Annotated in this window: 62 protein-coding genes, 10 tRNA genes, 3 pseudogenes and 2 riboswitches (2 of these 77 cut by a window edge); of the genes and pseudogenes, 12 read left to right on the forward strand and 63 right to left on the reverse strand. The window is 46.9% G+C overall.

Going from position 1 to position 55,669, the window contains the following annotated elements; translation table 11 throughout:
- From DNHGIG_RS19205 to DNHGIG_RS19225, 5 genes and pseudogenes are all read right to left on the reverse strand, one after another.
- A protein-coding gene (locus DNHGIG_RS19205) for a Glu/Leu/Phe/Val family dehydrogenase (RefSeq protein WP_282201118.1) crosses the window boundary here: on the reverse strand, positions 1–682 show its 5' portion. It extends 596 nt beyond the left edge of the window; only the first 682 of its 1,278 coding nucleotides appear in the window; it begins with the start codon at positions 680–682; the stop codon falls past the left edge of the window.
- A 163-nt stretch (positions 683–845) separates the two neighbouring features.
- Positions 846–1,007 carry a hypothetical protein gene (locus DNHGIG_RS19210; RefSeq protein ID WP_282201119.1) on the reverse strand — a complete coding sequence of 54 codons (162 nt, stop codon included), beginning with the start codon at positions 1,005–1,007 and terminating at the stop codon, positions 846–848.
- Between the two features lie 92 nt (positions 1,008–1,099).
- Positions 1,100–2,282: pseudogene (locus DNHGIG_RS19215) on the reverse strand (cation:proton antiporter).
- Positions 2,283–2,479: 197 nt separating this feature from the next.
- Positions 2,480–3,640, reverse strand: a complete 1,161-nt coding sequence (locus DNHGIG_RS19220) for a trans-sulfuration enzyme family protein (protein ID WP_282201120.1) — start codon at positions 3,638–3,640, stop codon at positions 2,480–2,482.
- 77 nt (positions 3,641–3,717) lie between these two features.
- Positions 3,718–3,825: riboswitch (SAM riboswitch) on the reverse strand.
- Between the two features lie 28 nt (positions 3,826–3,853).
- Entirely contained in the window at positions 3,854–5,011 is a 1,158-nt protein-coding gene (locus tag DNHGIG_RS19225) for a M20/M25/M40 family metallo-hydrolase (RefSeq protein ID WP_282201121.1), read from the reverse strand.
- A 96-nt stretch (positions 5,012–5,107) separates the two neighbouring features.
- Between DNHGIG_RS19225 and DNHGIG_RS19230 the strand changes: the two genes are divergently transcribed.
- The 3 genes from DNHGIG_RS19230 (at position 5,108) to DNHGIG_RS19240 (ending at position 7,860) form a co-directional block, all read left to right on the forward strand.
- Complete coding sequence (locus DNHGIG_RS19230; RefSeq protein WP_282201122.1) at positions 5,108–6,424, forward strand: MFS transporter; 1,317 nt, start codon at positions 5,108–5,110, stop codon at positions 6,422–6,424.
- Positions 6,425–6,521: 97 nt separating this feature from the next.
- Complete coding sequence (gene comA / locus DNHGIG_RS19235) at positions 6,522–7,352, forward strand: phosphosulfolactate synthase (RefSeq protein ID WP_282201123.1); 831 nt, start codon at positions 6,522–6,524, stop codon at positions 7,350–7,352.
- Positions 7,353–7,407: 55 nt separating this feature from the next.
- A complete protein-coding gene (locus DNHGIG_RS19240) occupies positions 7,408–7,860 on the forward strand; it encodes a DUF441 domain-containing protein (RefSeq protein WP_282201124.1) in 453 nt (150 codons plus the stop codon).
- 38 nt (positions 7,861–7,898) lie between these two features.
- On the opposite strand, the gene DNHGIG_RS19245 is transcribed toward DNHGIG_RS19240, so the two are convergent.
- The 15 genes from DNHGIG_RS19245 to DNHGIG_RS19315 form a co-directional block, all read right to left on the reverse strand.
- Positions 7,899–8,501: an adaptor protein MecA gene (locus DNHGIG_RS19245; protein ID WP_282201125.1), complete on the reverse strand. Its 603-nt coding sequence runs from the start codon at positions 8,499–8,501 to the stop codon at positions 7,899–7,901.
- An 82-nt stretch (positions 8,502–8,583) separates the two neighbouring features.
- Complete coding sequence (locus DNHGIG_RS19250) at positions 8,584–9,573, reverse strand: substrate-binding domain-containing protein (RefSeq protein ID WP_282201126.1); 990 nt, start codon at positions 9,571–9,573, stop codon at positions 8,584–8,586.
- Positions 9,574–9,676: 103 nt separating this feature from the next.
- A tRNA-Gly gene (locus DNHGIG_RS19255) sits at positions 9,677–9,751 on the reverse strand.
- 3 nt (positions 9,752–9,754) lie between these two features.
- Positions 9,755–9,830, reverse strand: a tRNA-Val gene (locus DNHGIG_RS19260).
- A gap of 50 nt (positions 9,831–9,880) precedes the next feature.
- Positions 9,881–9,956: transfer RNA gene (locus tag DNHGIG_RS19265), tRNA-Ala, on the reverse strand.
- 3 nt (positions 9,957–9,959) lie between these two features.
- Positions 9,960–10,042 (reverse strand) — tRNA-Leu (locus DNHGIG_RS19270).
- A 16-nt stretch (positions 10,043–10,058) separates the two neighbouring features.
- Positions 10,059–10,133: transfer RNA gene (locus tag DNHGIG_RS19275), tRNA-Gln, on the reverse strand.
- Position 10,134: 1 nt separating this feature from the next.
- A tRNA-His gene (locus DNHGIG_RS19280) sits at positions 10,135–10,210 on the reverse strand.
- A 13-nt stretch (positions 10,211–10,223) separates the two neighbouring features.
- Positions 10,224–10,299 (reverse strand) — tRNA-Trp (locus DNHGIG_RS19285).
- 8 nt (positions 10,300–10,307) lie between these two features.
- Positions 10,308–10,383: transfer RNA gene (locus DNHGIG_RS19290), tRNA-Thr, on the reverse strand.
- A gap of 7 nt (positions 10,384–10,390) precedes the next feature.
- Positions 10,391–10,467, reverse strand: a tRNA-Asp gene (locus DNHGIG_RS19295).
- A gap of 4 nt (positions 10,468–10,471) precedes the next feature.
- Positions 10,472–10,546: transfer RNA gene (locus DNHGIG_RS19300), tRNA-Asn, on the reverse strand.
- Positions 10,547–10,835: 289 nt separating this feature from the next.
- Positions 10,836–13,073 carry an ATP-dependent helicase gene (locus DNHGIG_RS19305; protein ID WP_282201127.1) on the reverse strand — a complete coding sequence of 746 codons (2,238 nt, stop codon included), beginning with the start codon at positions 13,071–13,073 and terminating at the stop codon, positions 10,836–10,838.
- Between the two features lie 158 nt (positions 13,074–13,231).
- Complete coding sequence (locus DNHGIG_RS19310) at positions 13,232–13,504, reverse strand: hypothetical protein (RefSeq protein WP_282201128.1); 273 nt, start codon at positions 13,502–13,504, stop codon at positions 13,232–13,234.
- Between the two features lie 6 nt (positions 13,505–13,510).
- The gene (locus DNHGIG_RS19315; RefSeq protein ID WP_282201129.1) at positions 13,511–14,455 is read right to left on the reverse strand and encodes a hypothetical protein; all 945 of its coding nucleotides are present in this window, start codon (positions 14,453–14,455) and stop codon (positions 13,511–13,513) included.
- Between the two features lie 136 nt (positions 14,456–14,591).
- Between DNHGIG_RS19315 and DNHGIG_RS19320 the strand changes: the two genes are divergently transcribed.
- Positions 14,592–15,281 (forward strand): metallophosphoesterase, encoded by a 690-nt coding sequence (locus DNHGIG_RS19320; RefSeq protein WP_282201130.1) that lies wholly within the window; start codon positions 14,592–14,594, stop codon positions 15,279–15,281.
- 56 nt (positions 15,282–15,337) lie between these two features.
- On the opposite strand, the gene folE is transcribed toward DNHGIG_RS19320, so the two are convergent.
- Together folE and DNHGIG_RS19330 are read right to left on the reverse strand one after the other, a co-directional pair.
- Positions 15,338–15,904 carry a GTP cyclohydrolase I FolE gene (gene folE, locus DNHGIG_RS19325; RefSeq protein ID WP_282201131.1) on the reverse strand — a complete coding sequence of 189 codons (567 nt, stop codon included), beginning with the start codon at positions 15,902–15,904 and terminating at the stop codon, positions 15,338–15,340.
- A 154-nt stretch (positions 15,905–16,058) separates the two neighbouring features.
- Complete coding sequence (locus DNHGIG_RS19330; protein WP_282201132.1) at positions 16,059–18,530, reverse strand: transglycosylase domain-containing protein; 2,472 nt, start codon at positions 18,528–18,530, stop codon at positions 16,059–16,061.
- Positions 18,531–18,877: 347 nt separating this feature from the next.
- On the opposite strand from DNHGIG_RS19330, the gene DNHGIG_RS19335 reads away from it, so the two are divergent.
- Entirely contained in the window at positions 18,878–19,171 is a 294-nt protein-coding gene (locus DNHGIG_RS19335) for a hypothetical protein (protein WP_282201133.1), read from the forward strand.
- A 115-nt stretch (positions 19,172–19,286) separates the two neighbouring features.
- On the opposite strand, the gene DNHGIG_RS19340 is transcribed toward DNHGIG_RS19335, so the two are convergent.
- From DNHGIG_RS19340 to DNHGIG_RS19350, 3 genes are all read right to left on the reverse strand, one after another.
- Positions 19,287–19,646 (reverse strand): rhodanese-like domain-containing protein, encoded by a 360-nt coding sequence (locus DNHGIG_RS19340; protein ID WP_282201134.1) that lies wholly within the window; start codon positions 19,644–19,646, stop codon positions 19,287–19,289.
- Positions 19,647–19,667: 21 nt separating this feature from the next.
- Positions 19,668–20,027, reverse strand: a complete 360-nt coding sequence (locus DNHGIG_RS19345; protein WP_282201135.1) for a Lin0512 family protein — start codon at positions 20,025–20,027, stop codon at positions 19,668–19,670.
- A 196-nt stretch (positions 20,028–20,223) separates the two neighbouring features.
- Positions 20,224–20,967: a S1C family serine protease gene (locus tag DNHGIG_RS19350; RefSeq protein WP_282201136.1), complete on the reverse strand. Its 744-nt coding sequence runs from the start codon at positions 20,965–20,967 to the stop codon at positions 20,224–20,226.
- 140 nt (positions 20,968–21,107) lie between these two features.
- Between DNHGIG_RS19350 and DNHGIG_RS19355 the strand changes: the two genes are divergently transcribed.
- The gene (locus tag DNHGIG_RS19355) at positions 21,108–21,857 is read left to right on the forward strand and encodes a nickel/cobalt transporter (RefSeq protein WP_282201137.1); all 750 of its coding nucleotides are present in this window, start codon (positions 21,108–21,110) and stop codon (positions 21,855–21,857) included.
- Positions 21,858–21,904: 47 nt separating this feature from the next.
- Here DNHGIG_RS19355 and DNHGIG_RS19360 read toward each other — a convergent pair whose 3' ends face one another.
- The 4 genes from DNHGIG_RS19360 to DNHGIG_RS19375 all read right to left on the reverse strand — a co-directional run bounded on the left by DNHGIG_RS19360 (position 21,905) and on the right by DNHGIG_RS19375 (position 23,122).
- The gene (locus tag DNHGIG_RS19360; RefSeq protein ID WP_282201138.1) at positions 21,905–22,201 is read right to left on the reverse strand and encodes a DUF1450 domain-containing protein; all 297 of its coding nucleotides are present in this window, start codon (positions 22,199–22,201) and stop codon (positions 21,905–21,907) included.
- 79 nt (positions 22,202–22,280) lie between these two features.
- On the reverse strand, positions 22,281–22,511 hold the full coding sequence (locus tag DNHGIG_RS19365) for a hypothetical protein (protein ID WP_282201139.1): 231 nt from the start codon (positions 22,509–22,511) through the stop codon (positions 22,281–22,283).
- A 4-nt stretch (positions 22,512–22,515) separates the two neighbouring features.
- The gene (locus DNHGIG_RS19370) at positions 22,516–22,686 is read right to left on the reverse strand and encodes a hypothetical protein (RefSeq protein ID WP_282201140.1); all 171 of its coding nucleotides are present in this window, start codon (positions 22,684–22,686) and stop codon (positions 22,516–22,518) included.
- Between the two features lie 58 nt (positions 22,687–22,744).
- A complete protein-coding gene (locus tag DNHGIG_RS19375; RefSeq protein ID WP_282201141.1) occupies positions 22,745–23,122 on the reverse strand; it encodes a sirohydrochlorin chelatase in 378 nt (125 codons plus the stop codon).
- A gap of 75 nt (positions 23,123–23,197) precedes the next feature.
- Here DNHGIG_RS19375 and DNHGIG_RS19380 point away from each other — a divergent pair, with 75 nt between their 5' ends.
- Positions 23,198–23,440 (forward strand): YuzB family protein, encoded by a 243-nt coding sequence (locus DNHGIG_RS19380; protein WP_282201142.1) that lies wholly within the window; start codon positions 23,198–23,200, stop codon positions 23,438–23,440.
- A 31-nt stretch (positions 23,441–23,471) separates the two neighbouring features.
- Here DNHGIG_RS19380 and DNHGIG_RS19385 read toward each other — a convergent pair whose 3' ends face one another.
- Together DNHGIG_RS19385 and DNHGIG_RS19390 are read right to left on the reverse strand one after the other, a co-directional pair.
- Positions 23,472–24,269 (reverse strand): DUF2797 domain-containing protein, encoded by a 798-nt coding sequence (locus DNHGIG_RS19385; RefSeq protein WP_282201143.1) that lies wholly within the window; start codon positions 24,267–24,269, stop codon positions 23,472–23,474.
- A gap of 46 nt (positions 24,270–24,315) precedes the next feature.
- Entirely contained in the window at positions 24,316–24,675 is a 360-nt protein-coding gene (locus DNHGIG_RS19390; protein WP_282201144.1) for a hypothetical protein, read from the reverse strand.
- Between the two features lie 249 nt (positions 24,676–24,924).
- On the opposite strand from DNHGIG_RS19390, the gene DNHGIG_RS19395 reads away from it, so the two are divergent.
- Complete coding sequence (locus DNHGIG_RS19395) at positions 24,925–25,089, forward strand: hypothetical protein (protein ID WP_282201145.1); 165 nt, start codon at positions 24,925–24,927, stop codon at positions 25,087–25,089.
- A 24-nt stretch (positions 25,090–25,113) separates the two neighbouring features.
- Here DNHGIG_RS19395 and DNHGIG_RS19400 read toward each other — a convergent pair whose 3' ends face one another.
- From DNHGIG_RS19400 to DNHGIG_RS19410, 3 genes are all read right to left on the reverse strand, one after another.
- Positions 25,114–25,788, reverse strand: coding sequence for an SIR2 family NAD-dependent protein deacylase (locus tag DNHGIG_RS19400; RefSeq protein WP_282201146.1), 675 nt, complete (start codon positions 25,786–25,788; stop codon positions 25,114–25,116).
- A 59-nt stretch (positions 25,789–25,847) separates the two neighbouring features.
- A complete protein-coding gene (locus DNHGIG_RS19405; RefSeq protein ID WP_282201147.1) occupies positions 25,848–26,939 on the reverse strand; it encodes a quinone-dependent dihydroorotate dehydrogenase in 1,092 nt (363 codons plus the stop codon).
- Positions 26,940–27,380: 441 nt separating this feature from the next.
- Positions 27,381–27,767, reverse strand: coding sequence for a DoxX family protein (locus tag DNHGIG_RS19410; RefSeq protein ID WP_282201148.1), 387 nt, complete (start codon positions 27,765–27,767; stop codon positions 27,381–27,383).
- Between the two features lie 124 nt (positions 27,768–27,891).
- Between DNHGIG_RS19410 and DNHGIG_RS19415 the strand changes: the two are divergent.
- Positions 27,892–28,205, forward strand: a pseudogene (locus tag DNHGIG_RS19415) (winged helix-turn-helix transcriptional regulator).
- Between the two features lie 73 nt (positions 28,206–28,278).
- Here the strand turns inward: DNHGIG_RS19415 and DNHGIG_RS19420 are convergent.
- From DNHGIG_RS19420 to DNHGIG_RS19445, 6 genes are all read right to left on the reverse strand, one after another.
- Positions 28,279–28,452 (reverse strand): YbdD/YjiX family protein, encoded by a 174-nt coding sequence (locus DNHGIG_RS19420; protein WP_282201484.1) that lies wholly within the window; start codon positions 28,450–28,452, stop codon positions 28,279–28,281.
- A 62-nt stretch (positions 28,453–28,514) separates the two neighbouring features.
- Positions 28,515–30,566, reverse strand: coding sequence for a carbon starvation CstA family protein (locus tag DNHGIG_RS19425; protein WP_282201149.1), 2,052 nt, complete (start codon positions 30,564–30,566; stop codon positions 28,515–28,517).
- Between the two features lie 175 nt (positions 30,567–30,741).
- On the reverse strand, positions 30,742–31,389 hold the full coding sequence (locus tag DNHGIG_RS19430; protein ID WP_282201150.1) for an MBL fold metallo-hydrolase: 648 nt from the start codon (positions 31,387–31,389) through the stop codon (positions 30,742–30,744).
- 2 nt (positions 31,390–31,391) lie between these two features.
- Positions 31,392–32,183 (reverse strand): thiazole synthase, encoded by a 792-nt coding sequence (locus DNHGIG_RS19435; protein WP_282201151.1) that lies wholly within the window; start codon positions 32,181–32,183, stop codon positions 31,392–31,394.
- A gap of 27 nt (positions 32,184–32,210) precedes the next feature.
- Positions 32,211–32,414 carry a sulfur carrier protein ThiS gene (gene thiS / locus DNHGIG_RS19440; RefSeq protein ID WP_282201152.1) on the reverse strand — a complete coding sequence of 68 codons (204 nt, stop codon included), beginning with the start codon at positions 32,412–32,414 and terminating at the stop codon, positions 32,211–32,213.
- A 422-nt stretch (positions 32,415–32,836) separates the two neighbouring features.
- Positions 32,837–33,268, reverse strand: a complete 432-nt coding sequence (locus tag DNHGIG_RS19445; protein ID WP_282201153.1) for a CoA-binding protein — start codon at positions 33,266–33,268, stop codon at positions 32,837–32,839.
- 353 nt (positions 33,269–33,621) lie between these two features.
- Between DNHGIG_RS19445 and DNHGIG_RS19450 the strand changes: the two genes are divergently transcribed.
- The gene (locus DNHGIG_RS19450; RefSeq protein WP_282201154.1) at positions 33,622–34,203 is read left to right on the forward strand and encodes a YhcN/YlaJ family sporulation lipoprotein; all 582 of its coding nucleotides are present in this window, start codon (positions 33,622–33,624) and stop codon (positions 34,201–34,203) included.
- Between the two features lie 20 nt (positions 34,204–34,223).
- Here the strand turns inward: DNHGIG_RS19450 and DNHGIG_RS19455 are convergent, their stop codons facing one another.
- A complete protein-coding gene (locus DNHGIG_RS19455; protein ID WP_282201155.1) occupies positions 34,224–35,996 on the reverse strand; it encodes an ATP-binding protein in 1,773 nt (590 codons plus the stop codon).
- Positions 35,993–36,703 (reverse strand): response regulator transcription factor, encoded by a 711-nt coding sequence (locus DNHGIG_RS19460; RefSeq protein ID WP_282201485.1) that lies wholly within the window; start codon positions 36,701–36,703, stop codon positions 35,993–35,995. Before DNHGIG_RS19460 ends, DNHGIG_RS19455 begins: the two co-directional genes overlap by 4 nt.
- 181 nt (positions 36,704–36,884) lie before the next feature.
- Here DNHGIG_RS19460 and DNHGIG_RS19465 point away from each other — a divergent pair, with 181 nt between their 5' ends.
- Positions 36,885–37,910: a YheC/YheD family protein gene (locus DNHGIG_RS19465; protein ID WP_282201156.1), complete on the forward strand. Its 1,026-nt coding sequence runs from the start codon at positions 36,885–36,887 to the stop codon at positions 37,908–37,910.
- Between the two features lie 48 nt (positions 37,911–37,958).
- On the opposite strand, the gene DNHGIG_RS19470 is transcribed toward DNHGIG_RS19465, so the two are convergent.
- The 13 genes and pseudogenes from DNHGIG_RS19470 to ribD form a co-directional block, all read right to left on the reverse strand.
- Positions 37,959–38,717, reverse strand: coding sequence for a pseudouridine synthase (locus DNHGIG_RS19470; RefSeq protein WP_282201157.1), 759 nt, complete (start codon positions 38,715–38,717; stop codon positions 37,959–37,961).
- A gap of 85 nt (positions 38,718–38,802) precedes the next feature.
- Positions 38,803–39,332, reverse strand: a pseudogene (locus DNHGIG_RS19475) (spore maturation protein).
- Entirely contained in the window at positions 39,320–39,928 is a 609-nt protein-coding gene (locus DNHGIG_RS19480; RefSeq protein ID WP_282201158.1) for a nucleoside recognition domain-containing protein, read from the reverse strand. The pseudogene DNHGIG_RS19475 and the gene DNHGIG_RS19480 overlap by 13 nt, the downstream one beginning before the upstream one ends.
- 125 nt (positions 39,929–40,053) lie before the next feature.
- Positions 40,054–40,506 carry a GerW family sporulation protein gene (gene ytfJ, locus DNHGIG_RS19485; protein WP_282201159.1) on the reverse strand — a complete coding sequence of 151 codons (453 nt, stop codon included), beginning with the start codon at positions 40,504–40,506 and terminating at the stop codon, positions 40,054–40,056.
- Positions 40,479–41,144 carry a DUF2953 domain-containing protein gene (locus tag DNHGIG_RS19490; RefSeq protein WP_282201160.1) on the reverse strand — a complete coding sequence of 222 codons (666 nt, stop codon included), beginning with the start codon at positions 41,142–41,144 and terminating at the stop codon, positions 40,479–40,481. The genes ytfJ and DNHGIG_RS19490 overlap by 28 nt, the downstream gene beginning before the upstream one ends.
- A 100-nt stretch (positions 41,145–41,244) precedes the next feature.
- Positions 41,245–41,817 carry an SMC-Scp complex subunit ScpB gene (gene scpB, locus DNHGIG_RS19495; RefSeq protein WP_282201161.1) on the reverse strand — a complete coding sequence of 191 codons (573 nt, stop codon included), beginning with the start codon at positions 41,815–41,817 and terminating at the stop codon, positions 41,245–41,247.
- A 157-nt stretch (positions 41,818–41,974) separates the two neighbouring features.
- Positions 41,975–42,763, reverse strand: coding sequence for a segregation/condensation protein A (locus tag DNHGIG_RS19500; RefSeq protein ID WP_369414739.1), 789 nt, complete (start codon positions 42,761–42,763; stop codon positions 41,975–41,977).
- Complete coding sequence (locus tag DNHGIG_RS19505; protein ID WP_282201162.1) at positions 42,721–43,344, reverse strand: site-2 protease family protein; 624 nt, start codon at positions 43,342–43,344, stop codon at positions 42,721–42,723. Before DNHGIG_RS19505 ends, DNHGIG_RS19500 begins: the two co-directional genes overlap by 43 nt.
- Positions 43,345–43,504: 160 nt before the next feature.
- Positions 43,505–45,004 (reverse strand): MDR family MFS transporter, encoded by a 1,500-nt coding sequence (locus DNHGIG_RS19510; RefSeq protein ID WP_282201163.1) that lies wholly within the window; start codon positions 45,002–45,004, stop codon positions 43,505–43,507.
- A gap of 3 nt (positions 45,005–45,007) precedes the next feature.
- Entirely contained in the window at positions 45,008–45,478 is a 471-nt protein-coding gene (ribH, locus tag DNHGIG_RS19515) for a 6,7-dimethyl-8-ribityllumazine synthase (protein ID WP_282201164.1), read from the reverse strand.
- Between the two features lie 28 nt (positions 45,479–45,506).
- The gene (locus DNHGIG_RS19520; RefSeq protein ID WP_282201165.1) at positions 45,507–46,703 is read right to left on the reverse strand and encodes a bifunctional 3,4-dihydroxy-2-butanone-4-phosphate synthase/GTP cyclohydrolase II; all 1,197 of its coding nucleotides are present in this window, start codon (positions 46,701–46,703) and stop codon (positions 45,507–45,509) included.
- A 15-nt stretch (positions 46,704–46,718) separates the two neighbouring features.
- On the reverse strand, positions 46,719–47,384 hold the full coding sequence (locus tag DNHGIG_RS19525) for a riboflavin synthase (protein WP_282201166.1): 666 nt from the start codon (positions 47,382–47,384) through the stop codon (positions 46,719–46,721).
- 8 nt (positions 47,385–47,392) lie between these two features.
- Positions 47,393–48,484: a bifunctional diaminohydroxyphosphoribosylaminopyrimidine deaminase/5-amino-6-(5-phosphoribosylamino)uracil reductase RibD gene (gene ribD, locus DNHGIG_RS19530; protein WP_282201167.1), complete on the reverse strand. Its 1,092-nt coding sequence runs from the start codon at positions 48,482–48,484 to the stop codon at positions 47,393–47,395.
- Positions 48,485–48,809: 325 nt separating this feature from the next.
- Positions 48,810–48,955: riboswitch (FMN riboswitch) on the reverse strand.
- 164 nt (positions 48,956–49,119) lie between these two features.
- Between ribD and DNHGIG_RS19535 the strand changes: the two genes are divergently transcribed.
- Complete coding sequence (locus DNHGIG_RS19535; protein WP_282201168.1) at positions 49,120–50,367, forward strand: D-alanyl-D-alanine carboxypeptidase family protein; 1,248 nt, start codon at positions 49,120–49,122, stop codon at positions 50,365–50,367.
- Between the two features lie 69 nt (positions 50,368–50,436).
- Here the strand turns inward: DNHGIG_RS19535 and lysA are convergent, their stop codons facing one another.
- From lysA to spoIIAB, 8 genes are all read right to left on the reverse strand, one after another.
- Entirely contained in the window at positions 50,437–51,780 is a 1,344-nt protein-coding gene (gene lysA, locus DNHGIG_RS19540) for a diaminopimelate decarboxylase (protein ID WP_282201169.1), read from the reverse strand.
- Positions 51,781–52,035: 255 nt separating this feature from the next.
- Entirely contained in the window at positions 52,036–52,650 is a 615-nt protein-coding gene (gene spoVAEA, locus DNHGIG_RS19545) for a stage V sporulation protein SpoVABEA (RefSeq protein WP_282201170.1), read from the reverse strand.
- Between the two features lie 57 nt (positions 52,651–52,707).
- Positions 52,708–53,058 carry a stage V sporulation protein AE gene (spoVAE, locus tag DNHGIG_RS19550; RefSeq protein ID WP_282201171.1) on the reverse strand — a complete coding sequence of 117 codons (351 nt, stop codon included), beginning with the start codon at positions 53,056–53,058 and terminating at the stop codon, positions 52,708–52,710.
- Positions 53,055–54,074 carry a stage V sporulation protein AD gene (gene spoVAD, locus DNHGIG_RS19555; protein WP_282201172.1) on the reverse strand — a complete coding sequence of 340 codons (1,020 nt, stop codon included), beginning with the start codon at positions 54,072–54,074 and terminating at the stop codon, positions 53,055–53,057. Before spoVAD ends, spoVAE begins: the two co-directional genes overlap by 4 nt.
- 16 nt (positions 54,075–54,090) lie before the next feature.
- On the reverse strand, positions 54,091–54,546 hold the full coding sequence (gene spoVAC / locus DNHGIG_RS19560) for a stage V sporulation protein AC (RefSeq protein ID WP_282201173.1): 456 nt from the start codon (positions 54,544–54,546) through the stop codon (positions 54,091–54,093).
- Positions 54,547–54,665: 119 nt separating this feature from the next.
- Positions 54,666–54,809, reverse strand: a complete 144-nt coding sequence (locus DNHGIG_RS19565; RefSeq protein WP_282201174.1) for a hypothetical protein — start codon at positions 54,807–54,809, stop codon at positions 54,666–54,668.
- Between the two features lie 54 nt (positions 54,810–54,863).
- Positions 54,864–55,613, reverse strand: a complete 750-nt coding sequence (gene sigF, locus DNHGIG_RS19570) for an RNA polymerase sporulation sigma factor SigF (RefSeq protein WP_282201175.1) — start codon at positions 55,611–55,613, stop codon at positions 54,864–54,866.
- A gap of 13 nt (positions 55,614–55,626) precedes the next feature.
- Positions 55,627–55,669, reverse strand: partial view of an anti-sigma F factor gene (gene spoIIAB, locus DNHGIG_RS19575; RefSeq protein ID WP_282201176.1) — the 3' portion only. 401 nt of this gene lie beyond the right edge of the window; the window shows 43 of its 444 coding nt (coding positions 402–444); its start codon lies off the right edge, out of view; it ends in the stop codon at positions 55,627–55,629.

Raw genomic sequence — 55,669 nt, forward strand, 5'->3', positions numbered from 1 at the left:
GTACGACAACGCGCGCTCCTTTCAATTCGATTCCTTTTACTTTAGCAGCTTCCTGAATCGCGATCGTCACACCGCGCGCAGTTGCGGAATCCCGTCCGAGAGAACCGCCGAGAACCAATGGTTTACCTGTAATGAAACCTGGAGAGTCGTGTTCGCGGATACGGCTATATTCATCCATCATCCACGCCATGATTTGAGAGTTTGTGTATACATCAGGCGCCGGGATGTCTTTCGACGGACCGACCACTTGAGAGATTGCACGAACATAGCCGCGGCTCAATCGTTCAAGCTCGCGGAATGACATTTCGCGGGGTTCGCAAATGATTCCACCTTTACCACCGCCATATGGCAAGTTCGCGATCCCGCATTTTAAAGTCATCCAGAGCGAGAGCGCTTTCACTTCGTCTTCTGTTACATCCGGATGAAAGCGAATTCCACCTTTGGTGGGGCCAACCGCATCGTTATGCTGTGCGCGGTAACCCGTAAATACTTTGATGCTCCCGTCATCCATTCTCACGGGAATGCGAACAGTGATAAAACGAAGCGGTTCTTTTAACAACTCATACATCTCTTGGCTGAAGCCAAGTTTATTCAACGCTTCTTTGATAACCATCTGTGTCTGTGTCAACACATTCAGGTTTTCCGCTTGTTTTGTTTCTTGAGTCGTATTCTGAGCACTCATGTTATTTATTCGACCACCTTTATGTAAGTACAAGGAGTATTTCGCCTACAGTATATACCTCATTCGTCATCTTGAAAAGATGAAACAATACTTTCCTTTTTCGATCGCTGAACAATTAGGCTGAAATAAAGACCTTGTGTAGCCCTATGTACCTTTTTTAACGTTATCCTCCAATATCCGCATCAACGTCATCCGGATTGTCATACACAATCAAGGTTTCTTCGTCACCTTTCGCTTTGCCAACAGGTACCGCTTCCAAATCGTCCGGATTATCTTTGTCCGCTTCTTCGTGAAATATCTGTTTCCTATTCTTTTCATCTGCCATGACGGTCTCCTCCTATGGCTCGTCGTCGTGCACGTCTATTGTATTGTCTAGGATCATTTTTCCCGTCGGCAGTTCATTCATGCAAATTGCGATCATCGTCTCTCCCCGATGATCAATCCCAATTTTCCTGCCACCCATGCAGTGGTGCCTGCTTGCAAGACAATGGTGATCAAAATCGCCATAAAAGTGACAGAAGCGATCGCTTCCATATGTGCGACTCCCATTCCTGCGATCAGCCCAACGAGTGCGGCAGGAATGACTCCCGTTTCTCGTATCCAAAACATAAAAAGGATTTCATTCCATCTCCACTTTGCCTTACGGTCCGGGAGCGTACATGCGAGTACGGTCAGCGGCCTCGCGATCAACATAAACACTGCGACAATCCCGAGTCCTGGCAGCCAATACGTTTTCAGCGCTCCCAGATTGACTTGCGTACCTAACAGAACAAAAATCAACATGCGCATCATCAGGGTGATACCATCGAATACGTGAACGACAGCCGACAACTTCTCGTCGCTTTGCCGTAATCCCAAAGCTTCATGATTGCCCAGCAGGACACCTGACGTGAATGTAGCCATAAAACCGGAAAAACCGAGTTGATCAGCAGTGAAATATGAACCAATCGCCGCGGTGATATACGCGATCGCCGGATAGTCACGAAGAAATCCGTATCGTTCGGAAATCAAGACCGCAGTCATCCAACCCGTAAGCAAGCCGATACCGATCCCACCGCCTGCCATTTTGATAAATGAAAAAGCACTTGCGGTAATCGACCACGTTGAAGTCCCAAGCACGATCCCTAGGATCGTAAAAGTCAGGATCGAACCTGTTGCGTCATTAAAGGCACTCTCGCTTTCCACCGTTTGTCTTACTCGTTCATCAATATGTACCTGTTTGAAAACAGGTATGAGTGTCGCTGGATCCGTCGATGGCTGTCAGCAGCCATGCATAGATCATAGGCAGATGCAGGAACTTATAGGCGGCAAGTGCCGTCACGGCAGCCGTAATCAATACGCCGGGAACCGATAAAAACAAAATGGTGGGCCACACCTGTTTTAATACACGAAAGCTAATGCCGCGTCCCCCATCAAAAAGAATCAGGGTGGCTACAAGGACGATGACAAATTGATTGAACGTCGATCCGACCGGTACATGAACCAAGTGGAAAAAAGGACCGATGATGATGCCCGCTAGCAGAAAGATAGCAACATCAGGAATTTTAAGAGAATCGGCCAGTTTTCCAGCCAGCATTCCCGTCAACAAAACGATAATCATTAAAAAAAGACTCTGATGAACGATCTGCAAAGCTTCCGATTCGATATTAATATACCTCCTTTTTTATAACTTGGAAAAATTCGTGTGCCGAGCGTAGGGTACCCCCGCAAGGCGTTTGCACTTTGGAGAGAAAACTCGGCGGTGTCTACCCGAATGTATCATATGTTCGACCCGATTCACAAGCAGATGTCAATTGCTCAAGATCTTTCCAGAACGGAACCGGAGACGGTCAATGCGTGATCCAGATCCGAAATGATATCTTCATGATGTTCGATTCCTACGGAGAAACGCAATAGACGGTTCGTCACTCCTAAAGAATTGCGAATCTCTTCCGGGATGTCAAAATGAGTCTGTCGGGCTGGATACGTGATCAGAGATTCTACCCCACCTAGACTTTCGGCGAATGTAACCAGTCGAACTGCAGAAAGAATGTGTTCGACAAGGCGTTCATCCACCACATCGAATGACAGCATTCCTCCAAAGCCCTTGCTCTGTTTCTTTTGTACATCATACCCGGGGTGAGTTTCGAGCCCTGGATAATAAACTTTTTCCACAAGTGGATGTTGAGACAGCCATTGAGCCACGCGCCAAGCATTTTCTTGATGACGTTCCATACGCAAAGCAAGTGTTTTGATCCCCCGCAGCAATAGCCAACAATCCTGAGGTCCCAAAACGGCACCGATTGAATTTTGCAAGAAATACAACCGTTCCGCCAACTCCGGATCTCGGGCAACCACCAATCCTGCAAGGACATCGTTATGACCTCCAAGATACTTTGTAGCTGAATGGACGACAAGATCTGCTCCCCAATCAAGAGGTCTTTGCAAATAGGGAGTCATAAACGTATTATCCACAATCGAGAGAATATTATGCCTCTTTGCAAAACGGCAAAGTTCTTGCAAATCGGTAATTTTCATTGTCGGATTTGTTGGGGTTTCCACAAACACCGCTTTTGTTGAAGGCAAGAGCGAAGCCTCCACCGCGTTCAGATCCGATGTATCTATATAAGTGGCTTCTAATCCATATGAACGAAATACTTGCTCCAATAACCGATACGTACCTCCGTACAAGTCATTGGAAACAATCAGGTGATCACCGGGACGAAAAAGAGTGAACACACAGGAAACAGCTGCCATTCCGGAAGCGAAGGCAAATCCCCGGCACCCACCTTCCAGTTCCGCTATCGCTTCTTCCAAAACTTTCCGAGTTGGATTTAAGGTGCGCGTATAATCAAAACCGGTACTTTGTCCTAAAGAGGGATGAGCAAATGTCGTGGAATGATGAATAGGAAAAGAGATCGCACCCGTTACGGGATCCTTGCGATTTCCGACTTGCGCTAATAATGTGTCCATTCTCATCGTGATCAACTCTCCTTCAAACATAAAATAAAAAAGTCTTTCTCCTAAGAGAAAGACTACGGTTTCCAGAACGGAATCTCTTATCTCTCAGGATGGTAATCCTGCAGGAATTGGCACCGCTGCATCGAAAGATGCCGGTTGCCGGGCTTCATCGGGCCAGTCCCTCCGCCAACTCTGGATAAGAATCAGAATCTATTCAATTTATGTTATATTTTACTTTACAGTCTTCCTGTTCGTCAAGAGATATTTCCCAAAAAGAATGTCTATGATCATACCAATCATTAGCTTCACTGGAAAAATATAAGCCATCCATTTGTCCACAACATGAAAGGATTGGGAGTGGGTATGACCTCTTGTACCGCCGATGAGCGGTTGAATGGTCGGGATGCGTCTCGCTACATTCCCTAGATCAGTCGCTCCTTGTATCACAGGACGAATCATGACCGCATCTTTACCGAGCAGTCGTGTAATCTGCTGTGAAGCAAGATCGGTTAATACACTGTCTTGGGAGAAAGGAGCATATCCGTTTTCTTTTTCTATATGAAACCGGAAAAAAACCTGTCGAATCGAGTTTCTCAGTTGTTGTATCAACCTTTCCTGGATAACTTCGTCGTAAGAAGTTTCAAAAATATACAATACTATCTCAATCGCCCCATCCCCTCCTTTTTCGCTCAGCACAACACGCCGTTGTCCATCCGCCTGCACAAGTCGAATCCATTCTTGCAGATGTTGATGGATCTGGCACCATGCGCGAAATCGTGAACCTTGGTATTCACAAATCAGCCGCAGAAGCCAAAAACCCTCCGTTTGAAAACCTACAATCACCCGTCGTTCAGGGAGATCATCAGCGAGATGTACGGATATAACCGCATCGATATCATCAAATAATCCTCTCTGCAGGAAATCCAGCTTTCCTGACCAATCCATAATTCGTCGTTCTAGCAAAAGCTTTTTGCGGTATTCGCTTTCCTCATATTCTTCTGCAGGACATGCGAGAAACCGCACCTCTCCTCCTGCCCAATGCATGATGCCACAGTTCGCCAAAATCATGGCTGTTGCCGCCATCGTAGAAATTTGCATATGATGCCCGCATAAATGTCCGTTCTCCAGCCCATCCAGATCCGCCGTAACGGCTATGCGAGGGCCTGGGCGTCCTGTATATAAGGATGCAGCGACACCGGTGACTGCGATACCCCATTTCACATCTAGATTAGGGATATGTTTAAAGTAGTCCGCGAGCATACGGCTCGTTTGAAATTCCGAAAAACCTGTCTCCGGCGTATTTTGAAATTGCTCTGCAAGCCTGATGATTTCATGTCCCCTGTTTTCCACCTCTAACCAAAGGTGTTCTTTCCAATTTGTGGTAACCATTTCCACCTCCACAGGTCGTTTCTTCTCCTCTACAAGTCTTGCCAGTCATAGCGTTTATGAAATCGCGCAAAATATCCCTATGAAAGGAGCGATCGTATGAGTGAAACGGACACAAAGCAAACAGAGCGAGCCAAAACAACTTTGTCTGTTTGGCCTGTCATTGCACTTTCACTCGTGCCACTGATTATGGTATTAGGCAATTCGATGCTCATACCGATCCTGCCTACCATGCAAGAACAACTTCACATCAGCAAATTACAAGTCAGTCTCGTCATCACCTTGTTTTCCGTTCCTGCTGGCATCATTATACCATTTGCAGGATACTTGTCTGACCGTTATGGAAGAAAAAACGTGATCATACCTTCCTTGGTTCTGTATGCGCTTGGGGGACTGGTGGCGGGTCTTTCCGCATGGTTATCAAAAAACCCATACTGGATGATTATGTTAGGAAGAGTTCTTCAGGGCGCAGGCGCCGCAGGGACAGCTCCGATCACGATGGCACTCATCAGCGATATTTTTAAAGGGGATCAACGCAGCAAGGTACTGGGTATCAATGAAGCGGCAAACGGATTGGGTAAAGTATTGTCCCCCATACTCGGCGTTCTCGTCGCAATGATCGTCTGGTATGCCGCTTTTTTTACATTCCCCATTCTCTGCAGCCTTTCTGTTCTCCTCTTATGGTTCTTAATCAAAGAACCTGCGATGCAGGGTGAACCTCAACCATTTTCACAGTATATGCAAACACTCAAAATCATTTTTAAGAGGGAATGGAAATGGTTACTTACCGCTTATTTCGCTGGAGCGTGCGCTTTGTTCATTCTATTTGGTGTACTTTTTTATTTGTCTCAACTTCTTGAAGAACAATATCGTATCGATGGGATCCCCAAAGGCGGAATCCTTGCCGTTCCATTGCTAGCTATGGCAAGTACATCTTATATCACAGGAATAAAAATCAAAAAACGATTTGGTCTTATGAAATGGCTTGTCGTAACAGGTTTTTTCCTGCTTGCAGGCTCTCTCGCATCTGCCGCTTTCTTTCGTAATCCTTATGTTTTGCTTTTCTTTCTCGTCATTTCCGGGATCGGTACGGGTCTTACACTCCCTTGCCTGAACACATTGATAACATCGGCTGTCTCCAAAGAAGAAAGGGGTATCGTCACTTCCTTTTATGGTGCCGTACGTTTTTTTGGCGTCGCATTCGGCCCTCCCATTTTTACATGGTTAATTGATGTTTCTCGCGTTTTCATGTTCCTAACAGTTTCCGGGCTGGCACTACTCGTCGGACTTCTCTCCATGTGGTTGATTCGACCCCGTAGCCCCAACAAAGGAGGAACCAACCAACCGCGTAAACAGCCAGATCATATCGTAATGGGCAAGAGACGTGTATTTGGCAGGATAAGAGCTCGGGTGTAGCAACCTGCACCTGAGCTCGCATAACATATTGCAGTCTCTCCCGTGACAAACACCCAGAGGAGTCAGGAAGAGGAATTGTTGGGAAAGGGGCCAGATCATGGATCAACTTGCAATGAAGCGAGCTTGGGACGACCTTCTCGCGAATCCGATCGAAGGGCGCTTCTCTAAGCCTCGTATCAAAGGAATAACCATGTTGTTCGACACCGGCTTAGGCTTACATGAGACAGAAGATCTGATTGATCTTGCTTCCACTTACATCGATTTTGTCAAAATCGGTTTCGCTTCCTCGAAACTATACCCCGAATCGGTTTTGCGGCGTAAAATTATGCTTCTTAAAGAAAATCATATTCACGTCTATCCGGGCGGTACATTTTTGGAAATAGCCATCCTGCAAAATAAATGGCGAGAATTCATGCAACGCTGTGCAGACTTAGGATTTAGCGCGATTGAAGTATCTGACGGTACGATCGCATATGAACGCTTCCTCCGCCGCGAAGTGATCAAATTTGCTCAGTCGCTCGGCTTACTCGTATTAAGTGAAGTGGGAAAAAAAGAGAGTGGATGCTATCTTCCAGTTGATCATCTGTACGAATGTATTTGTTACGATCTGGAATACGGGGCTTTTAAAGTCATCATCGAAGGCAGAGAATCGGGGAAAGCTGTCGGTATGTTTGAAAAAGACGGAACATTACGCAAAACGGAAATTGAAGAACTTTGCGAGAAACTAGGGAGCTCGGATCCAATCATTTGGGAGGCGCCTCTTAAGAACCAGCAAGTAGAATTCATTCACATGTTCGGAATCAACGTCAATGTCGGCAATATCAATCCCCGCGATGTCCTCTCATTGGAATCGTTACGTTGCGGGTTACGCAGCGATACATTGCGTTACACAGTCCATCCGGAATTTTCACTGAACAAGAAAGCATGACTCGCCCTGATTGTCCATATAGTGAAACAGATGGACAGAAGGGGCGATTGGAGGTATGTTTGGAGAGATCGTATTAGTCATCCTCATTATCGTTGGCATCATCGGCCGATCGAACATTTTAGCAACTGCTGCCAGTGTACTTCTGATCTTAAAACTTACTCACCTGCAACGTTTTTTTCCAATGCTTGAGCGGCGAGGCTTGGAGTTGGGGCTCTTATTCTTAATGATTTCCGTACTCGTTCCGTTAGTGAACGGAAAAGTTCAAACGAAAGATTTATTAAGTACTTTTTTTACAATGTCAGGTTTGTTCGCACTGATTGGCGGCATCCTGGCTACATACCTTAACGGCCAAGGTCTTTCGATGTTGAAGGCTGAACCTCAGGTCATGATTGGTCTTGTCATCGGATCGATCATAGGGATCGTTTTCCTGAAAGGAATCCCTGTCGGACCACTCATGGCTGCAGCGATTGCAGCGTTAATGCTTAATATTATTAAAATGTTTCAGTAGAACGTATGAAAACCCGGATGAGAACCATCCGGGTTATTTCACGCAGGAAAGTATTTGATCAGTTCTTGGATAGCCGTACGGTCGATGATCCGTTTCCCATACTCTTCAAGTACCGCGTGCGTGACAGAAGACAAATCCCCGTATTCATGCAAAACGGCCCAAACCGAATCATAATCGGCTCCAGCGACTGATTCCTCTTCAAAAAATAAAAAATAACGATCTCTATAATGATAAAGGGAACATCCCTCTTGTACGACTTCTTTTAGTTCACGAGCTACGCGAATGACTTCTTCAAAGTCATTGAATACGAAAGTGAAAGCGCCCAGAGAGTCAGCAGAATGGAGGTTCATTTCAATCGAGCCCAGTTCTTCATTTTGTTTTTCCACGGCTCCCGGTAACGATGAAATTTGCGTGACGATGACCACAACACCCTCTGTAGGCATCGTAAACGCTTCGATCGCGATCGGACCAATCACTTCAAAGCCAACCTCGACATAGGCGCGTTCCATCATATCCCAAAATAATTCCTGCACCTTACGTCCGTTTTGCCAAATTTCCTCGCGATCAATTCCTCGTTCCTCCAAGTCATCATAGCTGATAAAGATTCGAACTTTATTTTCTCCCAGCCTCTCCACGTGCATCCATATCACTCCTTCGTAGAGAGAAGACCTCTAGTTAGTAGTAAAGATTATGCGCAAGGGCATGTATACGTTCGGTATGCCCTTACGTCGATTGACGTATGACCATATCATGCGGCAAGATCACCGAATAGGAATCGACAGGTTCATCATGCAACAACTTCGTCATCAAGCGCATCGATACAGCTCCCACATCATAAAGAGGTTGAACAATCGTCGTTAATTCAGGACGAACCATGAAGGTCAGCCGCGAATTATCAAAACTGATGACTTTCACTTGTGAAGGAATTTGATACCCCGCCTCCTGGCAAGCATGCATCGCGGCTGTCGCCAATTCATCGGTAGCTGCCAATACAGCGTCCAATTGTTTTCCTTGGGCAAGCCATTGCTTCATAGCGGTCAGTCCGGTTTCATAATCGGTATCTTCACATTCGAAGAGGAGCGGTTCGAGCATTTGCTCTTGCATGACTTGCAAATACCCGGAATAGCGGGGTTCACCCAAGACCAAATGAGAACGCGGTCCTCCGAGAAATAAAATTCGTCTTGCACCTTCTTTCACAAGGAATTGTGTCGCTTCATATGCTGCCTGGCGGTTATCCACATTCACCGATGGTATACGGTTTTCCGGGTCCACCGTATTCACGAGTACAACAGGAAGTTGTGCATCCTCAAACGTTTTTACCAACTCCTGAGAAATATCATGGCCCATGAACAAAAGTCCATCGACTTGTTTCTCCCACATGGTACCGATCAAATCTTTTTCGCGTTCCAATTGTCCGTCTGAGTTACACAAGATAATATGATACTGATACATTCTGGCAATATCTTCTATTCCACGAACCATCTCAGCAACGACAGGTGCAGAAACATCGGGCACGATTACGCCGATCGTTTTGGTACGTTTGCTCGCTAGCCCCCTTGCCACCGCGTTGGGACGATAGTGAAGTTTTTTTATAGCATCCAATACTTTTTTTCGCGTTTCCTCTTTGACAACCGCTGTACCGTTTAATACCCGGGACACCGTTGCCATCGATACGCCTGCTTCTCTTGCAACATCATAAATCGTAACGTTCACCGGGTGAACACCTCATTTTTAGTTATCATTTCACTATATAATAGCATAAACGATAAAAAATAAAAACACAGACTTTTTATCGCCTGTGTTTGATAAAAGAATTTGGAGCGGAAAACGGGACTCGAACCCGCGACCCTCGCCTTGGCAAGGCGATGCTCTACCACTGAGCTACTTCCGCATCTGGTGGACGCTGACGGGATCGAACCGCCGACCCCCTGCTTGTAAGGCAGGTGCTCTCCCAGCTGAGCTAAGCGTCCAGCAAAATTCGGTATCTGTCTTCATTGATTTTTTACTTGAATGTTCAACATGGTGGAGGTAAGCGGATTCGAACCGCTGACCCCCTGCTTGCAAGGCAGGTGCTCTACCAACTGAGCTATACCCCCAAATGGTGCGGGCGAAGGGACTTGAACCCCCACGGTTTCCCGCTGGAACCTAAATCCAGTGCGTCTGCCAATTCCGCCACGCCCGCGCAATTACACTTTCTTTGGCTGGGGAGGTAGGGATCGAACCTACGCATGACGGAGTCAAAGTCCGTTGCCTTACCGCTTGGCGACTCCCCAATGGGGTGGATGATGGGAATCGAACCCACGAATGCCGGAGCCACAATCCGGTGCGTTAGCCACTTCGCCACATCCACCAAGAATTATCAATGGCAGGGGCAGCAGGACTCGAACCCACGACATGCGGTTTTGGAGACCGCCGTTCTACCAACTGAACTATGCCCCTGCGTAACATGGAGCCAGCGACAGGAATCGAACCTGCGACCTACTGATTACAAGTCAGTTGCTCTACCTGCTGAGCTACGCTGGCATGTAAATGGCGGAGCTGACGGGATTCGAACCCGCGATCTCCTGCGTGACAGGCAGGCATGTTAGGCCTCTACACCACAGCTCCAATATGGCTCCTCGAGTAGGATTCGAACCTACGACCCTCCGGTTAACAGCCGGATGCTCTACCGCTGAGCTATCGAGGAATGCGACATGAAATAATATATCACGATTCAATCATCTTGTCAACATATTTTCTCTCGCTCTTTGATTTTGGCAAATCTCGCGGTGACGTTTGTTATACTATCACGTTTTGTTTTTCTACTCAATAGTAATTGTTCATGATCAGAGAACAAAATTAATTATGAAATGAATTCATCCTGTCTTTTCATTTTCAATGAATCGATTCTCTAGTTTTTATACAGCTGGAAGTCGTCTCGCAACATTTGACAGTAATCTAAACGAGACGACTCCAGGAAGCACAATATTAGCCCATCAAAGATTTTCAGAGCCGTGTTTTACCGACACCTCATTTTGCGTGACTGTCTTCAAAATCCCAAGGTACAAAGATAATTCCAAGTGCAATTGCTGCGGTTTCGCTCGATCAGGAATCAGAATGGTGACACGGCGGCCAAGTCCGTCTGTCAATTCTTGAACATCTTCAAGCGTACAGTTGCCGTAATCCCTATGAATCAGCGTCATGTTTTTTGTGACGGCAATAGAACCATAGCGTTCCACAGCCTTCTTCATCCGTTCCTGCGGCGAGAGCTCCAGTTGATTTTGCACTTCCGTTTTCACTTTCTTCTTTTGAAGAGCCACGCGCCATGTAGACTTCAAAAGACCTGTCTCGTAGAGAAAACGGGACGGCTTGACCTTCTTGCCTTGATATCGCTCAGGCGCTGAGAGGTACAACCGTTCTTTTGCTCTTGTCATACCCACGTAGAGAAGTCTTCGTTCCTCCTCTAGCGCTTCTTCTGTATGCTGATCGTTAAGCGCCTTTTCGTGCGGCATCATGTGATGCACAAGTCCAATAATGTAAACACTGTGAAACTCTAAACCCTTGGCGCGATGCAAGGTCATCAGTTGAATCCCCCTGCGAGAGCTTCTGGACTGACGGACACATTCCTGTACCCGATCCACGTGCTCTAAAAATGCGAATATCGATTCATACCCCTGCACCGCTTGCGCTAATTCATCCAACGGTTCCATAACCCTTTGCATGTCATTCCCTGTAGAATCAGCATACTCGCGCAAATATTTCTCATAACCGATTTCATCTCGGATATAGCGGAGTGCTTCTTGAGGATTCAAGAGTTTTATCCGTTCGATGTCACGGATGAATTGTTCCAATTTTTTAATCTGGTAGATTTCCAATCCTTGAAGCTTCGACAAGGAATCAACGAGGCTCAAACTTTGCGAACGGGAAATCCGGTGCAATTCATCGATCCACCTCGTTTCATACATATAACGTTTGGGCCGATTGATGATCTGTACGAGACTGTCAACATCATTTGGATTTTGAGCGAGTCTCATGTAGGATAAAATATCCCGCACCTGCCATTGACGATAGAAATCGCTATCCGAATCATAAATCGTAAATGGAATCTCCCTTTCCACCAAAGCATCGATGAGCGCACGCACCTGATTGTTCGTCCGGTATAAAACAGCATGTTGTTCAGGGGGAATGCCGCTTTTGATCCCCTGTTCAATTTCGGATAGAATCTGCTCAGCCTCGTCTTTCTCATCGTTCGGTCGAATCACGTGCGGCTCTTCTCCCTCGCCGTTCATTCCTTTGAAATCCTTCTGTTGACGTTTCCGGTTATGTACAATCAAGCGTTTGCTTGCTTCTATGATCTGTTGGTGCGAGCGATAATTGGCCCCCAGAATTACTTTCGCCGCCCCGGGAAACGTTTTTTCGAAGTCAAGCAGGTATTCGACCCGGGAACCTCGAAATCTATAGATCGATTGGTCGTCATCACCGACAACAAAAATGTTGTTATGTACAGCTAGTTGTTTGATCAATTCATATTGGGCATAATTCGTATCCTGAAACTCATCCACCAGGATATAACGGTACCGTCTTCTGTATTCTTCGAGTATCTGCACATTCGATTTTAATAGGCGATGACATTCGACGAGAATATCGTCATAATCCCACCAGCCTTTTTCTTTCTTCAATTCTTCGTAGATGGTAAAACGATCGCGGAACTTGACATTCTCCGGCTTTTCCACGCGAATCCGTTCAGGCAAAATGAGATTGTTCTTACAAAGTCCAATCTTTTGCAAGAGATCGGCAACTTCTTCCTCTGTGGCATCCGCTCCCGTTTCCTGTAATGCACGACGAAGCAACATTTTTTGTTCCGCTTCTCCCATCAATTTCGGTACAGAACCGAGCTTTCTGAGAAGTATCCGCAAAAAGACTGAGTGAAATGTGCCGATTTCACACGCCTTTGCCCGCAAATCTCCCACTCCTGGCAATTGTGACAAGCGAACTCGCATTTCTTCAGCAGCAGCGCGGGTAAATGTAACGATCAGCAATTCTTTCGGTAAAATGCCTCCTACTTTTAACATGTAGGCTGCACGGCAGGTCAAAACGGTCGTTTTTCCGCTGCCTGGGCCAGCAAATACAACCAAAGGACCGTGAATATGACGAATCGCTTCTTTTTGCTCGGGACTGATTCGAATCCCGTGTTGTGAAAGCAACAGAAAAAACTCCATTTCCGTCAGGTTCATAAGCAACCCCTTAACAAAATAGAAATCAATCCAAAAAACATCCGATAAGAGTCCGAAGATAACCATATACCATCTAAGCCAGTCCTGTTAAGAGGATGTTCAAAAGTAGGTCTTCTTCTTGAACACACTCTTTAATTTGGACTGGCTTAGATCAGGATCTATGGATATGGAACGGATTGCGAATCCCTATCCTGGCTGAATATACGCGATTCAATAAACTCCCACTTATCGACAAAAGCTTGAATATGTTGAATTCGTATGGCAAGGCGTTTCTTCTCATCCATTAATCTAGCAATTCCCGACAGATCATCCTGATAGAAACATTGCAACACTTCTTTCTCCTTTTGTTGCAACATATCCCGCCAAACATCAAGCAGTCTCCTTAATCGTTCAAAACGATTCTCCAGTGAATCGGTGCTTGCATCTTTCATAGGGGATTACACATGCACCATTTCCTCAGCTTTTACATTCCATTTTTTTAACAGTTCTTGAAGATCTGTCGAAAATTCAGCGTTGCGTTTTCTCTCTTGCATGAGACGTTCGATACCTTTTAGATCATCATTATGGAAATAAGCCATCACTTCCTGAGGGATTTGTTGATCTCTTTCTTCCAAACGGTTCAAATACGCTTCCAACTCCATAAGAATGGATGCAATCAGATCTTTTTTTGCAGTCATGTATTTTTCCTCCGTTTCTTCGTTATTCAGCATGAAATGGCTCTCTTTATCTCTTTTGTCAGAAGCCTTGGCCTCGTTGGAAGGGGGATCTTGAAAAGCCAGCAATTCAATCTGTCCATCCGATCCGACTTGAAAACGGGGATCCAATTCCGGAAAGAAGACGATTGTCTCACCTTTGGAATCAACCGCTACTAATTCCAGTAATTCTTGGCGATTGGCATTCCGGACATTGAGGGTTGTCATTAAATCGACAACTTCATCATTGATAATACTCCACTCCGTCAATGTCCACTCACCGCTTGTGAGACGAGCGAAACGCCAATCCCGTTCGAAATCCACGCGCGACATCAATTCTCCTCGGCTTCGTTTCGTCACTTGTTGAATATGCCGTAAAAGCTCTCCATGTTTCTGGGGATACATTTTTTCCGCAAGAAACTTATAAGCGAGGTCATGCAAGTCATCCGGCACATGTTCACGCATCACGTACCGATTGCCCTTCCTTTCAAAGACCCCGCTTTCCGTTGAAAGAGCCATATGTACCCTTACCTCAATCGTATCTCTGTTCTTCTCATCCATAGCGAGCCAATGTTCTTTTACGATCTGGACAATATCCTCTTCTGTCATCGGTTCATTATAAACATAGAATGTTCGCTTCAGGAAGCCTTCAAGACTGTACCGCAGTGACCTGGAAACATGCTGCAGCATACAGATCAACTCCTTACATGGCGACGATAAACGTTTGTATTTTACTTCGACGTATACCACCGAATTCCTTTCTTGACTTTCTTTACTTTGCCGAATCCAGTACAATCTTTTTCATAGGAAGGAGTGGCATGAGAAATTGGCACACATTTTTGCAATTGGAGATCTTCATCTCTCTTTTTCCGGCGAAAAGCCCATGGATATTTTCGGTAAACAATGGGTCAACCATCCGGCCTCCATCAAACATCACTGGGAACAAGAGATACATTCCGATGACTGGGTTCTGATTCCTGGAGACATTTCATGGGCTATGAAACTGGAACAAGCGGCTGTGGATCTCGAATGGATCGGCAAGTTGCCGGGGAAGAAAATTTTGACGCGAGGAAATCATGATTATTGGTGGACAACGATATCAAAAGTGCGAAAAACACTTCCGGATCACATGTTCGCTCTCCAAAACGACGCGATGTTGATCGGCGATATTGCCGTATGCGGAACAAGAGGTTGGAACTGTCCCGGGAGCTACGATTTTGATGCACATGATGAGCAAATCTATATGCGTGAAGCGGGGAGACTTCGTCTCGCTTTGGAAAACGCGAAAAAGCTGTCCTCTCGCATTTGGGTGATGCTGCATTACCCCCCAACAAACGAGAAACATCAACCTTCGCTTTTTCTTGATCTCATGCGTGAATATCAAGTCGAACATTGCATTTACGGTCATTTGCATGGTGAAGGACATCGAGCAGCGTTATTGGGAGAATTCGAAGGTATTCACTTTCATTTGGTGTCATGCGATTTCCTTAACTTTGCTCCCAAGCGTATCATTTGATTTATAATACAAAAAGATGCCTTGTCCTTCTGCGACAAAGCACCTTTTTCTAATTCTTAACTGCGATGGATGAGATCAAACACTTCCTTGCGCGCGACGGGGTCTTCAGCATAAATGCCTCTTACAGCTGTCGTAACTGTTTTGCTTCCAGGTTTATTGACCCCACGCATGGTCATGCACATATGTTCAGCCTCGATGACAACCGCTACTCCGTGTGGTTCCAACCGACTCATAATGGAATCTGCAACAGTAGCGGTAATCCGCTCTTGCAATTGCGGTCGGCGTGCAACCGTCTCAACAAGCCGCGCCAGTTTCGACAAGCCCGTGACGCGACCTCCCTTCGGAATATAAGCAACATGAGTTTTTCCAAAAAAAGGTACGAGATGGTGTTCACACACAGAATAGAACGGAATATCACGAACGAGTACGAGTTCTTCATGAGATTCATTAAAAATCGTTGTTAACTCATCTTCAGGATCTTTATGTAACCCTGCGAAAATTTCTTCATACATTCGCGCGACCCGTTTGGGTGTATCCAACAATCCTTCGCGATCAGGATCTTCCCCAACCGCTTCAAGAATCATGCGTACAGCTCGGACAATTTTATCTTGATCAAATGACATTGACGATTCCTCCCATTATGTACCGAAAGACCAAAAAATCACACCTACTATATCATAAGTTTAAAATCATTCCAATACGATATATCTATTATGCGGGAGCCAAATATTTATCATGTATATAAAAATGGGCAACCAAAAGTTGCCCATTAGGATGTTAATTGCTGTTATTTGCTTTTGTACCACTTCCTGTACCATTTCCGGAACCGCTTTGTCCGGTTCCACTGTTCGAATCCGTACCTCCCGATTGTGTTCCAGTACCGGTTGATCCGGATCCGGAACCGGCAGATCCTGAACCGTTGGTTCCTCCTCCCGTTTTGTTTCCACCAGTTCCATTATCACCGCTCGTTCCCGTTCCGTCAGTTCCGCCATTGGTATTGTCATTTTGACCGGACGTATCACCGGAAACGTTGTGTTTATGATTTTTGGACTTGCCTTTTTCTCCGCCTTTTCCTTCCTTATCATCGGGCAATGACGGTGAAACAGTAACCGGTGCGGATTTCGCTAACTCATGATTGTTCGAGTCAACGGCCGTCACGATATAAATATAGCCTTTCGACGGATCCACATTCTGATCTGCAAAAGAAGTATCTTTCGTAGTGCCAATGAGGATCCCGTTCACCGCTTTACCGTCTACATTATCTGCCCGGAAGACTGCGTACGTGACATCACCGTCTAGCGCGTTCCAAGAAAGTTGTACCGCATTTCCCGTATTCGCCGCTTGCACGCTCAATGTTTGCGTTTGTGAAGGTTCTTCCTTCTTAGTAGGAGCGTTTTGCACGGGCGGGGCTTCAAAATAGGTCATAGGCTCACCCTGTGTGACACGGGACATGACCGTGCTGAAAAACTTCGCGGCGATCTTACTGCCTTCGGGAACGTTTTCCCCGTGACTGGAATCATCAAATCCCATCCAAACGGCCCCTACATACTTCGGCGTGTACCCGACAAACCATGCGTCACGGTTACTTTCTGTTCCGTATTCGGTACTACCCGTTTTTCCAGCTACAGGTTGGCCGGTTGTTAATTGTGCGTTTGTACCCGTACCGGATTGCACGACATCTTGCAAGAGAGATGTCATCGTTCGTGCTGTCTCCGGTTTCATCACTTGAATCTGTTGCGGATTCGCTTGAGCGATCACGCTTCCGGATTCCGTTTCAATCTTTTGGATCGCATAGGCTGGAATGCGTACGCCGCCATTATCGAATGCGTCGTAAGCATCGGCCATCATCAAAGGTGAGACGCCGTTTTTCATACCACCAAGAGCGATCGCTAAGTTGTTATCCGAATCGTCAAAGACGATACCCGCTTTTTCAGCAAACTGCTTACCTGTGTCAATACCGATTTCTTGCAACAAGGATACGGCCGGGATATTCCACGATTCGCGCAGAGCTTCCCTCATCGTTACTTGGCCACGTCCTCTGCCATCCCAGTCTTTTGGCTGATAGTCTCCAAATTGGGTTCCCGCCCGGTCATTGAGCAACGAATAGGGACCATATTGCCCAGAATCGATCGCCGGCCCGTATACGACCACCGGGTTAATCGAGGATCCCGGAGAACGTCGCATCTGGAATGCGCGGTTAAAGCCGCCTCCCAGTTGATGTTCGCCTCTGCCGCCGACCATCGCCAGGATCCCTCCGGTTTTCGGGTCAGTGACCACCATCGCTCCTTGCGCTTGCGAATTCCCCCAGTTGGCAGGGAAGTTCCGATCTTTCTTAAATTCATCTTCCATGATCGATTGGATCTTGGGATCCAAATTCGTGTAAATGCGCAACCCACCGCCGATAATCTGATCTTCCGGAATTTGATAAAGATCAGACGCTTCTTTAATCACATAATCCAAATAATACGGATATTTGATTTCATTCTGAGTGTCCATCTTTACAGCAGGTTTCTGGTACGGGACTTTTTTCGCCTGGTCCGCCTGTTCCTGCGTGATATAACCGCTTTTCACCATATTGTCAAGGACGATATTGCGGCGTTGAATCGCCGCTTGTGGATTGACAAGCGGATTATATAGCGACGGCGCTTGAGGCAAACCGGCAATCAATGCACCTTCCGCCAGATTCAAGTCGCTCGCCGGTTTTCCAAAGAATGTTTCTGCTGCCGCTTCGACACCCAGAGAATAGTTGGGCGCGCCAAAATAGGCTCGATTGAGATATTTCTCAAGAATTTCATCCTTAGAGAAATGGCGTTCGATTTGGGCTGCATAGAAGATTTCTTCGATCTTCCGGGTGAACGTTTTTTCCTGACCAAGGTAAACGTTTCTCGCCAATTGCTGTGTGATTGTGGAAGCCCCTTGTTCTTTGGAACCTTTCAGCACATCGACGTAGATCGCCCTGAGAATACCGCGGATATCCACCCCGCTATGCTCGTAAAAGCGATTATCCTCAGTGGAGACAACCCCTTCGATTACATACTTGGAGATTTTGTTTAAGGGCACATATGTGCTATTGTCCGGCTTCATTTTCGCCACTTCATTACCACTTTTATCATAGATGACAGTCACATGATCGAGATTATCCAGTTTCGACGGATCGAATGCAGGGAGTGCAACCGAACACCCGACCACGAAGACCACGCTGGTAACGATCAGTGCAATCAAAAAGCTTATGAACAGCTTTTTCTTCATGTAAGCTTCACCTCTTCTAGCATTGTACTGTATTTTCTATTTCTCGACGAGTAGTACAAAGCAAGCAGAACACGTTCTACCAGAAGAAATTCGTGTTTATACCCAATTACATCCGCCTCACGAAGCAAACAAAAAAAGGGGATCTTCCCCTCTTTCTCTTGCGCGTATAGCAACATCGAAGTACCATAAGTATAACATATTCGGTTCTGATTATCGCTTTACTAGGGGAAATTAGAAGAATTTGGAGGGAATTACCGATCAAACGTAAACAAGCTACCCATATTGAAGAGGTATATATTATTCTCACAGAGGAAAAAGAAGATTATTATTTCAATCCAGAAGGTGTATTGTTCATCGATGATCTCGGACATCACACCCTTTATTGTTCGGATGTCCGGCACAATTTCTTACGTCAGGTCATACAGAAGTTTCCCTATCGCTCGCTCGAAGAAGGCATCACCTTCCGGGAGCATCATGTGAAGCTCCAAAACATCACCATTTCCATGACAGAAAAGTATGGAACGGAATTACCCATGATGACACAAGTGCTACATGATCTTTACAAGCGATCTCCCCGTCAATACGACTTTTTGGCAAAGTTTTTGCAGAATCAGCAAACAAACTCCTACTATGCACCATAACAGCAATAACTCTATAGAGGCGTAGCGTAGTTGTGAAAATTTTTTCCCTCTGGATAGAGAGGCCGTCAGGGGAACACGGACGAAATCATTCGTCCGGCTCAAGACGGCCGCCCGATCACAGGTTTCGGTTTGATTCATCCTCCCCGCGCTCAATCGGCCCAAACCAAGATAACATTCCCCCATGAAAATTATGTACTTTTTTGAAACCCAAATTTTGCAGGTATTTTGCAACACTATACGATCGTCTGCCGCTTCTGCAAATGAATACATATTCTTCATCCGGATTCAATGTATCAACAATTTCCGGTATTGTTCCCATCGGGATCAATTTGACACCCGGGATATGCCCTTCCACGTATTCATACGGTTCTCGCACATCGATCAATGTAACCCTCGGATTTGTTTGATTTTTTTCAAAGAGTTCCAATAACTCTTCCGCATCAAAATTGGAGATTCCATTCAGTAAAAACGGCACGGTTTGACACTCCCAACATGATTAATATCCAACTTCTACAGCCGCATTCACGATGTAGACAAGATCGTTGACGTCCCCTTTCTCAGGCAGAACGACTCCGCTGGAACAGATCAATCCACCTTGTACCACTTTGACTTCTACTTGTCCGTAAGGAAAGGCTTCTTTCACCTTCGCAATGTCCAATTTTTCCGCATCTATGGGAACCCCAAGAGTAACTCGAACCTGCATTTCATCTAGACTTTGATTCGGTAATACACTCCGAAGACCCGGCATCGAATTGTGCCCGATCGCATCTTTCACGGCGCGAATCGCAGCCACGGTTATATCCTGACCGTGCAAATCGACGCCCATGCCGATTTCAATGAACATGACTTTTTCCATAATGGCAATACCCCCTTTGGTTTTCTTTTTTTACTATACATCAGTGAATGGAAAAGGGCCACAATCGCAATCAAACAACTGTGCCCCCTTGTACAGTTTGGTGCATTCTTCCGTTCTCTTCGTATGTATTTACAACAAAAAAGTACATACTTTCCAATACCGCTGGAACAGTATTGGAAAGTAATGAGTAAGACTCTTACTTTGTATTTTTGCGTATTTTTCCCATCAATTCATCCAATGCTTTTCGTACGACATCAATCGCGATCGCGAATCCGATCCCTTGTGAACTTTGTGATACCGCCGTATTAATACCGATTACTTTTCCTTTGGAGTTAATCAGAGGTCCGCCACTGTTGCCCCTGTTGATAGCCGCATCCGTTTGTATGAGATGTGCATAATGACGGTCTCCGATCGTAATCGGACGCTCTTTGGCGGAAATCACCCCAACCGTAACCGAATGATCGAGCCCTAGAGGGCAACCAATGGCTACCACCCATTCCCCGACCCGCACATCTTTTGAGCGTCCGAAAGGAAGCACAGGAAGATTCTTCTTTGGTAGTGCAGCTTTCAATACGGCCAAATCAAGATCATAATTTGTACCGATAACTTGCACGGGCACCGACTGTTTCTCGCCGAAAAAACGAACCTTCACAACTGTGGCGTCATGAATCACGTGTTCGTTTGTCAGGATGTATCCCCCTTCGTGAAAAAGGAATCCTGTTCCGATATTCATAACCTTATTATCGCTCGGCGATTCGGCAAAGAGTTCCCATGGGACTCCAAGCATCGATCTTGCAGGCTGTTTCCTGTCATGTAACACCTCTATATACACGACAGACGATTTATAGCGATCAACGATATCGGCGAAGCTGAAATTGTTTCGTGACGGGATTCGGCCACTCCCTTTTTTTCGTAAAGAAGTTCCTTTCCCCTTTTTCACGCCGCTCACCTCACAAGGTGTGGGATGTCATATCATTGTATGTCGAGCGAATGGACGGGGTGAGCCCAACAAAAAGGGGTATGTCTACTTAAGGCCAAGCATATCATATGATGATCATGTTGCCGTTAGGAGGAAAAGCGATGGATCACTTTCTGATAACCATTCCTGCCGCCATGGGACTCGGCGTGCTCCACTCTCTGGAACCCGGGCATGGAAAAGGGGTAATGAGCGCATATCTGGTATCCTCTCGCTCCAGTATACGCGACGCGATCCTGATCGGTTTCGTATCAGCGCTTTCACATACATTTTCAATTCTAATTCTTGCCTTTGTGGCAAACACTACAATTCGATACCTTCCTTCTCACTTGGAACATTGGATCGAACTGGTCAGTGGCTGTGTGATCTCACTTATGGGTATCAGTATATTATGGAAACAAATGTTTCCTAAGGTAGTAACTATCGGGCGAATTGGTCACCATGCCCACGTGACTGCATGTTCACATGGCCATGTACACGGACACGATCATCTCGAGGAGACAGTCGTTTTGCATGGTGAAGACGCCTCGTTTTTTATACGCAAACGCCGTCTACTCGCTTTGGGCGCCTTCACTGGTCTCATTCCGTGTCCAAGCGCTCTAGCCATCTTACTCGCTTCCTTCACGGTACAACAAATCTATGCCGGCATCGTGCTTGTTCTCGTATTTTCACTTGGCAGCGCCATGACGATGAGCACACTGGGAATCCTCATACTAAAAGCCAGTCGTTCGTTAGATTACCTGGAAAAAAGCCGTTTCTCTCAATCCATGACCAAATTGTCGGCTATGTTGATCACTTGCCTTGGAGCCCTCGTGTTGTATCGTGCACTTATTCATTTCAGTATGGTTCCATAAAGAAAATATGAAAAGCCGATCATTTGGGTCGGCTTTTCACAGGCTGTTTATTTTGAGACTTGTTCCGCTTTCGAATCAATTTCTTCTTTGGCTTGCGGCAATGTATTCAGAAACTCCATCCCACGTGTCAATTTGTAAAAAAGATCACGAGGAGTACGGCCGCCGACGATCGCATTGTTCCTTATCGCAAATGGAACATCCGCACACAAGCCGCATATCTCCTTACCCGCACAATCCACAATTTCGATTTTCTCGTTTGGATATTGCTCTTTTAATTTGTCATAGACCGATTGAGAATAAAGTTCAAGATTTTTCTTACAAAATTTTAAAGTAAGAGAAGACATGATCGACAACCCCTTTGCTATTCCTCTATCTTCTCTTATATTACAGCAACCAAATTATATATGCTATTCCATATTCCGATCAAATGACGTCATTTCGTACAATCGCATAAGACTCGAGCTGGCAATATGTACAAGTCAACAAGTGGATACAAGTACCCACTTTTTGATGTACCTGCGGCGTCAGTTCATAAGGGCTATAAGGGCCGACGAAATCTGTCATCGGGCCATCGTCTTCGAGCCAAGAGCCGCATTGTTTGCATGTCTCCTGCAATTTTGACAAGCCGTTGCATACCGGGCATACGTGTTCCATTGGATCATCTCCCTGAGAGCCGATAACGCACCGCATATTTGCCTTTCTTGGTTCTGAAAATCTGAACGATAGGTTCCCTGATTCCCATCATCATTTGATCATCACGCACACACATCGCGACATAGGAGGCAATCGAACGATTCTCGTACGTTCTCGCTTCATACAACCAAGTCATTTGTTGCACTCCTTTTCCGGAAACTGATGAAATATAGTATGATCCGATCACACTCGTATCATCCTTCTTTTGCATCAGTGATCCGATCCAGAATAATCTCTACCAGTTGCTGATGAAATCCCAAGTGACGCCCCATTTGTATTATGACGTCCGGGTGCTTCGCTCGAGCCTGTTCCATCAAGGCAGGTAGGTCCTCCTGAACATGCGTCCCGGCCAATAAAAAGAACGGAATGACGATGACATGGTTTGCTCCTTTTGATACACAAGTGTCAATCGCTGTGAGAACATCCGGACGCGCTAGTTCCAAATATCCAACTTCGACAACCTTATAATATCCTTGCTCGCGAAGAGCTTTTCCGATGTACATAACGTCTTGATTTGCCTCGTCGGAACGACTTCCATGAGCAATGATCACGATACCCGTATGCAAGCGCATATCCCCTTACTTATGGTTATTCGTCGCACTTCTTGGTACACTAGGGTCATACAGAACGATGGAAGGAGTTCAACCATGAGTCTTGTCGTCATTGAGGTATGTGATATAAATCCGATATCAAGTGAAGATTTAGAATCATTCGAGAGAAAATATAATGGTGTTACCGTGTTACGTTCCCCTTGTCTCAGTCATTGTGAGATCTGTGCAGCTTCTCCATATGCCTACGTGAACGGGGAACTTATCATCCGGGAAACAATTGTGGAACTTATGCAGGCGATCGATGAAGCCATCCAATCAGAACTTGCCAACTGGCAGTAAGAGGCCGCTTTCAAGTAAAGCGGCCCGGATTTTACACGCACCAATCGACTTTCACTTTATACCCCGTATGCTTTTTCATATTGATAACGCCTTGATCAAGGATCAGATACTGTCCTTTAATTCCAGTCAAAATCCCTTCGATCTGAGGAATTTTATCAAACGTCAAAGATTTTACCTTTTCCATTTCCCCTGTCATCGGATAAGTAAACTCAAAGATCTCGTCCACTTCTAACAGATAACTTCGATATTCTTCCGGCAAAATCTCTTTTACTTGTTCTCTCACCCTTATCAAATCCACATCTTCAATCTGTCCGCGCAACATTTTGCGCCAATCTGTCTTGTCAGGGATATGTTGAGAGATGAGAAACTCCATCTCACCCGCAAGTTTCCGAGTCGGTGTCTCGGCAAGCGGAATGGCACGGACAGCGCCTTGATCCACCCACCTGGTCAATTCCCTGTTTTTTCGGGTTAAACCGACTTTGATTCCGGAAGATACAGCGAGATAAACGTAATGAGGAATCATACAATGGCTCTCGGCAAACGATTCATCACGGCATGTTCCAAGATGGTAATGGCATTCATGCGGTTTCACGATGCAGAGATCACATTCCGCGAGTTTAATAAAACATGGATAACAATACCCGTTATTATATAATTTTTTACTGATTCTTCCACAATGACAGCAAGCTTTTTCATCAAGATATGTCAAAACAATCTTCGTACCGATTCTTTCATTCAGTGAAAACCTTTCGTCACCAACGACAAGGTAATAACGAACGGGCGAAGAAGGTTCATGTTGCAATTCCGATAAATACCCAACGGCAGACACGGTGAAACTCCTTTCTCCTCAACCTATGTATTTTGGAAAACGAATTCTATCTCATATCATAACCATGCGCACCAAACGGCTTGGGTGCTTCTTGAATGCCTTCAAACAAAAACATCCAGCCGTTCTCACCGCGATAAGCCCATATATCAGCCGTTTCGTCAATCATGATCAAATGAAAAAGACTCATATTGGTTTTAAAATACGGACTCATATGTTCATCATGTAATCGCAGATTCAATACACGATTTTTATCTGTTTGATTCACGCGAATTCCGTCGCGAATCGGAAAACCAGCCACCACTTGCGAGGGCAGAAGGTTTTCTTTTCGATGCTTGTTTAAATAATCGTAAACTTGACGGGCTGCCCTTGCTTTTCGACTGGTTTCAAGAATATACGCGTAATACATGCGTCAGACCCCTTTAAAGTTTATCTTTATTAACGATACCACACCACGACGCATAAGAAAAAGCCCCCCTCGGTCACCAGCCAGATTAGGGGGGCTAGAAAAGAAGATCTTCTTTTATCTGTGAACCATTATATCGGACTTGCCCGGAAAAATGATTAGTAAACACATGGAACTTGAGAGATGGAATACCAAACATGAGTGTTGCATACGTTTGAACCAATCTTGTGATCTTTCATAAGGAGGGGAAACATGTTTAGGTATTATTTGTCCATTGCTATTTTTTGTGTGATCTTGACTATTTTTACACTTTTTCTTTCTGATCATGCCGTCACGTTGGCAACCATTTTTATGGGTTTCGCGGGTGCGTTCCTGGCGATCAGTTTTATCACTTCCGGTTCTGAATCCCGCTGGTGATTTAGTAAGATCTTCATTTGAAAATCATTGATGGAACGGGTGAACCGATTCGTTGGGTTTGATATTTAGAATCGCAGGAACGATACGTTCCGCCTCTTGATTGATGCGAATCATCGTTGCGCCTGTACGCGACGCAACCTTGGGCAACTGATTGCAGGGAGCCATTTCCAAGCGGGTTCCAATAATCAAAAGAACATCCGAACGTCCAACCCAATCGACAGCCGACGAGAAGTGATGTACCTCCTCGCCGACCAATACGATATTCGGTTTGAGTCGTCCCTGGCAGGACGGACATAACGGAAAGTTGTCCGTCCTGGCCAAATCGCTCGAAAAAATGGAATCGCAACCCAAACAAATCAATTCACGGAGATTTCCATGAAGTTCAATGACATGGGGACTGCCCGCTTCCTGGTGTAAACCATCTATGTTCATGGTGATGATCGGTATTTGCCAGCGTGCAAGTGCAAGATGAGCTGGATTTGGTTTCGCTGCATTCCATCCCAACAGGACTTCCCTATAACAACGATAAAAACGGTCAGGTTCGTTAAGAAATAAATGTAAAGTAAAGATTTCGCGCAAAGGAATTCCTCTCCAACGAGAGGAAACTGTTGGAAGACCACTCGCTACCGAGATTCCGGCACCCGTGATAGCAAGAGGATGACGGGCTGATTGAATGATACGTTTCCACTTCTCGATCAAACCCCTTCCCCCTTTGAATTCACGTTGTTATGCTCAGTGTTCACCATTTGTACGGTGATTCATTCCTTGTGGTCAGCCCCGACTGCCTGTTGAATATTCGTAAATCCGTCGCGTTCCATTAACTCAAGTAAACGTTTGTTGATTGATTTTACGATTCCTGGTCCTTCATAAATCATCCCTGTATAAATTTGCACGAGACTTGCCCCGGCCCGAATTTTTTCGTATGCATCATCACCTGTAAAGACTCCGCCAACTCCAATGATCGGTATTTTCCGACCCACTTCACGATAAATTTCCCGAATCCATTCTGTCGCACGTCTCGCTAGAGGCCGACCGCTCAAACCGCCTGCCTGTTCCGCGAAAGAATGGACTTGTAATCCCTCTCTCGATAATGTCGTATTCGTGGCAATGATGCCGGAAATTCCTTCAGACACTGCTACTTGTACAATATCCTTCATGTGCTCTTTGGACATATCCGGGGCAATTTTCAGAAGAATGGGTTTTGCCTGGAATCCATACTTTTCAAGTTCTTTTGTTTTCGTGCGGATGGCTCGCAAAAGTCGGCTCAACTTCTCAGTTTCTTGTAAGTCTCTCAAATTGGGAGTGTTCGGTGAACTGACATTTATGACAAAATAATGCCCGTATGAATAAAGCACGTCCAAACATTTTTGATAATCACCGGCCGCATCTTCGTTCGCGGTCATTTTATTTTTCCCAATGTTAATTCCAATCGGAACCCCCGCACTTACATAATTTTTGAGATGTTTCGCCGCTACCGATGCACCAAGGTTATTAAATCCCATACGATTAATAACCGCTTGATCAGGCACGGAGCGAAACAAGCGTGGCTTTTCATTCCCCGGCTGTCCCACCGGTGTCAAAGTCCCAACTTCAATAAATCCGAAGCCGAGTGCCGCCAATGCATGATAAACTTCGGCATTTTTATCGAATCCAGCAGCGAGTCCAACAGGATTTGGAAAATGAATTCCCAAAACATGCGTATGTAACCGTTCGTCTTCCAACCCGTACACAGAACGTAAAAGTGCTTTTGCTCCCGCTATGTTATTAGCCAATTTCAATGCTGATACGGTACGTTCATGGGCAACTTCCGCATCGAGTGTAAAAAGATATTTCCTAATGAATTTGTACATCCATTCCACTCCTATACCGTAGTGACTTTATATAATTTAGAGCATATCACATTTTGTCGGAATCACACGCCATAAACTACTGACGTCTTTTCATTTTCGTCCACAAACTTCCCGCAAATGTCTCGTATACTTGACTTGGCATCGAAACGCTGTGAATAGGCTTCATATACCACTCCTATTTTTCGCATGAGCAATGCCATAAGAATTCTTCGTTTTCGTATCTTTCATTCAGTTAGAAACTCGAAAAGCATCCGCGATCACGCAGATGCTTTTCGGATCAATATTATGGAATTATGAAATGTAAAAGTGCAGCAGGGTTACATTCAGATGTCGAATTCACAGGCAATGTCGTCTGCGTAAGTTTGCCTGATTTCTTGTTCCGTATTCATCATAAACGGGCCGCGTACGACTCATACGGTATGATCCATTCAAAGGTGAAAATTAGAACAAAACGTAGGTGCCAGGGCCGATCATAGCGACGCCTAACGCAACAGCAATCAGCACCAAGTTGTATTCGAATCCACCTTTGTCAACCCAATATCCGTTTTGTCCATGAACTTTAACAATGGCAACCAGCATCGTTAGAACGATCAAGATGGCACCAATCCACGTCAATACACCTGCAGCAAAAAGCGCTCCTACTACAAGTTCACTTAATCCCGCCAAAACAGCCATAGGCACCCCGGGTTTCACCCCAATGGACTCCAGCCAACCACCGGTTCCTTTTGGTCCATATCCCCCGAACCATCCAAACAGTTTCTGAGCCCCATGCCCCATAAATGAAAGACCGACAACCAAACGAATCATCAATAAACCGAGATTCATCATCACAATTCTTCCTTTCATATAGTTTTTGAGTAAAATTAATTTACTTATCTTATGTTAGTAAGATACAGTGTTTACTTACTTTTGTCAAGAAACTATGATAAAATAATTCAGGAAATGATGTACCATGAAAAATCATCGGCTATGCCCAAAATTCGAAGCAGCGTTTGAATTGCTCGGAAAAAACGATGGACAGGCTTGATTATCCGGACTCTGCAGGACGGTCCAAAGCGGTTTAAGGACATTTCCGAGATGATCCCGACGATGAGCGACAAAATGCTGGTAGAACGTTTAAAAGAGTTAGAAACGGCAGGAATTCTGTCTTCGTCATGTTTATCCGGAAACCCTGTGAGAATTGAATATGGGTTGACAGAAATGGGGAAAGCGTTGCAACCTGTCATGGACGAGGTACAACAATGGGCAGAATCATGGGTGAAGTAAAGAGAATCGATAGCATGTCGTGTCTTTTCGTTGTTATCCTAAAAAAGAAAAGCGCCCCAACGGACGCTTTTCGCTAACAACAGCGGGTGACACCGCCGCTTTCATAGCGGTCTTTCAACGCTCTCATATAGAACTCTTTCTCGCTCAAAACAGGTTGATCTGGGTGTGTTTCCTTATGATGTTGCAAGTAACGTTCATAATCAGGCATTCCAAAGATCGTTTTGATACCGGAACGAGCTTTGCTCATCCATCCAAAGACCGTTTTCACGCAGGATTCCCTCCCACCTCTAGCAGGGTAATAAATCCTCTTTAAATATTCGATGGAACAAACGGTGCTTCATGGAGAACCGGTTTTTGTTTGTCACTCAGTATATTGTACCACACGCGAATCGAATCCAGGACCACCAGAACTACAACGACGATAAAGATCCCCGTCACAAGCGCATCCAGACGATCATTGAAAACAATCTGTTGCATTTGCGCCATCGATTTTGCCGGTGCCAGTACTTTTCCGCTCTCAATGGCTTGCTGAAACTTATTGGCATGTGCAAGGAAACCAATCTGCACATCGGATGAGAAGATCTTCATCAGACCAGCACCCAGTGTGGTCGTTAACAGCCAAGCCATAGGCAGAAGGGTTACCCAAGCATAGCGTGCCTTGCCCATTTTAATCAAGATCGTCGTTGCTACTGCGAAAGCGATACCCGCTAGCATTTGATTGGCAATTCCAAATAAGGCCCATAAGGAATTGATACCACCAAACGGATCCGTCACGCCTTGATACAAGAAATACCCCCATCCGAGGACAATCAATGCAGAAGCAATTATATTATAACGGATATCTTCCGTGCGTCCGAAATCTTTCCATACGTTACCGAGCAAATCCTGTATCATGAAACGTCCGATCCGTGTACCGGCATCAATGGTAGTCAAAATAAACACGGCTTCAAAAAGGATGGCGAAGTGATACCAGAAAGCGGTAAACCCACCCATAAATTTCGAGAAAATCACGGCCATGCCTACAGCAAGAGTAGGCGCTCCTCCCGTACGCGACAGGAGAGATTTTTCCCCAATCTCATGTGTCAATTGGGTGATTTGCTCAGGTGTAACGGCAAAGCCCCAGTTAGAGATGACGGAAGCCGCTTTCGCAACATCAGTACCGATGACCGCAGCCGGCGAATTCATAGCAAAGTATATACCGGGTTCCAATGCTGTCGCGGCGATCATCGCCATGATCGCGACAGCAGATTCCATGAGCATGCCACCGTACCCGATCATACGAGAATGGGATTCCTTTTCCAACATCTTCGGCGTAGTGCCTGAGGACACCAACGAATGGAACCCTGAAATCGCTCCACACGCGATCGTAATGAACAAAAAGGGAAAGAGCGGTCCGGCAAATACTGGACCGGTTCCGTCGACAAAGCGTGAAATCGCCGGCATCTTCAGATCTGGTAAAACGATAAGAATTCCAAGCGCCAGGATAAAAATAGTTCCCACTTTCAAAAAGGAACTGAGATAATCGCGCGGCGCCAACAACAGCCATACAGGCAAGACTGATGCGATAAAACCATAGATCATCATTAGGATCGCGAGCGTTTTCCCATCGAACGTAAAATATGCAGCCAACGGGGAAGCGGCCACTTTTTGTCCCAAATATAGGGCGAACATCAGCAAGACAAATCCGATGAACGAACCTTCTAATACACGACCGGGTCGGACAAAACGCATATATATACCCATGATGATCGCGATCGGTATCGTCATGGCAATCGTAAAGGTTCCCCAAGGCGAACCTTTGAGTGCATTCACGACAACCATCGCCAATACGGCTATCAAGATAATCATAATTGAGATAATACCGATTGATCCGATAATTCCGGATACAGGTCCGATCTCTTCTTTTGCCATCTGACCGAGTGACTTGCCATTACGACGCATGGAACCCATGAGGACAACGAAATCCTGTACCGCTCCACCAAGTAAGACGCCGATCAGAATCCACAATGTCCCTGGTAGATAGCCCATCTGGGCGGCCAAGATCGGTCCGACAAGAGGCCCTGCACCCGCAATCGCCGCAAAATGATGCCCGAACAGGATCCACTTGTTCGTAGGTACGAAATCCTTACCGTCGTTTACCACTTCAGCCGGTGTAGCTCTGCCATCGTTCAATTGAAAAACGCGGTAAGCAATGAATTTACTATAAAAGCGATAACCGATCGAGTAAGTACATACTGCCGCAATAATCATCCAGGCAGCGGAAACTGTTTCTCCTTTGTGCCATGCCAGTGTCGCGAAAGCAAGCGCTCCCAGCACGGAGATGATCGTCCATACAACAATGGACAGCAATCGTTTACTCATCCCTCGTCCCCCTTGAAATATTATTAAAATTTTCCGTCATACGAAAGTTGATAAACCTTTCTATATGAACGAAAAGAAATCCTAATTAAAATTATATATCAATTTAAAAATTGCGCAATTAAGCTAAGATGCAGTCACTTACCAGTGATGCATCTTAGCTCTCCATGGCATGTGATTACCCATTGATGCGAAAACGGTCATTGACAAACGGATTGGATTCCCTTTCCGCACCAATCGTTGTCGATGGACCGTGTCCAGGGTAAACGATTGTTTCATTCGGCAACGTATACAGTTTCGTTTCAATGCTCGAAATGAGATCATCGAGATTACCTTCCGGCAGATCCGTACGCCCGATTCCTCCTGCGAATAAGGTATCTCCCGCAAATACGTACCCATCCATAATATAGACGACATGTCCCGGAGTATGGCCTGGTGTAAATGCAACGCGAATCGTTTGCTCGCCAAAAGGGATCGTGTCACCTTCTTGTACGAAACCGTCCGCAGGCGGCCCTTCGATCAATCCTGCCTGCGGCCAATGGGCTGAACGGTTTAATTGTGGATCGGTCAACCAGTTCTCTTCGCGCTTATGGATAAGAATCTCCGCTCCTGTCGCTTCTTTAACGGCTTGCAGTCCCCCGATGTGATCTAAATGGCCATGTGTTAGCAGTATCCGTTCTACTTGCAGGCCCTCTTCTTGTATCACACGCAAAACTGGGGTCGGATGATAGCCAGGATCAACCACGATCGCTTTATTCTCTTTTTCATCAATTAACAAGTAGCAGTTTGTTTGAAAAGGGCCTAACGCGAAAGAACGAATGTTCATGTTTACACCTCCAACGATTCTACCAATCCTTCCATTGGCGAGCTAGCCGACGCATATCTTTTCTTCGCAATGCGTCCTGCCAGATACCCTTTGCGCCCCGCTTCGACCGCAAGTTTCATCGCTTCTGCCATCAGCACCGCATCTTTGGCGCCCGATACGGCTGTATTCAAGAGGACACCGTCAGCGCCCAGTTCCATCGCATATGCGACATCAGCAGGCGAACCAACCCCCGCATCCACGATGACGGGGACCTTTGCTTCTTCGATAATAAAGCGGAGATAATGCGGGTTCAAGATGCCTAAGCCTGAACCGATAGGCGCGGCACCCGGCATGACTGCGTGTGCCCCCACTTCCTGCAGTTTGCGGGCGAGTATCGGATCATCCGATGTATAAGGGAGTACTGTGAAACCTTCATTGACAAGGATTTCGGTAGCCTTTAAGGTTTCGATCGGATCCGGCAACAATGTCCGCGGATCACCGATGACTTCAACCTTGATCATGTCACAGAGCCCTGATGCTTTAGCCAAGCGGGCGATCCTGACCGCTTCCTCCGCCGTCGTAGCCCCGGCCGTATTCGGAAGCAACGTGTAACGCTTAAGATCCAGCCGTTCCAAAAAGTTTGGCTCATGCGGGTTTTCTAGGTTTAAACGGCGGACAGCAAATGTTAGAACTTCTGTTCCCGACACCTCCACCGCCCGAGATTGTATGTCCAAATCGTTAAATTTTCCGGTTCCCAGAAATAGACGCGAGTTGAATTTATGATCGCCAATTTTTAGTATATCCTGTTTTTCCATGGTTCTCCACTCCTTTTTTGTCAAGATTTATTTCCCTCCGCCAACAAAATGAACGATTTCAATGCGATCTCCTGCTTTCACCTGTCTCGCAGTATATTTGTCTCGCGGAACGATTTCCAAATTATGCTCGACGACGATAATCTTCTCACTAAGTCCGAAATGCCCGATCACATCTGCGATCGTTCGCACTCCTTCCAATGTATGCGACTTCCCGTTAATAATCAGTTCCATCCCTCTCCCCCTTTCCATACACCGGTATTCCGGCTACCTTATCTATCATCCACACCTTGATCGCACGATTTCTGCGATCCTACTCTTACAGCGCAGATCATACCTCTATGTAAATGGATGGATGAGGCGTTAATGTGCCATTACGACGATCGAATTTACGTCTACATCATCCGGTTGACTGAATTGTCCATAAATGAACAAGCCGATAAGCGCCATGATACCGATAAAGGAAAGAATACGAAACACAAAAACACCTCCATCCCTCATTGTACAATGAAAAGTATACATTCGACCAGAAGGATCAAGATGTAGACGGGATATACTCGATTGTGAATGATTTGCAAAATTGACATATTTAAAATGATATAAAAAAACCACCCGACAATCTCGAGTGGTTTACTCTACTATCTTTAACTAGAATATCAAATTTTTTCTTTTCCCAATAACCGAAAATGTTCTACTTTGAGGCATGCATCCTGAACACCGATGATCCCAGCATCTTGCAGACGGTTCATCGCCTCATCGTTTACGACACCTTTTTGTAACCAGACCATCTTGGGTTTTGGATCCATCGCCAACACATCGTCAACGATTTCAGCGACTTTTTCACTTCTGCGGAACACATCCACAATATCGACAGGCCCTTGTACATCCTGCAGCGAGGGGCAGGTCTTACGTCCGAGTGTTTCACGAATATTAGGGTTTACAGGCACCAACTGATAACCCTGTGATTGTAAATATGAACCCACTTCATAACTGGCTTTGTGCGGGTCATCCGAAAGTCCCACGACAGCGATCGCTTTTGCATCACGCAGCACATTTACCAATACTTCATCAGGCGGATTGGAATACATCAAAAAACCTCCTTGTCCAGGCTCTTGACTTTTAGAATCCCCAAATGAACGATCCTCATGCTTACCAAAGGTACTTGACCCCGTACCTTCCTTTTCTTGTTTGAAAGATCCCGACATACTGCGGTTCATGTGGAGCTTGTATCCACCAGTTCTCTCGAATCCTTGCGGCCAAACACCCGGCCTGAAACTTGCTTTCATATAACTTTCCGTAATACACCCAAGGCATCGTTTGAGTCTCTCCCCAATCATCAAGTTTCGTTTATAGTGTACCCATATCTTCCACTCATCTTCACATTAATTTCCTACCATAACGCCAACTCCAAGGGGAATGATAGTAGCAAGAGGTGATATTTATGGGAAATCATCGAGCTCTAACTGCCGCTCTCGTAAGCTGTCTCCTTTTTGCGATAGGTTGTCAACCTGCCGCGACCGAACGCACACCGAAAGCCACACCGGACGGAGTGCAAAAATATGACCAGGTGAGAACCCCATCTGCCGAACATGCTCCGCAAGTAACCGAGGCACCTGACAAACCGGCGCATCCGGAGCAGCATCAAGGAAAAATAAATGCACCCAAGATCGAGTCGAGAATGTCCGAGCAAGCGAATCTCACGGAAATGGCCAATCGGATCGCGCAAGAATGTACGAGAGTGAAGGGTGTATCCAAGGCGTACGTATTGCTGTCAGGAAAGACAGCTCTCATTGGCGTCGACCTTGATTCAAAGATTACAGGTTCGAAAATCGACTCGATAAAATACTCGGTCAAGGAAGCAGCTGAACGGATAGGTCCCGGGTATCATGCAGTCGTATCTGCCGATTTGGATACGGTGACACGTATTCGTAATCTGGCAACCGGTGTGCGAGCAGGCAGACCTACATCCACTTTTTCTGATGAAGTGGCAGACATCCTCAGCCGCTTGCTTCCCGAAACATAAAAGAAACGGAGACACTCTATTCAGGTGTCTCCGTTTTCTCCCGTGTCTTTCGCGATCGGCAACAGGACAATGAACGATGTGCCGACTCCGATTTCACTCTTCACCACAATGTCACCCTGATGTCTCAGTACAATGTTTCGAGCGATCGATAGCCCCAGACCCGTCCCTCCTTTCGAACGGGTTCTTGCTTTGTCCGCTTTATAAAAACGCTCAAAAATGAACGGCAAGTCTTCCGGCGGTATACCTGTCCCGGTATCGCGTACGGTTGTGCGAATAAAGTTCCCTTCTTGCATCATCTCAAGTGTGACAGTACCCCCTCGCGGGGTATAGCGAAGAGCATTGTCCACTAAATTAATAAAAACTTGTTCCAATCGATCGGCATCTGCACATACCTGATAAGAGCCATCCTCTGCAATACTCACGCGCAATTCAACGCCATTATCATGCGCGAGAGCGACAAACTTACGTCCCACTTTTTTTAAGACGGAACGCATGTCCACGAGACTGGTATTCATTTGAAATTGACCGGATTCCAGTTGGGCCAGGTCCAGCAAATCATTGACCAAACGCCTCATGCGATGCGTCTCGTCCAATATGATTTGTGCCAATTCCCGCCTCTGTTCAGGATCGTCACCAAAATCATCGATCAATGCCTCACTGTATCCTTGCATCATGGCAAGTGGTGTACGTAATTCATGGGAGACGTTCGCGACGAAATCTTTACGCAGGCGATCCAGTGTTTTCTCTTCAGTAATATCGCGAAAGACGGCAACCACACCTCTCACGATTTCTTCTCCCGGCTCGTATAATGGAGTCATCGTGATTGCGATCGAACGCCCTTTCCAAACCTGCTCCACTTCATGAACCTGCCGTTTCTGTAACACGAGCTGTTCAAGTTCCCACAATTCTTGAGGAAGCCTTTGCTCATCTGCTCTTCCGGTACCTTGAATCCAGAGACTGCGCAACCATCGTTTCGCGGGTGGATTCGCCAAAATCACATGACCGTTCAAATCAGCGGAAACTACCCCCGAGGTGATCGATGTGAGGATTCCCGCCAACTGTTCCTTCTCTTTCGATAAATGATTGATCGTGTCTTCCAGCTTATATGCCAGTGCGTTCAGGGTCATTCCAAGCTGACCCACTTCATCTTGTGTGACCACATTCACTTTTCCGTGAAAATCCCCTTCCGCCATTCGTTCCGCTACTCGATTCATCTGAATGAGCGGTCGCGACAAGTTTTTTGAGACGACAAAGGCTAGACCCGTCGCCAGTACGATTCCCAAACCGGCGGCAAACAGAATGAGGTCGCGAATCTTGACGATCGCATCTTGGGTCACGGTGATCGGTTGATTCATGAGCAAAAGGCCGTGGAATGTATCATTAACAGTAAGAGGAAAAATTACCCATATATTTTCCGTATCGGTACGGAGTTTCGTGCGCACGTTTAAATCCCGTTCTACGACCGGATTTCCGTTTTTCAACTGATCTTGTTCTTCTTTCGGCAAATTCTTGAGAACATCTTTTGTTTCCACATCAAGAGGGCCGGTGATTAAAATGTGGCTATTCGATTCTGCCGCCAATAAATTAGCGACTCGCATCGCCAAGTCTCTGTCCGGTTCGTTCAAAATCAATTGATGAATATAATCCGCTTTCTTCACCAACTCGTCAGCGTGTGTTTTGTAAAAATAGGAATCAAATAATTGTTCGAGAAAGACGGATAATAAGGTCAGCACGATGACAACAAGTCCGATAATCGTCAGCCATAACTTGGCAACGACACTGTTCCGAATCACTCGCTCACCTCAAATTTGTAGCCGACTCCCCAAACGGTCACGATCATGGATGACACTTTTTCGGAAACTCTCCCCAGTTTTTCACGCAACCTTTTGATATGCGTGTCCACCGTACGCTGATCCCCGTAGAACTGATAGTTCCAAACATCGCGCAAAAGTTCTTCCCTTGAGAACACTTTATCGGGCCGTTGAGCCAGATAGCATAAGAGTTCAAATTCTTTGGGTGTCAGTTGCACTTCCTTGTCTTCTACAAGCACTCGGCGCGACTCCATATTTATGGTCAATCCAGGAAAGGTTAAGCTATGCCCAATCTGTGCCGGCTCTGCGGACACACCTTGAGACACGCTTCTTTTCAAAAGCGCCTTCACGCGCATGACCAGTTCCCGGGGAGAAAACGGCTTCACCACATAATCATCCGCTCCCAATTCAAACCCATGAATACGGCTCATCTCATCCCCAGCTGCCGTTAACATAATGACAGGCGTATCTTTATACTGTCGCAATTGTGCGCATACGTCCCGCCCGTCCATCCCTGGCAGCATGAGATCCAATATGATTAACGCATAATCGTCATTCAGCGCTTTCGCCAGAGCTTCTACGCCATCTTCCGCTTCATCTACAACGAAAGCGTTGCGTTCCAGATACATCCGCACCAAACGGCGAATACGTTCTTCATCGTCTACAACCAAAATTCTCATTTGTTCCATTTTGCTCACTCCGTTCTTCATACCTTTCCCGTCCTCCTCTATTTTCCCAGAAAAGGACTGGAACCTGCAAGCATCACGTTCATTTACAGGAAAATAGAGAGCATTTTCACCTCTTGCTATTTCCCGGCATATATGAAAAGAAAGAAAATCTTTATGTATCAATAATAAAGGGGGATCGATTATGCCGGTTCTCGGCATCCTCACCGATCACCCGTACCCACTTCCCCGATCATTCGCTCGATTCTGTAGTCTTGGCGAAAAAATAGGCCTGGAAGTGTATTTTTTCCTGCCAGGTGCTGTCGATTGGAAAAGCGGCCGGTTATGGGCGATCCTCTGGAATGGAACCACTTGGATTCGCGAATGGGTGGTTCTCCCCGATATGATCTACAACCAGGTCAAATATCGTCACATCGCAAACAGTCATTTTTGTTTGCGTGATCTCCATGGATTCCAAAACCGCTCCATTCCCGTGTTGAACCCCTATTACTTTGACAGGTGGGCCGTACACCAAACCCTCTTCGAGAAAGTCTGTCTACGACCATACTTACCTGAGACAATCTGCTGGGATTATCGGCATGATTCTCTAAGCCACTTTCTTACGCAGCATACGACTTTGTTCGTAAAATTGCGGCACGGCTCAAAAAGCCGCGGTATTTTTCGTCTGCGTTACCATCAAGGTGCTTATGAATTAAAAGGATTAAACCGTTCTGGACGCATCCATACAGGAATGTACGATACGATCGAAAAAGTGGTTGCATATTTGCAAAAAAGTTTGGCCAAGGAGTTGTGTCTCATTCAAAGAGGAATTGCGATCGAAGACGAAAAAGGATATCGATCCGATACCCGTTTCTTGCTGCAACGGAGTACAAGCGAGGAGTGGGAAGTGACTTGCGCGTACCGGAAGACCGCCTCACCCAGGCACGTCGTGACCGGATTGGCGAGCGGCGCGATACATGAATTTCTTCCTGATCACGCGCGAGATGTCCACGCGACTTCACTCGCTGTGCAAACGGCTGATCAATTGGCAAAGAACATAGGTCCTTTATGCGAAATCACATTAGATATTGGCCGTGACCCTGAAGGACGCCTGTTTCTCCTGGAAGCAGACGCCCATTATTCCCGCCAGCCCCTGCCTCGAAAGATTCGCATTCTTTCGATGTCAAAACCCCTGCTCTACGCGAAGCATATCATTTGTTCGCAAACATGAAAAAGGCTCCAATCGAAAGCGAAAAAGCCTAATCTTGCCGCAGCAAGTCTAGGCTTTTTCTTTGACGCTCGGTCCTTCATCCGGTACTCCGGAAACACCCGTCGCTTGCATCAACTTACGTACTTCCTCTTTGGTTAGATGCCTATACTCCCCCGGCTTCAAGTGACCCAAAGTGAGAAAAGCAAACTTCACCCTTCGAAGTGTTCGAACAGGATGTCCGACCGCTTCACACATTCTTCGCACCTGACGATTCCTTCCTTCGTGAATCGTGATCTCAAGCAACGTTTGTCCTCCAGATTCTTTCAATCGTTTGACACGCGCGGGTGCAGTCATCCCGTCCTCAAGAAGCACACCTCTAGAAAGCTTGAGAATCGCTTCGTCAGAAACGAACCCTTCTACTTGCGCGCGATATGTTTTATAAATTTTGCGGCTGGGATGGAGTAACGCATTTGTAAGCATTCCGTCATTTGTGAGCAGGAGAAGTCCGCTCGTATCGATATCCAACCGTCCAACCGGGAAAATGCGCTCTTTCACGCCTTCGATCAGGTCTAATACCGTTTTCCTTCCCTGTGGGTCAGACACGGTTGTGACCACACCCCGCGGCTTAAAGAGCAAGAGATACACATGCCGTTCTCGTTGAATGGGTCTTCCGTCCACTGCGATACGATCCATGTGCGGATCCGCTTTCGTGCCCAACTCTGTAACCACATGTCCATTCACCGTTACGCGTCCTTCCAAAATCAACTGTTCACATTTACGCCGGGAAGCAACTCCAGCTTGTGCGAGCACTTTTTGCAATCGTTCCATATGATCAACTTCACCGTCCAGATTAAACTCACCACAATCTCATTCATTATAGACGGCATATGTCCACTCTCGCAAATCGACACGTTTACTTAAAAAGCCATTTGACAACCATGACCGAAAAGATAGCCGCCGCCAAATCGGCCAATAGTCCCACTTTAACCGCATAACGGGCTTTTTGGATACCTACCGATCCGAAATAAACGGTTAATACGTAGAGTGTGGTATCGCTGGATCCTTGTAAGACAGAAGCGATCCTTCCTAACAAGGAATCGGGTCCATGCGTGCGAAAAATATCAAGCATGAAAGCCAGTGACCCCGTTCCGGAAATCGGACGCAAAAATGCCATGGGTACAATTTCGGCAGGTACTCCCAGTTTGTCCAAAAGAGGACGAACAGCAGTCACGAAAAGATCAAACGCTCCCGATTCACTAAAAACGGTTACAGCTACCATCATTCCGACGATATGAGGGAGGATTTGTACCGCTGTAGGAAAACCTTCTTTCGCGCCTTCCACAAACGCTTCATAAAGGGAACTTTGCGAAAGTAACCGATCACGAGAATGACTGCGATCACGACTGGCAATGCCCACGCAGAGATAATGCCTACGACCTCCATCCCGGACCTCCCCCTCTTCGGCTTTCACGTTTACGAAACCAGCGATCCAAAATCACGGCAACAGCTGTTCCCAATGCTGTAGCAATGATCGTTGCCCCTACGATTTCCGTAGGATTTGCAGATTCAAATTGAGAACGGTAAAAAATTACCGTTGCCGGGATAATGGTTATATTGGCCGTATTGATCGCAAGGAGTGTGCACATCGCGTCACTTGCTGTTTTTTTATCCGGATTCAATTCCTGCAATTCTTTCATCGCTTTTAAACCGAGAGGCGTAGCAGCATTTCCCAATCCTAGAATATTCGCACTCATATTGGCAAGTATGGAACCCAATGCAGGATGATCAGGGGGAACCGACGGAAAGAGAAACCGGACGATGGGCCACAAGAGACGCGCAAGCGACTGAACCAGACCTGCTTCCTCGGCGATTTTCATCATCCCTAACCAAAATACGAGAAACGATAGAAGTCCAATGGTTACAGTGATACCCGCTTTCGCACCTGCAAAAACCGCTTGTGTCACCACATCCATCTTCCCCGTCCACGCGCTCACCGCCATACCGATGAGAAGGAGCCCCATCCAAATCACATTGATCATACGCATCCCCCCTACAAGAGCAAAAATCTGGGAAGCATAAACGTTTCACTCCCTGTCCAAAAAAACGTATATCTAAGGTATATGCACCTGTCCAAAAAAAAGAAGCGCCTACAAGGAGCGCTCCTTCATGAAACTGGTGGATTGGTTGACTTCGCTTGACATTCATCATGCTTCATTTTATCTTTCTTGGTCATCGATTGAATTTTTTCGATGAACCCTGGGGCCATATCGATGATTCGTTCGTACAGTTGGGTGGGCCCTTCAGTCGACAGCATCTTGATCTGTCCGTTACCGACTACGAGAAAACCGATTGGAGTAATGGAAACTCCCCCGCCGGCTCCGCCTCCGAATGGCCATCCGCCCTTATTTCCTCCTTCTTGGTGATTTGCTAATCCTTCTGCATTCATATCGAATTCACTGCCACCCGCCGCAAATCCAAATCCCACTTTTGAAATAGGAAGAATCACGGAACCATCGGGCGTTTCAACAGGATCCCCGATAATCGTGTTTACGTCTATCATTTCTTTCAGGTTTTCCATGGCCGTTTGCATCAAGCCTTCGATCGGATGTTCCGCCATATGTGTCCCTCCCTAAGCCAATAAAATACCATCCTAATACCAGCGAACATAGCCTGCCCAACCCAAAACTTAAATATACAGGACACATTTGTGATGAATACCGTTTCATGAAAACGCGGACGCACATCGATACGCGGTTGGGTGTTCAGAGTGAAAAAGTTAGAAATGAGTGACAAGACCGCTCCCTTTACTGACCAAAGGAGCCCAATAAGCGTACCTGTGACTGCCGCATCCCCTATGCCCATTTCTGTCTGCCAGCGAAACTCTTCTACCTTAACTATTCTTAATGTCCTGCGTAACCAAGTTTTATAACCGTAAATATTCTCCAGAGAGAAATACCAAAGCTTTTTGATCTTCTCAATTTTTTCGAGAGTGAGCGTGAAACTCCCTCGTTTTTTCTCCCTTGTCTGCAAACCTCGTGCGATCGTCCAGTTGAGTAACTCTCCAGAATGGACTTTTGCGATCAATTTTGCTGTCGGCATTTCTATCGTGTATGTAATAAAAAGTGCTCGTATCCGTACATAGATATGATCATCTTCTCGAATCCGACTGTAGCGTACATGTACCTGTACCGGAACAAACGCAAACAGAACGATTATCCCCGCTTGGAGAAGAAGAATCCAGTAAAACCAATGCATACCGTACGCCTCCCAAAAAGCTGCACCGCCCCATACTTTTTTATCCTAACCAGAATGTGGCGTACCATACAAAAAAACCTAATCCAGTCATCAGACTGAATTAGGTTTTCGTTTTACTAAATAAAAGTTGCACTTCTTCTTCTACGTCTTCTGGTGGGAAGAGCTCGGGTGGATTCGGCAATTGGGAGAGATCGCGAAGACCAAAGTATTCAAGAAACTCTTTGGTTGTTGCGTACAGAATGGGACGCCCTGGTCCTTCGGCGCGTCCCGACTCTTTTATCAAACGCTTGGCAAGCAAGGTGTTCAGCGCTTTTTCACATTTTACCCCACGGATTTCCTCGATCTCTAAGCGAGTAATCGGTTGTTTATACGCGATGATCGCCAAAGTCTCCAGAGCGGCTTGCGATAATGTGGCATGTTGTGGTTGGTAAGCCAATTTTTCGAAATAAACCGCATGTTCCGGGCGGGTTGTCAGTTGAAAGGCACCGGCAACCTCGACGATTTGTATACCTCGTCCTTCCCGTTCAAAATCGGCTTGTAAATCGTAACACAAATCAAGGACTTCAGCTTCATCCAACTCAAGTATGGAAGCAAGTTGTTTCGCCTCAATACCCTCACTTCCGGAAACAAAAAGAAGCCCTTCAATAACCGCCTTGATCTTTTGATAATCCATACAACCACCTTCAACACTTACATCAAAAAGTCCGAGAAGCCCAGTCTCCTTCTTTCGTCGTAGCAGCGTCTCCCACTGCCCACTCCGTTTTCAGCTCACGCTTCGTTGCTCGTGACTTCTGCTCCTCGAACGGCTTGTCTACTGTTTGTCTTGCCTTTTAGACATACATTTCAATGATGATTTCGGAAAACAGTCGATCCTGCACGCATCGAATCCGTCTTGCTTTCATCAATTCCAAAACGGCGAGAAACGTGACGATAATCTCGGAACGCCTTCGATAACGGGACAATAGAGAAGAAAACAACAGACGCCCGTTTTTTTGCCGTAGTTCTTCTTCGATCTCGCGAACACGTTCTTTGACCGAAACTTCGTCACGTTGTACAGAAGCTTGCGGCTCCTCTTCATCCGCTCTTGCAAGCGCTTGTGTAAACGCATCGAGAAGATCATACAAAGAGATTCCTTCGACCGGGTTCGGATCATCATCGGGAAGATAAACCGTTAGATTTTCGGGAGGTCGCGTGTATACGTGGCTTCGTCCTTCTTCCCGTTGTTTTAATTCCTCCGCCAGCTGCTTGAACTTCTTGTATTCGATTAACCTTTCCATCAAGGCTATACGTGGATCTTCCTCTTCTTCCTGCCATTGATCATCCGTTTCCAGAGTCAATTCGACCGGACGGGGAAGCAGCATCTTGCTCTTGATCGCCAGGAGTGTCGAAGCCATGACAAGGAATTCAGAGGCTACATCCAATTGTAATTCTTGCATGGCTTCCACGTATGACAGATATTGTGCGGTAATCTCCGCGATCGGAATATCGTGGATATCCACTTCCGCCCGTTCAATCAAATGCAAGAGCAGATCGAGCGGACCTTCAAATGCTTGCAATTTAACTTGAATATCCATGGTCAAAAGAGAAAAAGGCGCATCAATCCAAGTATCGGAGGCCAAAGGATCGTACGCCCAAGTACCGGAATAAAGACGATTAACAGCAGGATGAAAGGTCCATAGGTTTCCATCTTGTAAAAGAATCCAAGATGCCGCAGCGGTACAAGCGAACGTAGGATTTTCTCGCCATCCAGCGGATAAAGTGGCAAAAGATTAAAGACAAACAGGGCTACATTGATCATGATCATCGTTGTGAATAACGATGAAAGAATCGCCGCGGTATGCGCGTTCGTGAACATCATTCCCGAAAGACTCTTATAAAGAAGGGCAACGACCGCGGCCAAGAGAAAATTCGCGATAGGACCCATAGCCGCCACGAGAAGAATACCGATTCGCCGACTGCCTTTATACATAGCCGGGTTTGTCGTCACAGGACGAGCCCAACCGAACGGTCCGAACAAAATCATCAGAAATCCTATGGGATCCACATGCTTGAGCGGGTTGAGCGTCAAGCGCCCTTCACGCTCTGGTGTGGGATCTCCGAGCCAATGAGCAGTATACGCGTGAGCACCCTCGTGAACGGCGATCGCGATGAGAAAAGCGATCACACGAATGATGATCTCGTTAAAATCCAGTTGGAACAACAAAAGTCTCCCCTTCCGACGTATCCTGAGAATTCGTTCCTTGGCGGGGTTCACCTGACCTGAGACTTTTCTATTAACGACACGGATCGGCAAACAGATCTAGTATTAGTGAACCTATTATAACACGGAACAAGAGACCCGGCTATCAGGTCTCTTGTTCTTACATTTCGTCATTTGCTTTTTTTAAAACATGTCCTTCCTGTACGTTTCTCGGAAAAAATAACATCGTGATGCATGCGATGACGGCACAGACTGCAATCGCTACAAAAACCAGAAACAAGCCGCTGCTGAGTGCATGAATCAATGTATCGCGAAACGCAGGCGGGAGCGCTGCCCGTCTGGCGGGTTCAAGCAAAACGTTCGTTACTTGCAAGGGATCGCTGTCCGCCAATGGTTTTCCTCGCAGCATGGCCACTATACGGTAGTTGAGCAGTGCCCCCATCACCGCGACTCCAATGCTTGAACCAAGCGTACGCACAAATTGATTGGTTGCGGTCGAGATACCGCGGCGGTTCCACTCCACGACACTTTGCACCGCAACGACGAGTGACAGGGTGGAAAAACCGAAACCTATCCCCATCACAAGGAGGGACAACATGGCGTAATAACGTCCGGTCGCCTGTGAGAAACCGGTCAACAGGCAAGCACCCAATGCGATCGCGAAGACGCCGTAGAGCCCCAAAGTACGGAATCCCCATTTCACTAAACGCCTTCCGCCAAAAATCGACCCGATCATCCATCCGATCGACATCGGTGTCAATGTGCTTCCGGCTTGTGTCGCTGAATCGCCGAGAACCCCTTGCACATAGATAGGAATATAGCTTGTCACCCCCATAAGAACAGCTCCGATCATGAAAGAAACGACGGTGGAAATCGAGATCACCGAATGTCGGAAAAGGTCGAGCGGAACGATCGGTTCCTCCACTCGGGTCTCTATAAACAAGAATACGGCAAAAGCAACGACGGCAATCACGAACAACGCGATGATATAGACGCTCGTCCATTTATGCTCTTGTCCTTGCAGGAGCCCGAGCAGCAAGGCAGTCATGGAAACGGAGAGCATGACGGCCCCAAGGTAATCGATCGCATGGCGGCGCTTTTCTATGTTTTCATGTAAGGCAAAACCCAATAGCAGGATGGCAAGTATGCCGAAAGGAACGTTTATGTAAAATACCCAGGGCCACGAAAAATAATCGACGATAAAACCACCGAGTGCCGGTCCGATGATGGAAGAAATCCCCCAAACGCCAGAAAACCAGCCTTGTACGCGACCACGTTCTTCCAACGTGAAAATATCGCCGATGATCGTCATCGCGATCGATAGGATGGCTCCCGCACCAAGCCCTTGTATGGTACGAAAGAGTATTAATTGCACCATGGAAGCGGAAAGCCCCGCCAAGACGGAGCCTATGAGAAATATGATCGTACCCACGTTATAAATGACCTTGCGACCATACAAGTCGGACAATTTGCCGTAGATGGGGGTGGATACAGTGGAAGATAAAAGATAGGCTGAAAATACCCAGCTCATCAATGGAAGTCCACCCAATTGTCCGATGATCGTAGACATCGCTGTGCCTACGATCGTCACATCTACTGCCGCAAGAAAATTGGTCAGCATTACGGCGATGACAACTGCAGTACGATTCGTTTTTTTCATTCCTTACCTCTCAATTTGACGTGACAGATTAGCCATTTCTATAGCGGATACGGCAGCTTCCCATCCTTTGTTGCCCGCTTTCGTTCCGGCCCGCTCAATCGCTTGCTCGATTGTATCGACCGTAAGCACGCCGAAAATGGTAGGCACGCCCGTCTTCAATGAAATCGCCGCAACACCTTTGGAAACTTCGGCAGAAACATAATCAAAATGAGGAGTGGCTCCGCGAATCACCGCACCCAAGGTGATCACCGAATCATATTTGTTCGAAGCGGCCATTTTTTGTGCGATGAGCGGGATTTCGAACGCACCGGGCACCCAAGCAACTGATACATCGTTTTCGTCTACACCATGGCGTTTCAAAGCATCGAGCGCACCTTCCAACAGTTTGGTAGTAATGAATTCATTGAAACGCCCTACGACGATGCCGATACGTAAACCGGTGCCAATTAAATTTCCTTCATAAACGCGTGCCATGATTTTTTCTCCTTTCCGTAACCCTAACTTACATATTCAATAAATGCCCCAACTTGGACTTTTTCGTTAACAAATATTTAACATTACTCTCGTTCGATTCTACCTGAATGGGTACGCGTTCGACGACTTCGAGTCCATGTCCGTCAAGACCCCTGATTTTGCGTGGGTTATTGGTCATCAATTTCATCTTGCCGACCCCGAGATCACGCAAAATCTGAGCTCCAATCCCGTAATCCCTCAGATCGGCAGGAAAGCCCAATTTTTCATTCGCTTCAACCGTATCATATCCTTCTTCTTGCAAACGATATGCCTTGATTTTGTTGATCAGTCCGATCCCCCGCCCCTCCTGCCGCATATAGAGGAGGACTCCTCGCCCCTCTTTTTCGATCTGCCTTAAAGCCGCTTGAAGCTGCGGTCCGCAGTCACAGCGGCAAGAGCCGAACACATCTCCAGTCAAACACTCGGAGTGGACACGGACAAGCACAGGTTCATTCGGCACGATATCTCCTTTCACCAAGGCGACATGTTCCTTGTCGTCGATCGTGTTCGTATAAACGACCGCTTGGAATTCACCGAATTCGGTAGGCAGATGCGCTTCGGCCGCACGTTTTACCAGAACTTCACGTTCTTTGCGGTATTTGATGAGATCCGCGATCGTGATGATCTTTAAATCATGCTCCGTGGCAATTTTCATGAGATCAGGAACGCGCGCCATCGTCCCGTCGGGATTGAGTATTTCACAGATGACACCGGCAGGATATGCGCCGCACAATCGTGCCAGGTCGACAGCAGCTTCCGTATGACCTGCCCTGCGAAGCACGCCCCCTTTGCGCGCGATCAACGGAAAGATATGTCCGGGACGCCTGAAATCATCCGCCGTACTGCGCTCATCGATCAACGCCTTGACGGTGATGGCACGTTCGTATGCGGAGATACCGGTTGTCGTCCCTTCCTTCGCATCGACGGAAACAGTAAACGCTGTTCCATGATGATCCGTATTTTGCGAAACCATGGGTCTCAGATCCAACCGATCGGCCCGTTCTTCGGTGATGGGCACACAGACCAGACCGCGCCCATGCGTAATCATGAAATTGATCACGTCGGGTGTCGCTTTTTCTGCAAGTGCGATGAAATCCCCTTCGTTTTCGCGGTCTTCATCGTCGCACACGATGACCACTTTTCCTGCTTTCAAATCTGCGATCGCTTCTTCAATCGTATGGAACATCCTCTTCTCCCCCTTTTACGCAAAACCGTGCTCGCGCAGGAACTCTGTCGTGAGAACATTCTCTCCGGTTGGCTTTCGTACCCCATCGGGAACGTACCCCGTCAACAGCTTTTCCACGTATTTTCCGATGATGTCACACTCCAAATTCACGCGCGAACCTTCCCGCTTGTCCTTCAATATGGTTACCTGTCCGGTATGAGGAATGATCGACACCCGGAAACTTTCAGAGTCCACATCCATCACCGTGAGGGAAACACCGTCGACAGTGATTGATCCTTTTGGTACCACATATCGCATGACAAAAGAAGGAGCTGCAATGCGTAAGACTCTCGCCGTATCTTCCCGCGCGATCGAAACGATTCTGCCAACACCATCAATGTGACCCGAAACGATATGCCCTCCGAAACGTCCCCCCATCGCCATCGCCCGTTCCAGATTCACCAAATGGCCAGGGGCAAGTTCGTGCAATGTCGTACGCCTCATCGTTTCAGGGACAACATCGACGACAAAATGAGATCGATCGAAAGAGACGACTGTCAGACATATGCCGTTGACCGCGATCGAATCGCCTAACCGTACATCTTCCAGAACCTTATTCGCACGAATGGTAAGGGAAAGCGCCCGCCCCGTCGCACGAATCGAAGCCACTTCACCGATTTCTTCTACAATTCCCGTAAACATGACGAACTTCATCCCTTCCTCGGATAGCCGATCACAGCCACATCTTCCCCAAAGCGTTCCACTCGTACGCGCTCCAACTCCAAGGCATCCTGCATGCGTGAAAATCCTTTTCCTCCAATGGGCGTAGGACCGGTTCCCCCGATTAATTTCGGCGCTATGAAAGTCATCACTTGATCGATCAACCCTGCGGAAAGGAGAGATCCGTTGATCTCCGCTCCCCCTTCAACAAGAATGCTGGCGATCTCACGCCGCCCAAGCTCTTCCATAAGCGCCTTCAGATTCACCTTACCGTCCACTACAGGCATACGAATGATTTCCACGCCTTTTTCTCGCAGCATTCGCTCGCGGGAATCGTCGGCATCTTCACCGCAAGCGATCACCGTACGTGCTGTCTTCGTATCGAGAACGCGTGCCTCGTCCGGAATGCGTAGACTTGTATCGACGATCACGCGCAAGGGATTCTTTCCTCCTTCAGGTAATCGGGTGGTCAGCTCAGGGTCATCCTCCAGGACAGTTCCTATGCCAACGAGTATCGCATCGACACGATCACGCAATCGATGTACCTCCAGTCGCGCCAAATCTCCTGTTACCCAGCGGCTGTCCCCGCTGGCGGTCGCGATTTTTCCATCTAACGTCATGGCCGTTTTCATGATGACGAACGGCCGGCGCGTGGTGATATAGTGAACGAATACTTCGTTCATTTGGCGTGATTCTTCTTCACACAGCCCCACCTCAATTTCGATGCCGGCATTGCGTAGTCTTTCCACACCCCGTCCGGAAACTCGCGGATTGGGATCAAGCATGGCGATAACGACCCTCTTGACTCCGGATTCGATGACCCTGTCTGCACAAGGAGGAGTCCTCCCGTAATGGCTGCATGGCTCAAGCGTCACATAGAGTGTTCCCCCGCGCGCCGCTTCTCCTGCCATCTCCAAAGCATGGACTTCCGCATGCGGGGTTCCTGCTCGTAGATGGGCACCCATTCCCACGATGTTTCCGTCGTTCACCACGACCGCTCCCACCATAGGATTGGGCCATGTTCTTCCTCGGGTCGAGCGGGCGATCGTCAGCGCCAGTTCCATATACTCCCGGTCAGTCAATCGATCACCACCTCAAGGCTGTATCTCAATAAAAAACCCTGAAGCCACAAACGCTTCAGGGCAGTATACATCTATAACAAGGAGAACATGTATTGGCATACAAGCGTTCTCTTTTCAGATAGTGAGTCCTTAAAGGACAGACTGCCGATAACATACGCGACAGACATCTCTGTCCTATCCATTTGGTTGTTCGAAAAAGGGAACATGACTGTAACCTTGCCTCATAGAGATTCACGGTTGGCAAAAAATGCATCTATCAGTCGACGATTGACTTTTTGCTCCCGAACAACCTCAGTCTGTTCTCTTCTTGAACACGTTCTGCTCACATTTCCTTCTCCCATCCGGACTATACCGTCGGTACTGGAATCTCACCAGTTCGTGCCATCACTGGCTCGTGGACTCCGCCCTTAACCCGGGGCGTCACCACCGGTCGGGAATTGACTATTGTCTCACCCTGCCCTGAAGGAATCTATTTACTTTTCCAATCTCAGTATAGTCTTCATTCCATCACATGTAAAGTGAAAATTGTAACATTCTTTCCCTTATTGACTTTGAAAGTTGAATTGAACCTATACAAAAGTTATACTACAAGAAATATGTTCACCTTTTAACTATGCTTCTTGGAGTGAATACCCGTGTGGATACGATATATCTTCGTTCTGATCTTGTCTGTGCAACTATTGCTCGTAAACGTTTGGCCCCACGTTGCTCATGCCAGCACCGAAGAACCGGAGATACAAGCTGATTCCGGCGTGCTCATGGATATGAAGACGGGTCAGGTTCTCTGGTCGAAAAATCCGGAAAAACATCACTATCCTGCATCGATCACAAAGATTCTCACCGCGATTCTCGCGTTGGAAAATTCGAAGCTGGACGAGCCTGTCCGTACGTCTCAACTCGCGACCGAGCAGGAAGGAAATCGAGTGTATTTGGTAGAAGGCGAAGAGGAACCAATGAAGGAGATGTTATACGGCCTTCTGCTCAATTCGGGGAACGACGCAGCTGTGGCGATTGCAGAACACGTAGCGGGAACTGAAGAAAACTTTGCCAACATGATGAACGAGAAGGCGAGAGACATCGGAGCGACTCACAGCCATTTTGTCACGCCCAATGGCCTGCATGATCCCGATCATTATACGACTGCGCAAGATATGGCGTTGATCGCACGTTACGCAATGCAAAACGAAACATTCCGGCAAATCGTCTCCACGAAATATTATCCATGGAAAGGAAAGCAATGGCAATCGGAACTTGTCAATTTGAATAAAATCTTGTGGACGTACGATGGAGCAAACGGTATTAAAACGGGTTTCACCGATCAAGCCCACCAAACGATCGTTGCTTCCGCAAAACGCGGCGACCAGGAGTTTCTTGTGTGTCTGATGTACGGATTGACCCAGCAATCGATCCGCGACGATGCATCGAAACTGCTGGATTATGGTTTTAACAATTTCACGACGCGGACGATCGCCAAAAAAGGGGAATCGGTCACCCGTATCACCTATAAAGACGACGTTGATACCGATGTGCTTATCGGTAATGATGTCACGTATACATTTCGCAAAGATGAGAGCGCTCCCGTAGAACGGGTGCTCCATATACAGAAACCGGTTCCTCCTTTTTCGCATGGAACCGTTCTCGGCACAATCGAGTTCGAACAAGCGGGAAAAGTTATCGCTTCCGCGCCCCTTGTTGCAGCCAAAGATGTTCCAAAGTTACATTCCGCTTGGCTCTACGTTCTGCCAGCATTCCCCTTGTTTTTGTTCGGATGGATATGGTACCGCTTGCGACTGAGGACATTTCGATCTAAACGCATTCAAAATCAGAATTACTATCAAAAAAGCTTCCGAAGCACTTCCAACGAAGCCAATAGCGGATCATAGTGAGTTCCTACCCATATAAAAACCTCGCCTTTAACGGCGAGGTATACATTATTCATCACGTGAGTGAGATTAAACCCGACCTTTTAATACTTTTACGGACGCTTGCAAGCGCTCGGGAATCCGATCATTTTTGACGAGATCTTCAAACGTCTCCCTTTCGACAACGAGATCCGCTTCTCCGTCACACACAAACACCACTGCAGGACGCGGAATGCGGTTATAATTATTCGCCATTGAATAGTTGTACGCACCTGTGCAAGACACAGCCAATAAATCGTTCGGCCGAACAGAAGGCAACGGCAGATCCCAAATCAGCATGTCTCCAGATTCGCAACATTTTCCTGCGATTGAAACCACTTCGGTTGGATCTTCTTGCGCCCTATTGGCGATACAAGCTTCGTGCACAGCCTGATAGAGAGCAGGTCGCGGATTGTCTGTCATTCCGCCATCCACAGATACATATTTGCGGATTCCCGGTATTTCCTTGATCGAGCCGATCGTGTACAAAGTCGTACCGGCAGCTCCTACGATCGAACGCCCCGGTTCGATGACGATCTCTGGGAAAGGCAAGGAACGCAGTGTGAATTCACTCTTCACCGCGTCGCAGATCGCTTCGACGTACGCCGCCGGTCTTAGCGGTGTATCTGCCTCCGTGTAACGGATCCCGAAACCTCCACCTACGTTCAGAACTCTCAGCTTCGCCCCCGATTCACGCACCGCCCATTCATATAGATCGGCTACCCGTTGAATCGCGATCACAAAACCTTCCGTTTCAAAAATCTGTGACCCGATATGTGAATGGAGTCCTTCCAGATGGATGCCTTCTAACGATAACGCTTGGCGAATCGCTTCCTTCGCCATACCGCTATCGATATCAAAACCGAACTTAGAATCTTGTTGTCCTGTGGAAATATATTCATGGGTATGCGCTTCGACACCCGGTGTTATACGCAATAGCACATTCGCCCTCTCTCCTTTTTCCTTTGCGAGGGCACTCAATAATGACAGCTCATGAAAGTTGTCAACGACAAACGCACCGATCCCTGCTTCTAATGCAAACCCGATTTCGTCGGGGGTTTTATTGTTCCCGTGAAAATGAATTCGCTCCGCCGGGAAATCCGCTTTCAGGGCCGTATACAATTCACCGCTCGAGACTACATCCAAAGAACATCCTTCTTCAGCCGCCAATTGACACATGGCCATTGTGCAAAACGCTTTCGAAGCGTAAGCGATCTGATAGGGCAAGCCGCATTTTTCAAACGCATCGCGAAACTCGCGGATCGTGTGGCGGATCAACGCTTCATCATAAATGTAAAGCGGCGTTCCAAACTGGCGTGCCAAGTCTACGGTATCACATCCGCCGATTTCCAGATGACCCTTTTGGTTGATACGACTCGTTCCGTGTAGGTGCATAGGTTCTCCTCTCCCTGAAAAAACGGTTCTGTCTGAACTAAAGAAAACAGCAACCGACGAAAAACGACGGTTGCTGTATATGTTCGCAACGTTATACAGCCTCGTCCTTGGTCATCCCAAGAAAATTTTAATTTTCTTCATATTATAGCATGCACCCAATTCTCATGACAACAAAGGTTTTTTTGCACCAGAAATTTTTTTACCAATCAGTGCTTGATCTGTAGCATCTGACAGGTCTATCTTATCGTTTCAAAGTTAGTAAGATTTTTCTTGCGATTCCATCTCCGATACGAATCCACTTCGCTTCAGAATCTCCTGGACAGCTGCAGTAGTGACCGGCGCACGATTCTCTACATGGTCATGCCCTTCCATTTTCCCCGGATCCCCCATTCCAATGATAATGGGAATATCCAATTCCTTTAAAACATCCACCGTATCCCCATGAATAAGCAACTGCCCGGTATGTGATGGACGTCCATCTTTATCCACTTCATCATAGAGAATATGCCCCTGGTTATCGATCGAAAAGTCGACGGGTGTTCCCTCAACATAGGGAGTCTTGGAAGCTACCGCTACGGCTCCCAAGACCTCGATTAAAGGATGTGTGGCAATTTCACGCAACGCGCGCTCTCCATATGACTCTTCTCCGTCGCCATTGTCGTCAAACATGACGAGAACCGGGTCATGCTTGGCCTCCTGAATCAGTTTTACCAATTGTTGGCCATTGAGCGGCGTTGGATTTCCTGCCGAGCGGGAGATCACTCGTCCACCCACCTGTCTTGCGGCCGCTTCTACCGCCATGCGTGCGACTTCATCTCCATCAGTAATGATGATAACCTTCCTCTTTCCGTCCTGTTTTGGCTTCTTCAAAGCAGCCACTCCCTTGTAGGAAGATTTGCCCACTTTTTCTCCTGAACACAAAGGTGCTTACCCGCGCGCGCGAAATACCAGCGATGCCAAAAATGAAAAGATGATCGCCGCCGAGATCCCCGCACTCGTAACTTCAAATATGCCGGTGATAATCCCGACGAAACCATGCGTTTTCGCTTCCGTCATGGCACCGTGAACGAGCGAATTCCCGAAGCTCGTGATCGGTACAGACGCACCCGCTCCAGCAAACTTAATCAGCGGTTCATACAGTCCGAGCCCATCGAGAACGGCCCCGGAAACGACCAGAATGGTCATCACATGTGCGGGTGTCAATTTCGTCAGATCCATTAAGAGCTGCCCGATCAAACAAATCAATCCCCCGACAACAAACGCCCACAAGAAAATCATCGCATATCATCCTCCATTTCAATGGCAACAGTATGTGCGATGCAAGGGATGCTTTCCCCTTGCTGCGTAGAAGTGGGAGAAAGAAGTGCTCCCGTAGCCGTCACCAACACGCGTTTTAATTCTCCTCGTTCCATTCGCTTCAAGATATGACCGTATGTAACTACAGCGCAACAAGCACATCCGCTGCCACCGGAGAACACTTCTTCTTGATCGGGATAATAGATGAGAACCCCGCAATCATGGAATTTATCACCTGCTTGGTGTCCTTGTTGCTCTAATAATTGTTTGGCGATCGAATGTCCCACCCGGCCCAAATCGCCTGTGAGAATTAGATCGTAATCATCAAGCGTACGCCCCGTATCTCGAAAATGAGCCGTAATCGTATCAACAGCCGCGGGAGCCATGGCTGCTCCCATTTCCCACGGGTTTTTCACGCCAAGATCTATTACCTTACCGATAGTTGCATGTGTGATTTTTAACGCCGATCCGTTTTTCCCTATCAAAGCAGCGCCGCTTCCCGTCACTGTACAATGGGCCGTCGGAGGCTTTTGTCCACCATACTCGGTCGGAAAGCGGAATTGCCGTTCTGCCGTTGAGTTATGGCTCGATGTCGCGGCGATGACTTTGTGGGCAAATCCGCTATCCACCAGAAGCGCGGCCAATGCCAGTCCTTGCATGGATGTCGAACATGCGCCAAAGATCCCGAGAAACGGCATGGCGAGCGTTCGTGCCGCGAAACTGGAGGTAATGAGCTGATTTAACAGATCACCCGCAATGACCAAGTCAATATCTTGGCTTTTGAGCCCCGCCTTGCGCATGGCTTCTTCACACGCTTCTTCCGTGAGCTTCCGTTCCGCCTTTTCCCAACTGTCGGTGCCGACATACGGATCCTTATGTACGATATCGAAATCGTTGCCTAGTGGCCCTTGCCCTTCCTTGTTGCCCACAACGGATGCTGCAGACAAAATCCTCGGAGTGGACGGAAACCTCCACGTTTGCTTCCCCACTAGTGGCATTTCGCTCTTCCTCCCCCTAAATCATTTCAAAAAGTTTACGTACGAGCGCAACCACAAATGCAGCGGTCACTCCGAATACGATGACAGGCCCAGACACTTTGAACATGTTCCCTCCCACGCCGAGAACATACCCTTCCGATTTGTATTCGAGCGCGGCAGACGCCATCGCGTTTGCAAAACCTGTAACAGGAACGGCGGAACCTGCTCCCGCCCATTGTGCGAAACGATCATATACGCCAAACCCTGTTAATAGAACACTGATAAAAATCAATGTGGCCACTGTCGGATTGGCGGCTGTGCGTTCATTAAATCCAAAACGCATAAAAAAAGATTGAATCACTTGTCCTAATAAACAAATGGTTCCACCTGCCAAAAAAGCGCGAACAGAATTCTTCAAAAACGGTTTCCGCGGCGTATGTTTCTTTGTTAACCGTTGATACTCATACGCTTCTTTCGCTCCTGTTTTGATCATAGCCATCCCCCTTCGTAACGTCCTTTTCTGTATATATAAGTCTCTCTTCTTACGCCCTCCTATCCAGGGAAGTATTGGAATTCAAAGAACAACAAAGGCTTTCATCATGAAAGCCTTTGTTACAGCTCTGTCGCATTGGAAACGACATGATATTTCGTTTTTTGGTAAGATTGCCAAAAGTACAAACCGAATCCGCTAGACGTGAGGAGAACGGCGATCATACATGCATAGAGAATCCGCTTGATTTTCGATTTTCTCCGCATGCCGGAACACTCCCTTTTGGTATATATTCCTAGCATGCTCGTTTTTGAAACGGTTCAATCTAATTGATCCCGGATATTCTGCAATATTTTTTTCTCTAAGCGGGACACTTGCACCTGGGAGATCCCGAGAACCTCAGCAACTTCCGCTTGCGTCTTGTCTTTGAAAAAGCGCAGAAAAACAATCAATCGTTCCCGTTCGGGAAGACGCGATAATGCGTCATGCAAAGACATGCGGTCGAACCATTTCTCTTGGTTTTCATCGGCGATTTGATCCATCAGATAGATGGGATCTCCATCATTCTCGAATACAGTCTCATGGATCGAGGAAGGTTGCCGCATGGCTTCCTGAGCGAAAACGACCTCAGCGGGTTCAATGCCAAGCGCTTCCGCCACTTCATTCACATGTGGCTGCCTGCCCAACTTCTTCGATAATTCGTCGCGCGTTCGCCTGATTTGGCGCGCTTGTTCCTTCAGAGAGCGGGAAATTTTTACCGTGGAATCATCGCGCAAGAACCGTTGTATTTCCCCGATGATCATCGGCACGGCATAAGTGGAAAAACGCACATCGTAATTCAGGTCGAACTTGTCGATCGCCTTCATGAGTCCGATACAACCGATTTGAAAGAGATCATCCGCTTCATATCCACGATTGAGAAAACGTTGCACGACAGACCATACGAGCCGTTGATTGCTAAGTACCAGGCGTTCTCGCGCTTCAACATCACCTGCTTGGCTGCGGGCGATCAATTCTTTCACTTGTTCGTCCGAATATTTTTGATGAGTCGGTGTCACATTCCTTTCCATATGACCCGCTCCTTCAGTGCGCGGTGACTTCTGCACTCTTGATATACTTGACCAAA

Source organism: Collibacillus ludicampi (assembly GCF_023705585.1).
GTDB lineage: Bacteria > Bacillota > Bacilli > Tumebacillales > BOQE01 > Collibacillus > Collibacillus ludicampi.

Coding starts and splice junctions, on each gene's coding strand:
- DNHGIG_RS19310 (WP_282201128.1), bottom strand. CDS start 13,504: ATGAAAGATGCAAGCACCGATTCACTGGAGAATCGTTTTGAACGATTA.
- DNHGIG_RS19355 (WP_282201137.1), top strand. CDS start 21,108: ATGGATCACTTTCTGATAACCATTCCTGCCGCCATGGGACTCGGCGTG.
- DNHGIG_RS19370 (WP_282201140.1), bottom strand. CDS start 22,686: ATGACTTGGTTGTATGAAGCGAGAACGTACGAGAATCGTTCGATTGCC.
- DNHGIG_RS19425 (WP_282201149.1), bottom strand. CDS start 30,566: ATGAGTAAACGATTGCTGTCCATTGTTGTATGGACGATCATCTCCGTG.
- ytfJ (WP_282201159.1), bottom strand. CDS start 40,506: ATGGCGGAACATCCGATCGAAGGCTTGATGCAAACGGCCATGGAAAAC.
- DNHGIG_RS19420 (WP_282201484.1), bottom strand. CDS start 28,452: ATGAGCAAAGCTCGTTCCGGTATCAAAACGATCTTTGGAATGCCTGAT.
- DNHGIG_RS19510 (WP_282201163.1), bottom strand. CDS start 45,004: ATGAAAAAAACGAATCGTACTGCAGTTGTCATCGCCGTAATGCTGACC.
- folE (WP_282201131.1), bottom strand. CDS start 15,904: ATGTCATTTGATCAAGATAAAATTGTCCGAGCTGTACGCATGATTCTT.
- ribH (WP_282201164.1), bottom strand. CDS start 45,478: ATGGCACGCGTTTATGAAGGAAATTTAATTGGCACCGGTTTACGTATC.
- DNHGIG_RS19305 (WP_282201127.1), bottom strand. CDS start 13,073: ATGAACCTGACGGAAATGGAGTTTTTTCTGTTGCTTTCACAACACGGG.
- DNHGIG_RS19330 (WP_282201132.1), bottom strand. CDS start 18,530: ATGAAGAAAAAGCTGTTCATAAGCTTTTTGATTGCACTGATCGTTACC.
- DNHGIG_RS19240 (WP_282201124.1), top strand. CDS start 7,408: ATGTTTGGAGAGATCGTATTAGTCATCCTCATTATCGTTGGCATCATC.
- DNHGIG_RS19520 (WP_282201165.1), bottom strand. CDS start 46,703: ATGTTCCATACGATTGAAGAAGCGATCGCAGATTTGAAAGCAGGAAAA.
- DNHGIG_RS19375 (WP_282201141.1), bottom strand. CDS start 23,122: ATGCGCTTGCATACGGGTATCGTGATCATTGCTCATGGAAGTCGTTCC.
- DNHGIG_RS19430 (WP_282201150.1), bottom strand. CDS start 31,389: ATGAACATTCGTTCTTTCGCGTTAGGCCCTTTTCAAACAAACTGCTAC.
- spoVAD (WP_282201172.1), bottom strand. CDS start 54,074: ATGCCACTAGTGGGGAAGCAAACGTGGAGGTTTCCGTCCACTCCGAGG.
- DNHGIG_RS19460 (WP_282201485.1), bottom strand. CDS start 36,703: ATGGAACAAATGAGAATTTTGGTTGTAGACGATGAAGAACGTATTCGC.
- DNHGIG_RS19220 (WP_282201120.1), bottom strand. CDS start 3,640: ATGAGAATGGACACATTATTAGCGCAAGTCGGAAATCGCAAGGATCCC.
- DNHGIG_RS19435 (WP_282201151.1), bottom strand. CDS start 32,183: ATGGAAAAACAGGATATACTAAAAATTGGCGATCATAAATTCAACTCG.
- DNHGIG_RS19380 (WP_282201142.1), top strand. CDS start 23,198: ATGAGTCTTGTCGTCATTGAGGTATGTGATATAAATCCGATATCAAGT.
- DNHGIG_RS19345 (WP_282201135.1), bottom strand. CDS start 20,027: ATGGAAAAAGTCATGTTCATTGAAATCGGCATGGGCGTCGATTTGCAC.
- DNHGIG_RS19470 (WP_282201157.1), bottom strand. CDS start 38,717: ATGGAACGATTGCAAAAAGTGCTCGCACAAGCTGGAGTTGCTTCCCGG.
- DNHGIG_RS19210 (WP_282201119.1), bottom strand. CDS start 1,007: ATGGCAGATGAAAAGAATAGGAAACAGATATTTCACGAAGAAGCGGAC.
- DNHGIG_RS19410 (WP_282201148.1), bottom strand. CDS start 27,767: ATGATGAATCTCGGTTTATTGATGATTCGTTTGGTTGTCGGTCTTTCA.
- lysA (WP_282201169.1), bottom strand. CDS start 51,780: ATGCACCTACACGGAACGAGTCGTATCAACCAAAAGGGTCATCTGGAA.
- DNHGIG_RS19390 (WP_282201144.1), bottom strand. CDS start 24,675: ATGTATTACGCGTATATTCTTGAAACCAGTCGAAAAGCAAGGGCAGCC.
- DNHGIG_RS19480 (WP_282201158.1), bottom strand. CDS start 39,928: ATGATCAATGTGATTTGGATGGGGCTCCTTCTCATCGGTATGGCGGTG.
- DNHGIG_RS19315 (WP_282201129.1), bottom strand. CDS start 14,455: ATGCTGCAGCATGTTTCCAGGTCACTGCGGTACAGTCTTGAAGGCTTC.
- DNHGIG_RS19445 (WP_282201153.1), bottom strand. CDS start 33,268: ATGTATTCCAATCCGCCTGATGAAGTATTGGTAAATGTGCTGCGTGAT.
- DNHGIG_RS19395 (WP_282201145.1), top strand. CDS start 24,925: ATGTTTAGGTATTATTTGTCCATTGCTATTTTTTGTGTGATCTTGACT.
- DNHGIG_RS19490 (WP_282201160.1), bottom strand. CDS start 41,144: ATGCATTGGTTTTACTGGATTCTTCTTCTCCAAGCGGGGATAATCGTT.
- DNHGIG_RS19365 (WP_282201139.1), bottom strand. CDS start 22,511: ATGGAACACGTATGCCCGGTATGCAACGGCTTGTCAAAATTGCAGGAG.
- sigF (WP_282201175.1), bottom strand. CDS start 55,613: ATGGAAAGGAATGTGACACCGACTCATCAAAAATATTCGGACGAACAA.
- DNHGIG_RS19525 (WP_282201166.1), bottom strand. CDS start 47,384: ATGTTTACGGGAATTGTAGAAGAAATCGGTGAAGTGGCTTCGATTCGT.
- DNHGIG_RS19565 (WP_282201174.1), bottom strand. CDS start 54,809: ATGCGGAGAAAATCGAAAATCAAGCGGATTCTCTATGCATGTATGATC.
- spoVAC (WP_282201173.1), bottom strand. CDS start 54,546: ATGATCAAAACAGGAGCGAAAGAAGCGTATGAGTATCAACGGTTAACA.
- spoVAE (WP_282201171.1), bottom strand. CDS start 53,058: ATGATTTTCTTGTGGGCGTTTGTTGTCGGGGGATTGATTTGTTTGATC.
- DNHGIG_RS19360 (WP_282201138.1), bottom strand. CDS start 22,201: ATGTCTTCTCTTACTTTAAAATTTTGTAAGAAAAATCTTGAACTTTAT.
- scpB (WP_282201161.1), bottom strand. CDS start 41,817: ATGGATTATCAAAAGATCAAGGCGGTTATTGAAGGGCTTCTTTTTGTT.
- DNHGIG_RS19245 (WP_282201125.1), bottom strand. CDS start 8,501: ATGCACGTGGAGAGGCTGGGAGAAAATAAAGTTCGAATCTTTATCAGC.
- DNHGIG_RS19450 (WP_282201154.1), top strand. CDS start 33,622: ATGGGAAATCATCGAGCTCTAACTGCCGCTCTCGTAAGCTGTCTCCTT.
- DNHGIG_RS19225 (WP_282201121.1), bottom strand. CDS start 5,011: ATGGTTACCACAAATTGGAAAGAACACCTTTGGTTAGAGGTGGAAAAC.
- comA (WP_282201123.1), top strand. CDS start 6,522: ATGGATCAACTTGCAATGAAGCGAGCTTGGGACGACCTTCTCGCGAAT.
- DNHGIG_RS19465 (WP_282201156.1), top strand. CDS start 36,885: ATGCCGGTTCTCGGCATCCTCACCGATCACCCGTACCCACTTCCCCGA.
- DNHGIG_RS19230 (WP_282201122.1), top strand. CDS start 5,108: ATGAGTGAAACGGACACAAAGCAAACAGAGCGAGCCAAAACAACTTTG.
- thiS (WP_282201152.1), bottom strand. CDS start 32,414: ATGGAACTGATTATTAACGGGAAGTCGCATACATTGGAAGGAGTGCGA.
- DNHGIG_RS19405 (WP_282201147.1), bottom strand. CDS start 26,939: ATGTACAAATTCATTAGGAAATATCTTTTTACACTCGATGCGGAAGTT.